We start from the raw sequence: 51,478 nt of genomic DNA on the forward strand, positions 1-51,478 counted from the left end.
CACACTCTCACCACCGCAGCCTGAACCTCAGGCCGCAGAAGCGAGGTGACCACGGGACCGGGTCAACTCCACGAGCACTTCAGCGGAGTGTCGGCCGTGGCCGTGCTCCCCGATGGCCGGGTGGTCACTGCCGGCACTGACAGACGGGTGCTTGTGTGGGATCCGGGCCGCTTGGCCGCCGCAGCACCGGTTCACCCTGGTGGGACAGCACACGCCGCGTGGGCGGTCGCCGTATTAGGCGATGGCCGATTAGTCACCGGCGAAGAAGATGGAGTGCTGCTGTGGGATTCGGCCCGGCCGGTCGCCGCGCCGATCAAGCTGGTGGAGCACTTGGCCCACGTGTCGGCGGTGGCCGTGCTCGCCGATGGCCGGGTGGTCACCGGTTGGGATGACGGGGAGGTACTGGCTTGCGATCCAGCCCGCCCTGGTTCACCGCCTATCCGGCTGGGTGATCATGTCAGCTGGGCCTCGTCCTGGAGCTCGCCCATGAGCCTGGCAATGGCGACCCTCGGGGACGGGCGGGTGCTCACCGGCGGAGGCAACAGGGCGCTGGTGTGGGATCCAAACCGCCCAGGCGCCGCGCCGATCGTGCTCGGTGAGGACGCGTCCGAGGGCTACGTCTACTCGGTGAATGCGGTGGGCGTATTCGCCGACGGACGGGTGGTCACCGGCGGGGACGACATGTTGGTGGTGTGGGATCCGGATCACCTGGATGTAGCGCCCATCGTGCTGGGCGCCAACGTTGGCTGGGTGCGCGCGGTGGCGGTACTTGCCGACGGGCGGGTTGTCACCGGCGGAGACGATGGGCGAGTGCTGGCGTGGGATCCAGCCCGCTCGGACGCCGCGCCCGTCCTGCTAGGCGAGCACAGCGGTGGCGTGTGGGCTGTGACGGTGCTCGCCGACGGGCGGGTGGTCACCAGCGGGGGCGACCGGATGGTGCGGGTATGGGACTCAATGGGGGAAACGCCGCTCGCTGAAATCGCATGCCACGCGTCCGCGGTTGCAGCGTCCGCATCAGCGGAGCGACGGGAGTCCCGGCTGGCCTTAGCGGAGGGGCGTGCAGGCTGGTCGTTGTGGTCGTTAGCCGATCGACGCGGCGGCACGACAGGTCGATAGGTGACCTGCCACGTCTCCGGGCTCCAAGCGAGGGAGTTCGTGCCACGTCGCCGTCGAGACGATTCGGGACACCGGGGGGACTTGGGCACCGTGAGGTGAGCCGTTCGCCAGCGTCGTCCCCGTGGGGGAGTGGCGTGGTGTGCGCGGTTTCGTGGACATGGCTGATGAAGTAGCGCGGGCCTCGGACAGAGAATGCGCACTTGATCTCCGGTCGGTGGAACACTCCGGCCTCGGCTCGGGGAGCGGGGGAGGTTGTGCGATGGCTGGTAGCGGGCGCGACGCGGAAGACGGCATCGGGCTGGCGGATGCGATCGCGATGCTGCGGGATGACCTGTTGCAGGCGCGGGCGGCGGGGGCGGGGGCGGAGATCCAGCTGCCGGTGCAGTCGATGACCGTGGAGCTGAAGGTCACCGCCACCCGCAAGGCCGACGGCACGGCCGGGTTCAAGGTGCCGATCATCAACGTGGAGCTGGGTGGGTCCGGCGGCTGGTAGCGGGAGAGCCTGCAGACGGTGACGGTGATATTCGGTGGGCCGGTGGACCGCCACGGCAATCCGGTGAAGGTCGCCGAGACCACCCACGAGATCAAGGACGTGCTAGCGACGGCGTCGAGTTCCCGTGACTGCATGCTCCAGGCTGTTGGAGTTGATGAGGTCCGCACGGGGTGACACCGCCGACCTGGACGCCGCCCGAGCCAGAGGTGGCGTGGCCTACGGGAGCTGCTCGGCGACCAGCTCAGCCAGCGCTTCCCGGGACAGTCCGGTCACCCGGCGATCGGCGACAGCGGCGGCACGGGTCGGTGACTCGACACACCACGACCCTGCCCCGCTCGTCACGAGCAAGCCGCCCCGCTAACCATGCGCGAGGTCAGTAGTGCTGACAGGTGGATCGTCAGCACCGTCTAACAAGTCCTCGACCACCACCCGGTGCTTGGAGGCGACAACGGGCTGTGGCGCGCCGACACGTCGAACGGGCCCTGCACGAAGTCCCCGTAATACTGCTGCGTCGTACAGCTGCGTCGCCGTCCGAGCCCGACCGGGGAGCGCCTCCTGCGGCAGCAGCCGCTCCTGGAGCGCCAGCGGATCGCCTTCCCAGTCGCCAGCCTTCAGGCGCTCGACCACCTGCCGGCTGAGCGTCCCGGGTCCAGCGGCCCGCGCCCGGTCTCCTGGGCACCCGCCCCGGCGGCTGTGCCGAGGCGACGCACGGCGGCTACCCCTAGAACGTGATTACCGCCACACTGATCGGGGTGGACCTGATCACCTCAAGCATCGCAGGCGCTATCGCTCAGGCCACCTTGTCCGCCGTGTCCGCACGGGGGAGGGCATCGCTGGGCGGGGAGTTCGAGCCCGAGATTCGGCAGATCTTGAACGGTGTCCAGCAGATGCGGAAGTGGCTGGGCGACGACCGGCGGGCGCTGCTGCTCGACGGGTTCGCCTACATCCTGCAAGACGATCTCGACGAGGCGAGGCGAAGCCTCACCCAGGCGAGGAACCGGGAACCGCGCAGCGCCGTAGTGCGCTACTGGCTGTCGCTCGTCCTGGCGGTGCAGGGTCGTGCCGGAGCCGAGGCCGAGATGCGGGAGGCGCTGACCCTCAACCCGTATCTCGCCGCCCCAACTACGGGGCGGGGAGCGGCTCGTCCCGGTCCGCCTGCGGGGCAACGGCCGATCTGGGGCCGACGCCTGGCCGGGCGCGATGCGGAGGTCACCTACGGATCGCTGGGCGGTTCTCCGCTGTTGAACCCGCAACTCTGGATCGCCGGACGGATTGCCAAGCCCGTCTCGAAGCGCCTGGAACGCTTTCTGTTCTCCCGGGCGCACATCTGGCGAGCAGCCTCCAGTTCGATCATGACGATCTCTCTCGGGACAGGCGATGCGCTCGTGGCCTGGGCAACGCAGTGGAATCCCGGCGCGGACAGTTACCAGCCCCAGATCGGGCTCCTGTCGATGTTCGACGCCGAATCCGGGGCCCTGCGCTGGCACCGGTGGTGGGCGGACAACGAGCGACCGCTGCTCGCAACCCCGCGAATGATCGCCCAACCCCTGAGGAGCGGCGAGTACGGGCTGTTCTCACCGGCGACCGGCGCGCCGCTGGAGACGCTGCCCGCATCCTATTTTGAAACCCTCATCGCCCCGCCGCACATCTGGGGAACCGACGGCTACGCCGCCGCACACGCGACCACCGCGCACATGGATCTCGCCTGGGACCCGCACGCCGGGGCCCCCTGGATCGGGCGGCCACCCCTACGCGAACCGCCCCGGTCTCCCTTCACCGAAACGCTGGTCGTGCAGCCGCCCACCGTGGCGTGGCCCGGGGTGCCGGAAGCCGCGCGCAGCAAGCGGTTCATCCTTGCCGCAGAGAACGACTATCAGCAAATCGGGCGGCGGCTCGGCGACCATATCCTGTGCCGCTCTCAGATTATGCTTTTCGACAGTGCCGCGGCACTAACCGGTCCCCTCTGACGGCTACAACATCAGGGGTTGTCGTGGTGCCAGCGTGGTGGCCACAGCGTGCCGTTCACGCCAGCAATATCAGCGAAAGGTTACGGGCAATATCAGCAGGTTACGGGGAGTCTCAGGCGTCTGAGCGCTGTGCTGCCTGCTCACCCACTGGCAGAACTATAGACCTGCAGCTCAGAGGCTGCATGCGCGCCCGGCAGGATTCGAACCTGCGGCCCTGTGCTTAGAAGCTGTCCGAGCCGAAACGCTGTGCTGACCTGCATGTTCGCAGATCGAGCGGGAGCGTAGGCGCCATAGTTATCTGGTCACTGCTTCGACCTTGACTCGATGTACCAGCGCTACCGGTCTGTACTTGCCGAACCCCACGAGTGCCACGCAACCTACTCCAGGCCTGTCAGCTAGCCCCGCCCCGGCAGATGGTCGGGGTCTCAACCCCCTGAGTCTCCGGACTCGCCGGGGCGGTTCAGTCCGCAACCTGCATCGCGGCAGTCGCAGGTGTGGATGTCACCACAGAACGTCGACCTGGTAGTGCGCCCATGCACCAAAGAAGGTCACATCGCTCGACGACGCGCCGAATGACACGCCAACAACCACGTCGATCCCGCGTCGTGGCAACCCCAGGCCAGGGGCAAATTGGCGGTCGAAGATAACCGGGGCACTCGCGCTGGGGCCGATGTTGAGGCCATCGTATGTCTGGATCTGCTTCTCGCCGTTCCAAACTTGGACACTGGTCACACGAGCAGTCTCCATCAACTCGAACCTCGCACCGAACTGCGTCAGTAACGGAGTGGAGTCTTCCGACTCGATTGATTCAAGGGCGGTCACCGGATTGTGGAAATAGACCGCTTGGCCCGCCTTGCCTCGATACGTCGTCCCCCATCCTCGCCGAAGACCTGTCAGGTCGGTATATGGGATCCCGCCAACATTGTCAAAAACGCCGGGGCCAGACCTTTCCGCCCAAGCCGACGTACCGTGCGAGCCAAATGCAAAGATATGTACCGCCATGGCTACTCTCTCCTTCTGTAATTCCCGTGTACGGCTGGCAGATGTGGAATGCGTCCGTCGCAAGCTCACTTGCGTTGATCTTCTCGGTGGCACCCGTCACGACACAGGCACGGTCCCGTCACCTATGTACGTCAGGAGCGAATAGCTCAGTTCGGCGGGCGCCACCGCCAGTGGCCACGGAAGAACCAGAACTGCTAGCTGGCAGTCTCTGGCGCCAGCGCAGCACCCGTCGTCCCCGTAGACCTCTTTGACGAGCCGTCCACGCGCCAAATGATCGGCGCGGTTTGTGTAGTGGATGGGGATCTCGCCCCAGCGAACGCCCTAGTTGCCGGTGCACTGATGAGACGAAATGTCGTCCGCAAGAGCCCCCAGATCGTCCTCGTTGATCCTCCCGCCTAAGATTTCCATACTCTGACCGCGGTAGTTTGAGAGGTCGTAGATTTCGTAGATGTAGCCACTCCGGTTCCAGACCGACTCGGCGTTGTTGTTCAACGACCTGGCGCTGTTGATGAATCGAATGCCGAAGAAACTAGGTACGTTCTCGCACGGCGCGAAGTCGTAGACGTCCCCACGGAAGTTGTCGCGGCTGAAGAGGCACAACTCCTCCTCTTCGCAGACGCCGTTTTTCGGGACGTAGGACAACATCTGGTCGTCTTGGAGGGTTCCTTGGAGCTCGTCCGCGGCGGGGGTGCCATTGATGACCGGCGCGTAAGCCACCTCGCTAAGGCCGAGCGACACGACCGCGACGAGCAGGCCGGTCAAAGCAGTTCGCTTGAACATATCGTTTCCTTAAGGATTGGTGATCCGTCGCGGGAGCTGCGGCGGTCGAGCTGTCATGGTTGTGGGCATCGCGTCACTCCTTGGTTCTCTTCGTGTATCTGGCGTCTCAAGGTTGGCGGTGCGGGCTTGAAGAGTGATGGATGGCCGCTGGAAGGGCTTGAAAGGACGCTTGAAGGCGGAGACCCTTAGCGGTGGCGCTACGTGGTCGGCTGCAGGCGCGCAGTTGCCGAGGGGTGGGTGACCGGAACGGCCCGGTCAGCTGTGCGGAGCGGAGGGATCCGGTATGGATCTTCGGATGCTCGGCCCGCTCGAGGTTCGGGGGACAGGCAGACCGCTTGTCCTGGGGGGTGTCCAGCAGCGCGGTGTGCTGGCCATGCTGGCGCTGCACCTCAACGAGGTGGTCTCCATCGACGTCCTGATCGACGGTCTGTGGGGGGACCGGGCGCCGGCGAGCGCGACCAACATCGTGCAGGGCTATGTCTCGCGGCTACGCAAGGCCCTGCAGGTGAAGAATCCGCCCGACGGGGCGGGTCCCGCGGTCTTGCTGCGGCGCGGACCCGGTTATCTGCTCGAGCTCGACCCCGAGCACGTCGATCTGTATCGCTTTCAGCGGCTGGTCCGTGAGGGAACCCAGGCGCTGCGCCTGGCACCGGCCCGGGCCGCGAGCACGCTACGCGAGGCGCTCGAGCTATGGCGGGGGCCGCCGCTGGCCGAGTTCGCCGAGCAGCCCTTCACGCAGACCGTGATTCCGCGCCTGGAGCAGCAGCGGCTTAGTGCCCTCGAGGCACGCCTAGAGGCGGATCTCGCACTCGGGCGACATACCCAGCTCATCGGCGAACTGGAGGCCCTCGTCGCCGAGCATCCCCTGCATGAGGGCCTGCACCGGCTGTTCATGCTCAGCCTGTACCGCTCGGGCCGGCAGGCCGAGGCGCTAGAGGTCTACCGGCGGGCCCGCGAGATCCTGTCGGAGGAGCTGGGCATCGACCCCGGTCGGGCGCTGCAGGCGCTCGAGGGCGCCATCCTCACCCACGACCCGTGCCTGGACTGGACCCCACCGGCCGAGCCCACCCTCCACGCGTCAGCCGACACGTGGGGCTCTCCCGCCGTCCCGCGGCCGCGGGTGTCGAACACGCCAGCCCGCAATCCCCACTTCACCGGTCGGGACGACATGCTGGCCGAGCTGCGGCGGCGGCTGCGCGCGGAGCAACCAACGCTGGTGGTGCAGGCGCTGTACGGGCTGGGCGGAGTGGGCAAGACCCAGCTGGCGCTCGAGTACGCCCATCGGTATGCCGCCGACTACGACCTGGTCTGGTGGATCGACGCCGAGCAGCCGGTGCTCATCCCCGACCAGCTCGCCCGGCTCGCCGCCCGGCTCGATCTGCCATCCGGGCACACGGTGGCCGACACCGTGGAGCGGCTGTTGGGTGAGCTGCGCGGCCGGCCCGGCTGGCTGCTGCTCTTCGACAACGCCGAGCGGCCGCAGGATATCGCCGACTATCGGCCCGGCGGGGCCGGGCACGTGTTGATCACCTCCCGCTTTCCCGGCTGGGGGGCACTGGGCGGGCGGTTGGAGGTCGACGTGCTGACCCGGCCGGAGACGGTGGCGCTGCTGCGGGCCCGGATTTCGACCCTGGACGAGCAGCTGGCCGATCAGCTCGCCGCCGAACTCGGCGACCTGCCGCTGGCCGCCGCGCAGGCCGCCGGCTACCTGGAGCAGACCGACCTGCCGGCGGCGGCCTATCTGCGCCGGTTCCGCGCCCACCGAGCGACCCTGCTGGCCCGCGGTGAGGTGGTCGGCTATGCCGGGCGGATCGACACCGCCTGGGCGCTGTCCCTAGACCGGCTCCGCAGCGAGGACCCGGCGGTGGTGCAGCTGCTGGAGCTGGCCGCCTTCCTCGCCCCCGAACCCATTCCGCTGTCTCTGTTCAACGGGCACGCCGACCTGCTCGACGAGCCGCTGCAAACCACGGCCGCCGACCCCGACGCCCTCGCCGACACCGTCGGCGCGCTGGTCGGCTACTCCCTGGCCCGCCGCCACCCCGACGGCTTCCAGGTCCACCGGCTGGTGCAGGCGGTGATCCGCTACCGGCTGCCGCCCGACCGGCAGCAGACCACCGCCGAGCGGGTGCTGGCGCTGCTGACCGCCGCATCCCCCCGGGACCCGGAGGATCCGATCAACCAGGCCGCCTACGCCGAGCTCACTCCGCACGTGCTGACCACCGCTCCGCTGGGTGACCACTCTCCCACCAGCCGGCAACTCGTCCTGGACACCTCGCGCTACCTGCAAGGCCTCGGAGACAGCCGCGCCACCCGATCCGTGGCCGAACCGCTGCTCGACCGCTGGCGGTCCATCCTCGGCCCCGACCATCCCGACACTCTGACCGCCGCGAGTGGTCTTACCCTCGCCCTGGTCCAGCTGGGTGAGGCGGAGCGGGCCCGCGCCCTGGGCGAGGACACCCTGCAGCGCAGCCGCCGGGTGCTGAGCCCCGACCATGCCAAAACACTGTGGACGGCGGCCACCCTGGGTGTCGCCCTGGTCCAGCTGGGCGAGGCACGGCCGGCCCGCGCCCTGGGCGAAGACACCCTGCAGCGCAGCCGCCGGGTACTCGGCCCCGACCACGCCACCACTCTGTTGGCGGCGACCGACCTCATCCACGCCTTGGTCCAACTGGGCGAGGCGCAACCGGCCCGCGCCTTGGGCGAAGACACCCTGCAGCGCAGCCGCCGTGTGCTGGGCCCGGACCACCCCACCACCCTGTCGGCGGCGGCCGCCCTCACCCACGCCCTAAACGAGCTGGGCGAGGCCGAGCCCGCCCGCGCCCTGGGCGAAGACACCCTGCGGCGCAGCCGCAAGGTGTTCCGCGAGGATCACCTGATCACCCTGTTAGCGGCGGCCGCCCTCACCCACGCCCTAAACGAGCTGGGCGAGGCCGAGCCCGCCCGCGCCCTGGGCGAGGACAGCCTGCAGCGCAGCCGCCGGCTGCTGGGCCCGGGCCACCCGATCACGAGGTACCTCACCCAGGCCGCCAACATCACCTAATGCGGACTGCGAGCAGCGGCCCCTTCATTGTGGATGACCACGCAATCACCCACTGCCAGCGCTGTGCTAAGAGCCGAAGCACACTGATCCGGGTATTTCTGCAGCTCAGAGTCCGCATGCGCGCCCGGCAGGACTCGAACCTGCGGCCAAGTGCTTAGAAGGCACCTGCTCTATCCGCTGAGCTACGGGCGCTCGGCACTGATCATCGCACCGGCTCCGCCGTGAGGAAGGTGAGCAGCTCTGAGGTCTGTGCTCGTTGACGGGCGGTCGGAGCCGGTCCAGGCTGCCCGGTGCGGCGGGGCGCGTCGGGAGGAGCCGGCCGTGACGGGAACCGGGACACCACCGGGCCCCTGGGCCGACGGACACCAGTACGAGCGCTACGTGGGCCGCTGGAGCCGCCTCGTGGCCCGCGCGTTCGTGGCTCGACTGGCCGTTCCTGCCCGGCGCCGCTTGCTCGACGTCGGGTGCGGCACCGGAGTGCTCACCGGCGAGGTGCTGGCCGTCGCCAACCCCGCCTCGGTGATCGGTGTCGATCCCGCGCCCGCCTTCCTCGCGCACGCCGCCGCGCGCCTGACCGACCCGCGCGTCCAATTCCGCGCCGGCGCGGCGCAGGCCCTGCCCGTCACCGAGGGGGCCGTCGATGCCGTTGTCTCCGGTCTGGTCCTCAACTTCGTCCCGGACGCGTCCGCGGCCCTGGCAGAGATGTGCCGGGTGGCGACGGCCGGGGCGACCGTGGCCCTGTACGTGTGGGACTACGCCGAGGGCATGGAGCTGATGCGCCGGTTCTGGGACGCGGCCGTCGAACTCGACCCGGGCGCCCGCGAGCTCGACGAGGGCGTGCGCTTCCCTCTCTGCCGGCCCGATCGGCTGCACGAGCTCCTCACCGCAGGGGGGCTCCACGACGTGGCCGTCGAGGCGATCGTCGTGCCCACGGTGTTCGCGGACTTCGACGACCTTTGGACGCCCTTCCTCGGGGGGACATGCCCGGCGCCGGGCTACGTCCTGGCCCTCGGCGATCAGGACCGGGAGGCGTTGCGCGAGGTGCTCCGCACCCGCCTCCCGGCCGCCGAGGACGGCAGCATCCACCTGACCGCGCGTGCCTGGACCGTGCGCGGACGCCGCTGAACCACGCAGGCGGGCAGCACACCGGCGTCGAACGGGCCGGTCGCCGTCCACAGTCGGGGGCGGTGTCCACAGAAGCGTCCATCGGGCACCGCGGGGGAGCGCCGGCCAGCACGGTGGTCACAGCCCGGCAGGCCGCCGCGGCACCCACCGCACCCGAGGAGCACCGTGTACGAGACCACCATCCACGTCGTCGGCAACGTCGTCGACGTCCCCCGCCGCAGCCGGACCAGCAACGGGACGGTCACCAACTTCCGCATGGCCTCCACCAGCCGTCGCTGGGACGAGGAGGTCAAGGGCTTCGTCGACGGTGCGACGCTCTGGATCGACGTCGCCTGCTGGGGCGAGCTCAGCGGCAACGTCTCCCGCAGCATCAGCAAGGGCGACCCGGTGCTCGTGGTCGGCAACCTGGCGACCGAGTCGTGGGACAGCGAGGCCGGCCGGCGCAGCGCCAACCGGATGAAGGCCATCGCCGTCGGGCTGAACCTGGCCCGCGGGTGGTCGGAGTTCAAGCGGCCGGCCCGCGCGGACCCGACCTCGGAGGTGCCCGCACCCCACGAGGCGGACGAGGACCCGTTCGCCGGACGGTCCACGGACTACATCGAGGGGGTCGAGACGTTGGACCCTTCGGACTCCGACGTCAGTGAGCCGGTACCGGCGCTGACGTGAGCCTCCCGAACTGGGAGGATCGGAGGTGAGACCGCAGGGGGCGGGGCCGGTGCGCACACGGCTGCGCCGGCCCGTCCCCGATCGCGACCCGACGGAAGGCTCGACACCCCAGTGGCCCAGTACATCTACTCGATGGTCCGTGCCCGCAAGGCGCACGGCGACAAGGTGATCCTCGACGACGTCACCCTGGCGTTCCTCCCGGGCGCCAAGATCGGCGTGGTCGGCCCGAACGGCGCCGGCAAGTCGACTGTCCTCAAGATCATGGCGGGCCTCGAGCACGCGTCCAACGGTGACACCACGCTCGCGCCGGGCGCCACGGTCGGCATCCTGCAGCAGGAGCCCCCGCTGAACGAGGAGCTCGACGTGCGCGGCAACGTCGAGGAGGCGGTGAAGGAGGTCCGCGACGCGCTGACCCGCTTCGAGCAGGTGAGCGCCGCCATGGGTGAGCCCGACGCCGACTTCGACACGCTGCTGGCCGAGCAGGGCGAGCTCATGGAGGTCATCGAGAACGCGGACGGCTGGGAGCTCGACAACCGCATCGAGCAGGCCATGGACGCGCTGCGCTGCCCGCCCGGCGACGCCGACGTCCGGGTGCTGTCCGGCGGTGAGCGCCGCCGCGTCGCACTGTGCAAGCTGCTGCTCGAGGCCCCGGACCTGCTGCTCCTCGACGAGCCGACCAACCACCTCGACGCCGAGAGCGTCGCGTGGCTGGAGGCCCACCTGGAGAAGTACGCCGGCACCGTCGTCGCGGTCACCCACGACCGGTACTTCCTGGACAACGTCGCCGAGTGGATCCTCGAGCTCGACCGCGGTCGGGCCTACCCCTACGAGGGCAACTACTCCACCTACCTGGAGACCAAGTCCACCCGCCTCAAGGTGGAAGGCGCCAAGGACGCCAAGCGCGCCAAGCGGCTGAGGGACGAGCTCGAGTGGGTCCGCTCCGGCGCCAAGGCCCGTCAGGCCAAGAGCAAGGCCCGCCTCGCGCGGTACGAGGAGATGGCAGCGGAGGCCGACAAGTTCCGCAAGCTCGACTTCGAGGAGATCCAGATCCCGCCGGGCCCGCGGCTGGGCAGCGTGGTGATCGAGATCCGCGACCTGACCAAGGGCTTCGGTGACCGCCTGCTCATCGACGACCTGTCCTTCACGCTGCCGCGCAACGGCATCGTCGGGGTCATCGGCCCGAACGGGGTCGGCAAGACCACGCTGTTCAAGATGCTGGTCGACGAGGACAAGCCCGACGACGGCGAGATCAAGGTCGGCGAGACCGTCAAGATCAGCTACGTCGAGCAGAGCCGTGCCGGGATCGACCCGAACAAGTCGCTGTGGGAGGTCGTCTCCGACGGGCTGGACCACATCAAGGTCGGCAACGTCGAGATGCCCTCACGCGCCTACGTGTCGGCATTCGGGTTCAAGGGCCCGGACCAGCAGAAGAAGGCCGGCGTGCTGTCCGGCGGCGAGCGCAACCGGCTGAACCTGGCGCTGACCCTCAAGCAGGGCGGCAACCTGCTGCTGCTCGACGAGCCCACCAACGACCTGGACACCGAGACGCTCACCAGCCTGGAGAGCGCGCTGCTGGAGTTCCCCGGCTGCGCTGTGGTGGTCAGCCACGACCGCTGGTTCCTCGACCGCGTGGCGACGCACATCCTCGCCTACGAGGGCGACTCCAAGTGGTTCTGGTTCGAGGGCAACTTCGAGGACTACGAGAAGAACAAGGTCGAGCGGCTCGGCCCCGAGGCGGCCCGCCCGCACCGGGCGACCTACCGCAAGCTGAGCCGCGACTGACGACGGGCCCCGCTGCTCCCCGCGCCTCGCAAGCTCGGCGCGGGCCCTGCAGCGGGGCCGCTCCAGCACGTCTCAGGGGGTGAACCGGACGACGAAGCGCCGCTGGGCGGGGGTCTCGACCGCTCGTCGCCGGTAGTGCTCGCGCACGAAGGCCACCGCCTCCTCGGGTGGGACGCCGTCGAGCACCGCGAGGCAGGCCAGCGCCGTCCCGGTGCGCCCCGTACCGCCTCCGCAGGCCAGCTCCACCCGCTCGCCGGCGGCCCGCTCCCACGCCTGGTGCAGTGCGTCGCGCAGCTCGGCCGGGTCGGCGGGCAGCCGGAAGTCCGGCCAGCGCACCCAGCGGCTCTCCCACGGCTGCGGCGCCGGCCGGCGGCCCAGCAGGTACACGCCCAGCTCCGGCACCGGCCCCCGAGGCAGCGGCTCCCGTAGCCCGCGGCCGCGCACCCGCCGTCCCGACGGCAGCGTGAGCGCGCCCGGTGACCTCGGGTCCCAGGCCTCGCCCATGCCCGCGAGGGTAGGGCCGCGTGCAGCAGGCGACCCGGCCGTAGGGCAGGGTGACGGCGTGAGGCACATCGTCGCCGTCCCGATGCGCTGGTCGGACATGGACGCCTACCAGCACATCAACAACGTCGCCTTCCTCGGCTACTTCGAGACGGCCCGCGTCGACCTGTTCTTCGACCACCCCACGCATGACGCGGCGACCGGCCTCCGCCGCGGCCTCGTCGTCGTCTCGCACGAGATCGCCTACAAGCGCTCGGTCGAGTACGACGCCGAGCCGTTGCAGGTGGAGATCTGGGTGTCCGACGTGCGGGCGGCGTCGTTCCGCTGCCACTACGAGCTGTTCGACCACGGCACGCTGGCCGTCACCGGCAGCACGAAGCTCGCGCCCGTCGACTTCGCGCGCAACCGCCCCCGCCGGCTCACCCCCGAGGAGCTGGACTTCCTCGCGAAGTACCACGAGGCCTGATCGGATCGTCTCCCGAGGGGCTCCGTCAGTCCCGGTCGGCAGCCCGGGGCGCCACCGGCCCGTGCAGCCGGACCCCCTCCGCACTCAGGCGCGCATCGTAGGCATCGGCCAGGTCGCGCAGCGCATGCGCGCAGTCGCCGATGTGCGCGGGGCCGTGCATGAGGCCGAGCGCGGCGGGCTGGAGGTCGCTCAGCGCCCGGATCGTCGGTCCGGTGGCCGGGGTCAAGCAGGTCGCGTGGAAGACGTCCTCGGCGTGCAGCGCCGGCCCGGTGATCTCCTGCTCGGTCAGCGCCGGGCCCTGCCCGATCGCGGTGAACAGGTCCCCGCACAGCAGTGTGCCGGTCGTCTCCTCGAACAGGAGCCCGGCGTCCCAACCGTGCGGCACGTGCGGGGTCTCGATCCGCCGCACTCGCCGATTGCCGAGGTCCAGCACCTCACCGTCCCGGAGCGGACGCGGGGGCCGGTCGGCCATGTCGGCCACGGACACCATGCACCCGAGCGCGCCGTGCGCCACCTGCGACTCCGGTGCCGCCGCCAGCCACGAGTTCATCGCGCCGCACTCGTCGGCCTCCACGTGACCGAAGGTGATCTAGCGGAGCCGCTCCACCGGCACCACCCGCGCGACGGCTGCCGACACCAGCGGGAACAGGGCGCGTGGCCCCGTGTGGAAGATCAGCGGTTCGTCAGCGTCGACGAGGAACTGGTTGAACACGATGTCCGCGTCGCTGACGTAGGTCGACAGGCGGTAGACGTCGGGGGCGATCTCCGTGACGGACGTGTCCACGGCGGGCTCCTCCATCGTGGGGACGGGATTCCCGTGGCCGCCGAGTCTCCTCCGCTGCTGGAACGCCGACAATGGCCCCGCTCAGTCCGGGAGCGCGACGATCCGCGGGACCGGCCGGTCGCGTCCGGTCGGCGCTCCCCGGCGGGCGGCCTCGGCGTCGTCCACCGGCCGGACGACGTCCCCTTCGGCGACCGTCCCCGCGGTGAACACCGCCGCGTTGATCCCGCCGCGGGGCGCGAGCGGCTTCACCAGCCGCATCCCGGTCAGCCTCTCCAGGTGCGCGCACGGCGGGCAGCGCTTGGTGCCGAACAGCAGCACGTCCCCGACCAGGAACCAGCTCCCCACCAGCGCGGGCAGGTCGATGCCGCGGGTGACCACGTTGCGGCGGGTCTGGCCGGGGGACAGCTCGACGCCGGCCAGCCGGGCCACCTCGGCCACGTCATCGGCGTCGATGAGCGTCACCTGCTTCTCCTGCGCCGGGTACTCCGCCCAGGTGCCACCACCCCGGGCGTAGCGGTCCCCGGCCAGGCCGGCCCCGGGCAGCGCCGTCACGGCGGGCCGCCGCACCATCGGCGCCGCGGCGGCCGGCGCGGTCCAGATCTCCAGCACGACCCCGGTCACCCGCGCATCCTCCCCGAGCGGGCCTCGTCGTCGTCGGCGCCCCGCGCGTCCAGCGCCTCGGCCGTGGTGTGCGCCAGCTGCAGCACCTGCACCAGCAGGGGCACCACGAGCGTGACGAGCGCGCGCACGCCGCGCACCGTCCCGCCGCGGGCCGCCTGGGCCTCCCGCACCCGGTCGGCCCGCTCGGCGACCAGGGGGATGAACCGCAGCGTCAGCGCGATCAGCAGCCCGATCCGGGCGGGTCGCACGCCCACCAGCCGCAGCGGCGCGCACAGCCGCTCCACGACCGCGACGAGCTCGCTGACCCGCGACGTCGCGGTGACCACCGCGGCGGCCAGCACCAGCGCCAGCAGCCGCAACGTCACCAGCGCCGCGCTGGCCACGCCGCCCACGATCGCGGTGACGACGGCCAGGGCGACCAGCCACACCCACACCGCCCGCACCTGCCGGGCCAGCAACGCCACCGGCAGGCGGGCCGCGACCACCCCGACCGCCAGGACGGCGGCGAGCGCACCGGCCGCCACCGGCACCGTGGGGACGGCGAACAGGAGGACGCTCAGCCCGGCGAGGGCCAGCAGCTTGAGTCCGGCGGGGGACCGGTGCACCGGGCTGGTGCCCCGCACGTAGAGCGCGAGCGCCGTCACCGGCCGGCCATCAGGGCCAGGTAGGCGGCCACCGCGGGTGCCGGGGCGTCGTCGGCGACCACCCGGCCGCAGTCGACGACGAGCACCCGGTCGAAGCCGTCGAGCAGGTCGAGCTGGTGGGTGACGACGACGACCTGCTGCTGGAGCTCGGCGACCACCTGCGCCACCCGGCGGGCGTTGACCAGGTCCAGCAGCGTCGTCGGCTCGTCGAACACGATCCGCGCCGGCCGCATCACCAACACCCCGGCGATGGCCAGCAGCTGCTTCTGCCCGCCGGAGAGCAGGTGCGCCGGGTGGTCGGCGTGCCCGGCGAGCCCGTAGCGCTCCAGCACGGCCGCGACGCGCTCGGCCCGCTCGGCCGGGGGCACCCCCTGGTTCTCCAGTCCATAGGCGACGTCCTCGGCGACCGTGGGGTGCACGATCTGCGCGTCGGGGTCCTGGAAGACGAACCCGACCCGGCGGCGGACCGCCCGCAGCTGGGTGGCGGTGTCCAGTCCGTCGACCAGCACCTGCCCGGCGCTGGGCTGCACCAGGCCGTTGAGCAGCCGGGCGAAGGTGCTCTTGCCCGATCCGTTCGCGCCGATGACCCCGATCCGGTGCTCGGTCAGCTGCAGGTCCAGGCCGGCCAGCACGGTCCGCTCGCCGTAGCTGTGCCCGACGCCGCGCAGCTCGATGCCGCGTGCCGGGTCCGCGGCCGGCTCCGCCCGCGGACCGGGCCGGCGGCGTCTCACGGGGTCGCGGCCGCCCCGCGGGGCCGCTCGATGACCGGGTAGGCGCGACGCACCTGGACGGCGATCAGCGACGCGACCGCGACCTTGACCGCGTCACCGGGCAGGAAGCTCAGCGAGCCGGTCAGCGACTGCCCCAGGGTGACCTCGTCGGCGTACACGGCGACGAAGGGGATGCCCACGGCGTAGATGACCAGCACCCCGCCGACCACGTTGGCCAGCGCGGCCCACGCGAGGTTGAACCGCCGCCAGGCCAGCTCGGTCACCAGGCCGACGACGAAGGCGCCCAGCGGCCAGGCGTACAGGTAGCCGGCCGTGGGGCCGACGAAGACGCCGAGCCCACCCCGGCCGCCGGGCAGCAGCGGCAGTCCGATCGCGACCAGCAGCAGGAACAGCAGCAGCGCGAGAAATCCGCGCTTGGCGCCGAGCACCGAGCCGGCCAGCATCACCCCGAGGGTCTGCGCGGTGATCGGCACCGGGCCGACGTTGATCGCGGGCACCAGCCCGAGCACCGCCGTCAGCGCGGCGAAGATGGCGATGTAGGCGAGGTCACGGGTCTTCACGACGTCTCCTCCACGGGCCACGGGCCGGTGCCCGCCCGTTCTCGGCGGAAGGTACCGGAGGCCGGCGGACCACCTCCCGCTCTGGTCCCCGAGACCGCTTGCGGTGGGTGTCTGCCCGCTCACCACGAGGAACGTCCGTCGGTTTGCCTGGCCTACCCGGGACGTGTTGTCTGGGGTTCCTGAGCCCCTCGGCGAAGGCGGAATTGACGGCATGGCAACCGGGTGGTGGGCGTCGCTGTGGTCGCGAGGGCGCCCACAGCCGCAGGACTCCTCCCCGGAGCCCTCGCGGGAGCCGGACCGGGTGCCCGACGACGGCTCCCGGCCGGCGCAGCAGCCCACGCCCGACCCGCCACCCGCTGGGGGCCAGGCGGCTCCGGACCCTCCGGCAGGTGCGACGCACGCCAGCGTGGCCCTGCCGGAGCAACGGAGTCCCGTGTCCGCCCGGACTTCCGGTCCGACGCGGCCGGCGGGGTCACACCCCCACCCGGTGCGCAGCACCCCGCTGCGTTCCCCACCGAGAACGACAGGAGCCCCCACCGTGGCACAGCTCGACAACGTCATCGCCGACCTGCTCGCGATCGAGGGCGCCACCGGCGCCGCGATCGTGGACGTCGACAGCGGGATGGCCCTGGCAGTCGGCGGCACCCCCGGCTTCGACCTCAACGTCGCGGCGGCCGGCAACTCCAACGTGGTCCGCGCCAAGCTGCGCACGATCTCGGACCTGGAGCTCAAGGACGAGATCGAGGACATCCTGATCACGCTGCAGGGCCAGTACCACCTGATCAACGTGCTCCGCGGCCAGGGCAACGCCGGCCTGTTCATCTACCTGGTGCTCAACCGCGTCACGGCGAACCTGGCGCTGGCCCGGCACAAGCTCCGGGCGGTCGCCGGCAACGTGAGCGTCTGAGAGCGGACGCCGCCGCCCCACCACTCGCAAGCTCGCGCCGGCCCCTGCAGCGGGGCCGGCGCAGTGCTGACGCCCTCCCCGAACGGGGTCGGGTAGGGCGTCGGCACGGGGCCTCAGGCGGCGGTGGCCTCGACGATGCGGTCCCGGACGGCGTCCAGGCCCAACTCGGCGGTGTCGATCCAGCGCGTCACGCGGCCGTCGGACACGATCCCGACGCGGTCGCAGCACTCGGCCAGCTCGTCGGGGTCCACCGACACGACGACCACGGCCTTGCCGAGCGCGGTCGCGTCGTCGAGCAACTGGCGCACCTGCTGGCGGGCACGGACGTCCAGGCCCCGGGTGGGCTCGTGCAGGACGACGACGTCACGCGCCGCGTTCGCCATCCACCGGGCCAGCGCGAGCTTGTGCTGGTCGCCGCCGGACAGCGCGCCGACGGCGGTGCGGATGCTCAGCGTCTTCACGTCCATCCGGTGGACGGTGCGGATGACGCCGCGCAGGGTGTCGATCTCCTTGCGCAGGTCGGTGAGCGCGCCCCACCGTTCCTGGGTGAGCGTCCGGGCGATCGTCTCGCCCGGGTCGACCCCGTAGGCGTCCTCGTCGGGGCGGTAGGCAGGCAGTCGCAGCGCGTCGTCGTCGGGCCGCGCGGCCAGCAACCGGGGCTTGCCGTGCAGCAGCACCTCGTCGGTGACCGAGGGCAGCTCCCCGGACAGGGCGGCGGCGATCTCGGTCAACCCGGAGGAGCGGTGCCCGGTCAGCCCGACGACCTCGCCCCGGTGCACCAGCAGGTCCACGCCCTGCACCGCGCCGGGCACCCGCAGGTTCCGGACCAGCAGCGCGACCTCGTCGGAGGGCGCCGGTCGGGGCGCGGGCGGTGCGGCGGCGGCGTCGTCGGCGGCGCGAGCGGGCGGCGGGACCGGCGCCATCCGCGGCGCGGGCAGCGGCACCGGCCCGCCCACGGTCTCCGCGGCCAGCCGGACGGGGTCCAGGGCGCCGGCCAGGCTGTCCAGGGCGATCCGGCCCTCGCGCAGCACGAGCACCCGGTCGACCACCTCGAGCATCTCCGGCAGCCGGTGGCTGATGTAGAGCACGCCGCGCCCCTGGCGGCTGAGCCGGCCGGCGACGGCGTGCAGGCCGTTGACCTCCCCGGGCAGCAGCGCCGCCGACACCTCGTCGAGCACCACCAGGTCGGTGTCCTCGGCGAGCATGCGCGCGATCTCCACCAGCCCGTGCACGAAGTGCGGCAGCTCGCCGACCCTGGTGTCCGGGTCCAGGTCGAGACCGACCTCGGTGAGCAGGACCTGCGCCTGCTCCCGCAGCTCCGCCTGGGGCCGCCCGGCCTGCGGCGTCCCCCGGAAGACGGCCTGCGCGACGGTGAGCTCCGGGTCGATCCGCACCAGCTGCTCGATCCCACCGACGCCGAGGTGCCGGGCGTCCGCCGCCGACAGCGGCGCGTACGGGTGGTCCTTCAGCGTCATGGTCCCGGCGTCGGCCGCGGTGATGCCGGCGAGGATGTCGCCCATCGTCGACTTGCCGGCCCCGTTGGTGCCGACCAGCCCGACGATCTCTCCCGCCGCGATGCTGAAGGAGACGTCCCGCAGGACGCGACGGGCGCCGAAGGACTTCTTCAGGCCGTCGACCTGCAGCACCGTCATGGGCGCGCGAGCCTCCCCGAAGAAGGTCCCCGACACCGGTCGGCGGACGACGATCCCAGCGTCCGCACGACGCTGTGTCACCGGCCCGATGCTACCCGCAGTCCGGGAACGCGCCTCCCGGGTCGGCGAGTCGGGGCGGGGCGCGCGGGGAGCTGGGTCAGACAGGGGACAGGTCCCCGCCGGCGGCCTCGGGCCAGCGGTTCTGCATGCTGCGGGCGGCCATCTCCAGGTAGCCCCACAGCGTGGCGTCCTGCTCGGGGGTCAGCTCCAGCGAGTCGACGGCCTCGCGCATGTGCCGCAGCCAGGCGTCGCGGGCCGCCTCGTCGACCGCGAAGGGCGCGTGCCGCATCCGCAGCCGCGGGTGCCCGCGGTTCTCCGAGTACGTCCGCGGGCCGCCCCAGTACTGCTCGAGGAACAGCCGCAGCCGGGCCTCGGCGCCCTCCCAGTCGTCGGCCGGGTACATCGGCCGCAGGACCGGGTCCTCCCGCACGCCTGCGTAGAAGCGCGCGACGAGCGCCCGGAAGGTGGGCGCGCCGCCGATCTCGGCGTAGAAGGTGCTCGCCGAGGGCAGCGACCGGCTCGTCTCGCTCATGTCCCCGATCGTCCCTCAGCGCGGGCCTCGGCGGCCACGTGTCCCGGGTCTCCCTGCGGGCCCGGCTGCCGGCCGGCCGGCCGGGTGCGGTTCAGGGCCAGCAGCGGGCCGACGACGGCGACCAGCCCGAGCGCCCCGCAGAGCGCGACCACGGTGCTGGGCAGCAGCCGCTCCGCGCCGAGGCCGGCCAGGATCGCGCCGAGCCCCTGCACCCCGGACAGGCCCGCGACCGCCACCCCGAACGCGCGCCCCCGGTAGGCCGACGGCACGACCTGGACGAAGGCCACGTTGAGCGGGATGGAGCAGGCGCTGCCGACCCCGCCGAGGAAGAGCAGGCCCAGGACGACGACGAAGGCGGCGGTACCGGTGCCCAGCACCAGCGGCGTCAGTCCCGCCAGCAGCACCGCGCCGACGGACAGCACGACCAGGGGCGGGAGCAGCCGCTCGCGCAGACCGGGCGGGCAGAACCGGCCCACCAGGATCCCGCCCACGGTGGCGCCGGCCGGGTTGGCGGCCAGCAGGAGCCCGGTGGCGCCGATCCCGTCCAGCAGCTGGACGCCCAGCGGAGCGGCGATCCCCTCCGGCGCGCTGCTGAAGAGGGCGGCCACCCACAGCACTCCCACGATCGCCCGCAGGCGGGGCGCACCGGCGACGAAGCGCAGGCCGGCCGCGGTGTCCCGCCACAGCGACCGGCTCTCCCCGCCGGTCAGCGCCGGAGCCGGACGCCGCTGCAGCCGGGCGGCCAGCCAGGCGGCGGAGACGGCGAACGTGGCGGCGTCGATCACCAGGGCCGCCGACGGCGACAGCGCGACCAGGAGCGTGCCGCCCAGCAGGTAGCCGAGCAGCTGCGCGATCTGCTGGGTGACGCCGGTGACCGACGTGGCCACCGCGTAGCGGTCGCCCTCGAGCACGTCGGCCATCAGCGCCGACCGCGCGGCCTCGAACGGTGGCGCGCACATCGACACGATCAGCAGCAGAACGAGCAGCACGCCCAGCGGGACGCCGGGCAGCGCCATGACCGCCACCAGGACGGCGCGCACCACGTCGCTGGCGATGAGCACCCGGTGGCGCGGCAGCCGGTCGGCCAGCGCGGCCAGCACCGGCCCGGCGACCAGCCAGGGGAGGTAGCTGATCGCGAAGGTGACCGCCGACAGCAGCGCCGAGTCGGTGCGCTGGTAGACGAGGATCGTGAGCGCGACCCGGGCGAGCTCGTCGCCGATCGTGGACAGCAGGTAGGAGCCGAACAGCGGCCGGAACTCGCCGACGGCGAAGACCTCGCGGAACGTGGCCGGGCGGCCGGCCACGGCGCGGCTCAGGGGGCCCCCGCGCCGGTGCGGCGCCCGAGCGGGCCGGCGGTGTCCCGGACGAGGACGGCGACGTGCCCGACGGCCGCGGGGACGACCGGTGCGCTGTCCATGGCGCGGGAGTCTCCCAGGTTTTCCGTGACTGGTCGATCACTCCACGCGTTGGTCTGCACACGAAGGGGCATTTCCGCGTCGCCGCGCACCTGCCGGTCAGCCCCTCGGCGGCACCAGGCCGGTGTGCGCCGCGAGGAAGGCCAGCTGGTCCGCGGCCAGCCCGACGGTCCGGCTGACCGCCCGCGCGCCGTGGCCGACCGCCACCTCGCGGCGGAGCACGATCGGCGCCTCCGCCGTCGTCGCGTGCTGCAGCGCCGCGGCGAGCTTGCGGGCGTGCAGCGGGTCCACCCGGGTGTCGGACTCGAAGGTGGTGAAGAGGACGGCGGGGTACGCGGTGCCCTCGACCACCCGGTGGTACGGCGAGTACCCGAGCAGCCAGCGCAGCTGCTCCGGGTCGGCGGCGGTGCCGTACTCGTCGTTCCACGTGCGGCCCAGGCCGAACAGCTCGTACCGGACCATGTCCAGCAGCGGCGCGCTGCAGACGACCGCGGCGACCAGGTCCGGGCGCTGGGTGGCCAGCGCGCCGACCAGCAGGCCGCCGTTCGAGCCGCCCATCACCGCCAGCTGCGCCGGCGTCGTCCAGCCGGTGGCGATCAGGTGCTCGGCCGCGGCGGCGAAGTCGTCGAACACGTTCTGCTTGCGCTCCCGCATCCCGGCGCGGTGCCACTCCTCGCCGTGCTCGGAGCCGCCGCGCAGGTTCGCCACGACCCACACGCCGCCGGCCGCCACCCAGGCCAGCGCCTGGGCCGAGTAGGCCGGGGTGAGGGCGACGTTGAACCCGCCGTAGCCGTAGAGCACGGTCGGGCGCGGGGTGTCGGGGGTCCCGGCCGAGGACAGCACGAACAGGTGGACCGGCGTCCCGTCGGGGGACGTCGCGTGCGTCTCGACCACCTGCACGGGCGGCACCTCCCCGGCCACCGGGGCCTGCTCGTAGGAGGTGAGCGCCGCCGGGTCGGCCGCGTCCCACCGCAGCACCGAGGGCGGCGTCGCGTAGTCGGTGAACCCGACCCAGGCCGCCGTGCCGCCCTCCGGCGGTGCGCTGACCGCGGACACGCTGCCGGGGCGCAGCGCGGTCACCTCGGCCTGCCGGCCACCTCCGTCCCCCGCCCACAGCGAGAGCCGGTCCGTCGCGTCCACGGCGTGCACGGCGAGCACGCCGAGGCCGCCGTCCGGGCCGTCGACCAGCGCGACGTCGGACAGCACGCCGTCGGGCTGCTCCGGCACGACGTCCCGCCAGGCCGCCGGCGCCCACGTCGCCGGGTCGGCCGGGTCGGCGACCGCCAGCCGCCCGCGGGGCGCGTCCCGGTCGGTGTGCAGCCACAGCCGCCCGTCCCGGGGCACCCAGGCCGTCAGCTGGGCGTCGACGCCGACCTGCAGCTCGCGGAGGACGCCGTCCCCGGCCAGGTCGGCCAGCCACACGTCGTCGCGCGGCGCGGTGCCCACGGACGCCGAGACCACCAGCCAGCGGCCGTCGGCGCTGGTGCGCGCGCCGAAGTAGGTGGCCGGGTCCCCCCCCTCGCCGTGCACCAGCACGTCGGTGTCCGGATCGGAGCCGATCCGGTGCCGCCACACGCGGCGGTGGAACTGCTCCTCGCCGGCCGGCACGAGCTCGGGCGCCAGCCGCCGGACGTAGCACAGCTCCTCGCCGCCGGGCAGCCAGGCGACGGGGGAGTAGCGGCACCGGTCGATCGGCCCCTCCAGCACCTCGCCGGTGGCGACGTCCAGCACGTACAGCTGCGACTCCTCGTCCCCGCCGACCGAGACCTGGTAGGCGAGCCGGTCCCCCTCCCACGACGGCGACCACGCGTCGAGGGTGGTGGTGCCGGCCGGGTCCAGCGCGGTCGGGTCGACCAGCACCCGGACGGTGCCGTCCGGCTCGGTCACCCGCAGGACGGCGTGCTCCTGCCCGGGGTCGCGGCGGGTGGAGAACGCCCGGCCGGCGCGCCAGACCGGGACGCCGACCGCGCCCGACTGGACCAGCTGCTCCAGTCGCGCGGCGAAGGCGGGGCGCCCGGGCAGCGTGGCGAGCAGCCCGGCGGCCAGCTCGTCCTGGGCGGCGGCCCAGGCCTGGGTCCGCGGGTCGCCGGCGTCCTCCAGCCAGCGGTACGGGTCGGCGACCCGCTGACCGGACAGCTGCTCGACGAGGTCCAGACGGGGGGCGTCGGGGTAGCGCACGGGCCGACCGTAGCCCGGCCCCGCGGCCCGCTCCTCCCCGTCATCTGCGATACCACACCAGGACGGTGCAGGATGATGGGGCCCGGGGGACGTCGAAGCCGTCGGCGTCCCGGGGCGCTCGGAGGTGTCCCGTGTCGATCACCGCCCTCGGGTCCCCGTCCGTGTCCGGCCGTCCGGGCACGCACGCCGACCCGTCCTCCGGTCCGTGCGCGCCTGCCCCGGCGCCGGTGACCACCGCCGCCACCCTGCTCCTGAACGCCACCTACGAGCCGTTGTGCGTGGTCTCCAGCCGCCGCGCGATCGTGCTCGTGCTGGGCGCGAAGGCCGAGGCGGTCGACGTCACCGAGGACCTCGTCCACGCCGAGCGGCTGGCCCTGGCCGTGCCGGTCGTGGTCCGCCTGACCCGCTACGTCCGGGTGCCCTACCCGGTGCAGGTGCCGCTGTCCCGCCGCGCGGTCTTCACCCGCGACGGGCAGACCTGCGTCTACTGCGGGGCCTCGGCCACCAGCATCGACCACGTCGTGCCGCGCAGCCGGGGCGGCACCCACAGCTGGGACAACGTGGTGGCCGCCTGCCGCCGGTGCAACCACCAGAAGGCGGACCGGTCCCTGGCCGAGATGGGGTGGTCGCTGCCGCACCCTCCACGAGCGCCCAGCGGCGCCGCGTGGCGGCTGCTGGGCCACCGGACCGTCGACCCCCGCTGGCGCGAGTGGCTGGGCGTCCCCGACTCCGTGAGCGCCTGAGCGCAGCATGAGCTCAGCCGCGACCGCCCGCCGCCTGTGGGCGCTGGGCGAGCCCTTCCACGCGCTGACCTACTTCGCCGCCGAGGCCCGCGAGGCCTTCGCCACGGCGGGGCTGCCCGGCTTCTGGTCCGGCTACTTCGCCGGCCGGGCCGCGCCGCTCGGCCCGGCCGGCACCGAGATCGTGACGGCGACGTTCGCCTCGTTCGCACCGGCGTTCGTGTCGCGGCGCGTGCCGGGGGTGTGGACGGCGGTGACACCGGCCGGCGCCCTGACCGCCCGGCTCGCCGGGGTGGACGCCGCGGTGCAGCGGGTGCTGCCGGGGTGGGCGGACTCCACCGGTGCCCGCGAGGCGGCGGCCCTGGCCAGACGGGCGGCCGAGGCCGTCGACGTCCTCGGACGACCGTTGGCCGCCGCGAACACCGCGGTCGGCTGGCCCGACGAGCCGCACCTGGTGCTCTGGCAGGCGCTGACCACGCTGCGCGAGCACCGTGGCGACGGGCACCTCGCCGCGCTCCTGCAGCGGGAGCTGCTGGGGCTGCCGGCGCTGGTGCTCGCCGCCGCGGCCGGCACGACCACTGCCGAGTGGCTGCAGCGGGCGCGGGGCTGGACGGCGGAGGACTGGGCCGCGGCCGCGGAGGCGCTCGCCGGGCGCGGGCTGCTCGCCGACGGGGAGCTGACCGCGGAGGCGCTGGCCGTCCGGGCCGCCGTGGAGGCCGACACCGACCGGCTCGCGCTGCGGCCCTGGCAGGCCCTCGGGGACGCCGGCTGCGACCGGCTGGCCGAGCTGCTGGTGCCCGTGCGCCGAGCGGTGGTGGCCGCGGGCGACTGGCCGGCCGGCAATCCGATCGGCGTCCCCGACCCCGGCTGAAGGCCCTCCGGCGGGGGTCCGCCAGGGGGCCCTTCCCGGGGTACGAGGGTCCTTCGTCAGGTGACCCGGCTGCGCTCGGTCGGATAGTCCTTCCAGGCGCCGTCCTCGAGGAGCGTGCGCAGCCGGTCCATGGCGTCCCACACGTCGACGAACCGGGTGTAGAGCGGCGCGGGTCCCAGGCGCAGCCGGTCGGGGGTGCGGAAGTCCGGCACCACGCCGCGGTCCACGAGCGCACGGGTGAGCTGCCAGGCCCCCGGATGGGCCAGGCTCACGTGTGATCCGCGGCGGCCGGCGTCCCGCGGGCTCGCGACCGTGACGCCGTGCCCGGCCAGCCAGGTGTCGGCCAGGCCGACGATGAGGTCGGTCAGCCGCCGGCCCTTCTGCGCCAGCCGTTCGACCCCGGCCTCCGCGGTGAGCCGCACACCGACCTCCACCGCCGCCATGCCGATCACCGGGGGCGTGCCGACCGCGAACCGGTCCACCCCCTCGGCCGGGTCGTAGACCGCACCCATCGCGAACTGGTCGCTCTGCCCGAACCAGCCCCAGATCGGCTGCCGCAGTTGCGGCTGCAGCTCCCGGCGCACGTAGAGGAACGCCGGCGCCCCGGGCCCGCCGTTGAGGTACTTGTACGTGCAGCCGACGGCGAGGTCGGCCCCGGCCGCGGTGAGGTCGGCGGGGACGGCGCCGGCACCGTGGCTGAGGTCCCAGACCACCAGGGCGCCGGCGTCGCGGGCCAGCCGGGTGACCGCCGCGATGTCGACGAGCGCGCCGGAGCGGTAGGCCACCTGGGAGAGGACGACGACGGCGACCCGCTCGTCCAGCGCCCCGGCCAGCACGCCCAGGTCCAGCCCGGCGTCGATGTGCGCCGCCACCTCGCGGACCGTCATCCCGCGGGCGGCGGCGGCCCCGGCGGTGACGTACCGGTCGGTGGGGAAGTCGTCGGCGCAGCACACCAGGACGTCGCGTCCCGGCCGGGCGTCCGCGGCCGCGACCACCAGCTTGTAGAGGTCCACGGAGGTGCTGTCGCTGACCAGCACCTCGCCGGGCCGGGCCCCGAGGACGCCGTCGGCCAGCAGGTCGCCGATCCGGCGGGACTGCTCCACCCAGGTGTCCCAGGAGCCGACGAGCCCCCGGCCCCACTCCTGCTCGACCACCCGGGCGACCGCGGCGGGGGTGTCCACCGGGAGCCGGCCGAGGGAGTTCCCGTCCAGGTAGAGCAGCCGGTCGGGGCGGTCGTCGTCGGCACCGGTGAAACGGGCGCGGTAGCCGGCCAGCGGATCGGCGTCGTCGGCGGCCGCAGCCGCGTCTCGGGTGAGGTCCACACCGCGATCCTGCCGGGGCGGCGCTAGCGTCCGGCGGGTGACCTCTCGTCCCGGCACGCAACTGCACGACCTCACCGCCCTGGAGCAGGCGGCCGCCGTCCGGGCGCGGGAGGTCAGCCCCACGGAACTCGTCGAGCACTCCCTGGCCCGGATCGAGGCGCGGGACGCCGAGCTGGGCGCGTTCCTCACGGTCACCCCCGAGCGGGCACGGGCCGCCGCGGCGGCGGCCGACCGGGCGGTCCTGGCCGGCGGTGAGCTGCCCGCCCTGTTCGGCGTCCCGACGGCGATCAAGGACCTGAACAACACCGCCGGCGTGCGCACCACCTTCGGGTCCGCCGTCCTCGCGCAGTTCGTGCCGCAGGTGGACGACGTCGTCGTCACCAAGCTGGCGGCGGCCGGGACGATCAGCGTGGGCAAGACGAACACCCCCGAGTTCGGCTTCCCCTGCTACACCGACAACGACCTCGTCGGACCCGCCCGCTGCCCGTGGGACCCCTCGCTGCTGGCCGGTGGCTCCAGCGGCGGAGCTGCGGTGGCCGTCGCGGCCGGGCTGGTGCCGTTCGCCCAGGGCTCGGACGGCGGCGGCTCGATCCGGATCCCGGCCGGCATCAACGGCCTGTTCGGCATCAAGACCAGCCGCGGGCGGATCAGCAACGGCCCGCTGGGCAGCGAGGTCACCGGCCTCGGCGTCCAGGGGCCACTGGCGCGGACGGTCCGGGACGCCGCCGCGATGCTGGATGCGATGGCCGGACCGGTGCCCGGCGATCCGTACTGGGCGCCGCCGCCCCCGGCGGGGGAGACCTTCCTCGGGTACGCCGACCGGCTGCCCGGGCGGCTGCGGATCGGCCGGTACCTGGAGTCGGGCATGCCCGGCGTGGAGCTCGACCCGGAGGTGCGCGCGGCGTTCGAGGACGCCTCCGCGTTGCTGGTCGACCTCGGGCACGAGGTGGAGGACCTGCCGACGCCGCCGCTCACCGAGGGGGTGTTCCCGGCCTTCGAGACGGCGTGGGCGCTGTCGACGACCACGCTGCCGATCGCCGCGGACCAGGTGCCCCGGTTGCGGCCGCTCACCCGGTTCCTGCGCGACCGCGGCCTGGCGCTGCGTGCGAAGGACGCGATGGAGGCGATGTTCACCCTGCGCGTCTTCGCCCGCCGGTTCATCCAGGCCACCAGCCGCTACGACGTGCTGCTCGCCCCCCTCTGCACGCTGCTGCCCCGCCCGGTGGGCTGGTTCAGCGCGGACGGCGCCGAGGACTTCGAGCAGCAGAAGCGCTATGCGGCGTTCCCCGCTGTCTACAACGTCACCGGGCAGCCGGCGGTCAGCGTCCCGCTGTGGTGGACGGCGTCCGGGCTGCCGATCGGCACCATGCTGGTGGGCCGCCCGGCGGACGAGGCCACCCTGATCTCGCTGTCCGGGCAACTGGAGGAGGCGCGGCCCTGGGCGGACCGGCACCCGGCGCTGTGGTGATCCCGGCTGCCCGGGCCGCTGGTCGCCGGTCCCGGTAGATTCCCGGCATGCCCTGGTACGAGACCGTGCTCATCTACGGCGTCATCCCGCTGGCGGTCTTCCTGCTGCTCGCCGTGGCCACGCTGCTGCCCGGCCGCGGGAAGGACAAGACCCGGTACCGCCCCGGGCAGCCCTGGGAGCACGAGACGGTCTGGTACGAGCCGCACTCCGGCGTCCCGGGCGTTCCCGGTGGCCACGGGGACGACCACGGCGGCTCCCACGCCCCCGGCCTGGGGGCCACCGCGGCGGCCCTGACGATCGGTGAGCACCCGCACGAGACCGATGCGCACCGGCGCACCGCGGCCGGCGGCGCCCGCGGCACCTGGTGAGCCCCGTGTCCGTTCCCGCCGCACCGACCCGTCCGACGCCGACCGGAGGCACCCGCTGATGACCCAGCAGCTCGAGCACGGGCCCAGCGCCACCAAGGACACCCGGAACACGGCGGTGACCGAGCCGGGGTCCGGTCCGTTCAGCTACCGCGACCTCGCCCGGATCGACGAGGCGCTCACCCTGTCGTCGAAGGAGACCGGGCTCCGCTTCACGCTGTACGTCGGTGACCTGGGCCGGGACACCCGCGCCTTCGCCGAGGAACTGCACTCGCGGTCCGGCGGCGACCCGTCGAACACCGTGTTGGTGGCCCTGTCGCCGGGGCAGCGGGTGCTGGAGATCGTCACCGGGACGGCGGCGGCCCGCCGGCTGCCCGACCGCGCCTGCGCGCTCGCCGTGCTGACCATGACCGGCCGGCTCGGCGCGGGCGACCTCACCGGCGCCATCGTCAACGGCCTGCGCCAGCTCTCGGACTCCGCCGGCCACCCCTCGCGCCGCCGCGCCCACTGAACTGCTCACTCGGCGACGGGCCGCGCTCAGGCGCCGGCGGCGTCCCGCTTGCGGGCCCACAGCGCGCGGGCCACGCCGTCCCGGCCCTCGGCGACCAGCCGGCGCAGCGGCGCGGGGGCGTCCCCCTCGCCGGCCAGCCAGGCGTCGGCCGCCTGGAGCGTCTCCTGCTCGATGACCTTCGGGAACAGGTACTCGACGGTGTTCTTGGCGACCTCGCCGGGACGGCGCTCCCAGATGCCCCGGATCCCGGCGAAGTACCGCGGCACGTAGGGGGCGGTGACCTCCTGCTGGGCGGGGTGCCAGAACCCGGCAACCATCGCCTCGTGCACCGCGTTCGGGATCGACTCGTCGGTGAACGCCCGCTCCCAGGTCTCCGCCTTCGACTCCGCGGTGGGGCGCAGTGCCCGCGCGGTGGCCGCCCGGCGGGCTCCGGTCGCGGTGGCGTCCCGCTCGGCCTCGGCGTCGATCTCCGCGTCGCCGGCCGCACCGATCGCGACCAGCCCGTGCAGGAAGGACCAGCGGGCGTCGGCGTCGACGGCCAGCCCCTCCACGACCATCGAGCCGTCGAGCAGCCCCCGCAGCGCGGCCACGTGCTCGCCGTTGCGGGCCGCCGCGGCCAGCGTGCGCGACCACTGCAGCTGCGTGTCGCTGCCCGGCTCCGCGGCGCGCAGCGCGGCCAGCGCCTTGTCGGCCAGCATCGACCAGCCGGTCGGCGCCCAGGCCGGCTCGGCGTAGGAGGACAGCGCGGTCTGCACCCGGGCCAGCAGTGACTGGACGACGCTGATCTCGGTCTCCGCGTCCACCCCGGCGAGCACCAGCTGCACCCAGTCCCGGGCGCGCGCCTCGCCGTCGCGGGTCATGTCCCAGGCGGCCGACCAGCACAGCGCCCGCGGCAGCGAGTCGGTCATCGTGCCGATGTCGCTGCCCAGCGTGGCCAGAGACCGGTCGTCGAGCCGGAGCTTGGCGTAGGTCAGGTCGTCGTCGTTGACCAGCACCAGGTCGGCGGCCGGGTGCCCGACCAGCTCGGCGACCTCCGTGCGGGCGCCGTCGACGTCCAGCTCCACCCGGTGGGTGCGGCTGAGCCCGTCCGGCCCGGAGCTGTACAGGCCCACCGCGAGGCGGTGCCGGCGCAGCACCGGGTGGGCGGCCACGGCGCTCTGCTCGATGGCGAAGGAGAGGTAGCGGCCGGCGTCGTCCAGCTCGTACACCGGGCGCAGCGTGTTGACCTGGCTGGTCTGCAGCCACTGCTCTGCCCACGCCGAGAGGTCCCGGCCGGTCGCCTCCGACAGCGGGCCGAGCAGGTCGGCGAGCGTGGTGTTGCCGTACTCGTGCTTGCGGAAGTACCGCTGCACGCCGGCCAGGAACTCGTCGCGGCCCACGTAGGCGACCAGCTGCTTGAGCACCGAGGCGCCCTTGGCGTAGGTGATGCCGTCGAAGTTCACCTCGACCGCGGCCACGTCGACCATGTCCGCGGCGATCGGGTGGGTGGTGGGCAGCTGGTCCTGCGCGTACGCCCAGGCCTTCTCCGTGTTGGCGAACGTCGTCCAGGCCGTCCGGAACTCGGTGGCCTCGGCCTGGCAGAGGGTGGAGATGTAGGTGGCGAACGACTCGTTCAGCCACAGGTCGTCCCACCAGCGCATGGTCACCAGGTCGCCGAACCACATGTGGGCCAGCTCGTGGAGGATCGTCTCGGCCCGCCGCTCGTACCGCGCCCGGCTGGTCTTGGACCGGAAGACGTAGTCCTCCAGGAACGTCACCGCGCCGGCGTTCTCCATCGCCCCGGCGTTGAACTCCGGGACGAACAGCTGGTCGTACTTGTCGAACGGGTACGGGTAGTCGAAGACCCGGTGGTAGAAGTCGAACCCGGCCTTGGTGACGGCGAAGATCGCCGCCGGGTCGAGGTGCTGGGCCAGCGAGGCGCGGCAGTAGATGCCCAGCGGGATGCCGTCGTGCAGGTCGGTGACCCGGGCGTACGGGCCGGCGACGAGGGCGACCAGGTAGGTGGAGATCCGCTTGGTCGGGGTGAAGTGCACCAGCTGGGAGCCGGCCTCGCCGGCCTCGATCGTGCGGTCCCCGGTGTTGCTGACCACCTGCCAGTCGAACGGCGCGGTGACGTGCACCGTGAACGTCGCCTTGAGGTCCGGCTGGTCGAAGCAGGTGAACATCCGCTTCGCCTCGGCCGGCTCGAAGTGCGTGTAGAGGTAGACCTGCCCGTCCTCCGGGTCGACGAAGCGGTGCAGGCCCTCCCCGGTGCGGGAGTAGCGGCAGTCGGCGTCGACGACGAGCTCGTTGCTGGCGGCGAGGCCGGTCAGCGGCAGACCGCCGTCCTCGGTGTAGCTGTTCACGTCGAGCTCGACGCCGTTGAGCGTGGCGGAGTGGACGCGCTCGGCGACGAGGTCGACGAAGGTGCCGGCCCCGGGGGTCCGGGCGTCGAACCGGACCGTGGTGACCGAGCGGAAGGTCTCCTCGCCGGGATGGCCGTGGCCGTCGGTCACGTCGAGGGAGAGGTCGTAGCTGTGGACGGCCAGCAGCGCGGCACGGGCCGCGGCGTCGTCACGAGTCAGGTTGGGAACTGCCACGCCGGGCAGCTTCCCATGCGGGTTCAAGGGACTACGCCCGGTGTGCCTTCGGGAACAGTGGGGAATGAGTGAGGCGGAACGCAACTTGTTCCCCCTGAGTGCCGACCACGGCGCACCGAGATCACCGAGGAGCCCGTTCATGACCGAGGCAGTGCAGAGCGCGCCCGTGAAGGCCCGCGTGGACTTCTGGTTCGACCCGCTGTGCCCGTGGGCCTGGCTGACCAGCCGCTGGGTCCTCGAGGCGGCGAAGGTGCGCGACATCGACCTGCACTGGCACGTCATGTCGCTGGCGGTGCTCAACCGCGGGCGTGACCTGCCCCAGGAGTACCAGGAGATGATGGCCAAGGCCATCGGCCCGGTCCGGGTGGCCGTCGCCGCGGCGCAGGAGTTCGGCGACCGCGTGCTCGGTGACCTCTACACCGCGATGGGCACGCTGCGGCACCACGAGGGGCTGGACATCGAGGACGTCATCGTCCCCGCCCTCGAGCGCGTGGGCCTGCCGGTCCGCCTCGCCGACGCCGCCGGTTCCACCGACTTCGACGACGCCCTGGAGGACAGCCACTCCGCGGGCATGGACCCGGTCGGCCAGGACGTCGGGACGCCGGTCATGCACATCGACGGCGTGGCGTTCTTCGGCCCGGTGATCAGCAGGGTCCCCACCGGCGAGGACGCCGGGCGGGCCTTCGACGGCGCCGTGCTGCTGGCCAACCTGCCGGACTTCTGGGAGCTCAAGCGCACCCGCACCGCCGGCCCGGACATGTCCTCGGTGCCGGCGGACACCCTGGAGCTCACCAACCCCCGCTGAGGAAGGACCCCCGTCCTCCTCATCCCTCGCAAGCTCGGGACGAGCCTCTGGACGGGGGCCGTTCCAGACCCCCCACCAACGGGGTGCGGCATCCTGTCGCGGTGCCGCACCCCGTCCGTCAGCGGATCTTCATCACCGGCGCCAGCGCCGGCCTCGGCCGTGGCATGGCCCGCGAGTTCGCGGCACGCGGTCGCGACCTCGCGCTGGTCGCGCGGCGGCTGGACCGCCTGGAGGAGTTGCGCGCCGAGCTGGTCGGGCGGCACCCCGGCATCCGCGTGGTCGTCGGGCAGCTGGACGTCGACGACCCCGGCGCCGTCGCCACCGTCGTCCCCGCGCTCGCCGCGGAGCTCGGCGGCGTCGACCGGTTCATCGCCAACGCCGGGCTCGGCAAGGGCACGCCGGTCGGCAGCGGCGATCCCGGGCCGAACCGGCAGGTGCTGGTCACCAACGTGCTCGGCACCCACGCCTGCTGCGAGGCCGCCGTCGCGCTGTTCCGCGCCCAGGACGCGGGTCACCTGGTGGTCGTCTCCTCGGTCGCCGGGGTGCGCGGCATGGGCGGCACCCGCACCGCCTACGCCACCTCCAAGGCCGCTGACGCCGTCCTCGCGGAGGGCATCCGGGCCGACCTGCTGAGCGACCGGCGCACCCGCGGCATCCGGGTGACCACCGTGCACCCGGGGTTCATCGCGACCGACATCAACGTCGGCCGCCGCGGCCCGTTCACCGTCGACCTGCAGACCGGCGTCACCGCGCTGACCGCGGCGATCGAGCGCGAGCCGGTGCGCGCCTACGTGCCGGAGTGGCCGTGGCGCCCGGTCGCCGCGCTGCTGCGCGTGCTGCCGCTCCCGCTGGTCCGCCGGCTGGCATAGGTCCCAGGGCGACGGACCTCAGTCGTCGCGCCGGACACCCCGATCGGGTGCGCTCATGTCCCCCGTCCCGGGCGTGCCGTCGGCGAGCCCGTAGCGCAGGTACACGGTGCCCTTCGGGCTGGCCACGGGCGGTTCGAGGAGCGTGACGTTCGTGGGCACCGCACCACCGTCGAACACCTTCTTCCCGACGCCGAGCACGATCGGGTGCACCCACAGGTCGAGACGGTCGAAGAGCTTCTCGCGCAGGAGGGTCTGCACCAGGTCCAGGCTCCCGACGACCTTCACGTGCTCGTGCCGGTCCCGGATGTCGCGCACCGCACCGGCCAGATCCGGGCCGAGCTGCGTGGACCCGGCCCACGAGAGGTCGGGCCGGCCGCGGGAGGCCACGTACTTCGGGACGCTGTTGAAGAGCGTGGCGATGTCGTCGTCCTCGCCGCCCTCCTGGTGCGGCCAGTAGGCGGCGAAGATGTCGTAGGTCCGGCGGCCGAGCAGGAGGGCGTCCGTCCCCTCGTACGCGGCCCCGATCTGCGCCCCGGCGACGTCGTCCAGCAGGGGCGCCTGCCAGCCGCCGAACGGGAACCCCTCCGGGTCCTCCTCGGGGCCGCCGGGCGCCTGCCCGACGAGGTCGAGGGTCGCGAACAGCTCGATGTGGATGAGGCCCATGCCCTGCTCCCGATAATCTGGGTGTCTCCGTCAGGAGAGAGACCGGTGGGCGCCGCCGAACTCAGCGCTGCGACGGCAGCCGGGCCCGGGCGGTGGCCCGGGTGACCTCGTCGAAGACCGGCGGCGACCCCGGTTCGGTGAGCCAGCGGGCCAGGCCGGCGAGCTCGTCCCGCTGGGACGCCACGTAGTCGGCGTCGACGACGGCGCCGTGCCCGGGCACCACCGGCCCCCGCACGTGCGCCAGCAGGGCGGTCAGCGTGCCGGCCCACTCCAGCGGGAAGGCGTCGTCCATGGCCGGCGGTGCGCCCTCCTCGACCAGGTCCCCGGCGAACAGCACGTCGTCGACGGCGACCACCAGGTCACCGGCGGTGTGCCCCCGGCCGAGGTGGCGCAGGGTCACCGCCCGTCCGCCGACGTCGAGGACGGCGACGTCGTCCACCAGCTGGTCGGGCAGGTCGATCGGCGCAGTCGCGACCAGCTCCGCCGCCGGGTCGCCGTCCGCCAGCAGGCTCGCGACGACGGCGGCGCGCTGCATCTCGCCGGTGGCCGCCAGCTCGTCCGCGCAGGCGCGCGAGCCCCAGATGGGGGCCGGCCGGAAGCTCGCGTTGCCGAAGCAGTGGTCGTGGTGGGCGTGGGTGTTGACGACGGTCCACGGGTGCGGGGTCACCGAGCGAACCGCCTCGGCCAGCGCCCGCCCCTCGCCGAGGTGCGACCGGGTGTCGACGACGAGGCAGGCGCCGTCCCCGACGACCAGGCCGCAGTTGAGGTCCAGCGCCGCGTGCCGCCGGACGAAGACGCCGTCCCCCACCTCCCGCCAGCCGGCGGCCTGGGCGCCGTTCACCAGCAGATCCGCATCGGCCGGCCCAGGCGGTCGGTGGACCCGTTCCCGAGGCACTCCGCCCGCCCCTCGGCGAGCCGCTGCGCGGACCACGCGGCGGCGCACGCGTCCAGCGCGTCGGCGGCCGGCACCCGCTCCGGTGCGTCGGCCAGCGCGTCCAGGACGTCCATCACCGGCTCCAGGGCGCGTACCCGCTGGGCCAGGCCCCGGGCCGTCGCCTTCGGGGCGGCCACCCGCGGGTCGAGCGCGCGGAAGGCGAGCTCCGGGTGCACCTCGACGACGCGGTCGTCCGGCGGGACGCCCAGGGCGGCGTCCAGCGAGCGGACCGCCGGCACGAGGTTCCAGGCCTGCACCGACAGCGCCCTGCCCGAGGCGGTGCGGGCGACCTCGCAGGCCTCGGCGTAGCTGCCGGCGCTCAGCACCGGGCGCACCGGCGCGGGGAAGACCGAGCTGCCGGCCCGGGCGAGCCGGCGGCGGGCGAGCACGTCGCACTCCCGGGCGCCGTCGTCCGACAACCCGATCGGCATGTCGATCGAGACCACCTCCACGTCGGGCTCGGCGAGCACCGCGGTCGCGTCCGGCAGGACGAGCAGCGTGACGCGGCGGCCGTCCAGCCGGGCGCCGACCCACGCGCCCCGCCACCCGTCCACCCCGAGCACCGCCACGAGGGCAGCCTGCCAGGCGGCCTGCGAGGATCGGGGCATGCGCGTCTTCCTCGGGACCGACCACGCCGGCCTGGAACTCAAGTCCCATCTCCTCCAGGTGCTCGCCGACGAGGGCTTCGAGCCGGTGGACTGCGGCGCCTACGAGTACGACGCCGAGGACGACTACCCGCCGTTCTGCTTCTCGGTGGGGGAGCGCGTCGTCACCGAGCCCGGCTCGCTGGGTGTGGTGATCGGCGGCTCGGGCAACGGTGAGCAGATCGCGGCCAACAAGGTGCCCGGGATCCGCGCGGCGCTGGTGTGGAACGAGTCCACCGCGAAGCTGGCCCGCCAGCACAACGACGCGAACGTCGTCTCGGTGGGCGGCCGGCAGCACTCCGTCGAGGAGGCCACCGAGCTGGTGCTGACCTTCCTCCGGGAGCCGTTCAGCGGCGAGGAGCGGCACGCGCGGCGGATCGCGCTGATGGCCGACTACGAGCGGGACCGGCACCGCCCCGCCGGGGGCCTGCCGACCCGCACGCCGTGACCGTCGGCGGCGCCGAGGTCCGCGCCGCGGTGCGGGCCGCCTCCGGTGTGCTGGCCCGCGAGCCGGACGGGACGACACCGGTGCCGGCGGCGGGCACCGACGCCGCCTGGGTGGCCGCGCACGTCACCTCGTGCCTGACCTGGTACGCGCAGGACCTGGTCGCCGGGCCGGTCGAGACGTCGGGATTCGAGCTGTCCCGCCGCCCGGGTGCGGACTGGGGCGAGCTGCGCCGCCAGCTCGCGGCCGCCGCCGAGGTGCTGGCCCGGGTGGTCGACGGGTCTGGTCCGGCCGACCGGGGCGTGCACGAGTGGGGCCTGGCCGACGCGTCCGGGTTCGCGGCGATGGGCTGCGCGGAGCTGCTGCTGCACGCCTCCGACGTGGCCGACGCGCTGGGGCTGGCCGGGTGGACGCCGCCGTCCGCCGTCACCGGGCCCACGCTCGCTCGGCTGTTCCCGTGGGCGCCGGCCGACGCCGACCCGTGGGCCGCGCTGCGCTGGGCGACCGGCCGCGGCGACCTGCCCGGCCGGGAGCGGGTCACCTCCTGGCGCTGGCACTGCGCCCCGCTCGACGAGTGGGACGGCCGCCCACCCGCGTGAGCTTCAGAACTCATCCGGGCACCACGGGGTCACCGGCCAGCGGAACCCCGTGGAGGCCTGGACGACAGCACCCGGGCTGACCTCGGTGACCCGCCCGGCCGCCTGCAGCGTGGCCAGCGAGACCCCACCCAGGAAGGCGGCACTGAGCGCCTCGACGTCGAGGACCAGGTCGGGGTCGCGGTCCGTGCGGTCGCAGAACGCCCCCGCCGGGTGGCCCCACAGGTGCCAGCGCCCGTCGTTCCAGTCACAGAACCGATCGCGCACCTCCAGCACGAGGTCCAGCGGGGCCGGGTAGCGGCGCGCGGACAGCGCGGCCCCCACGTCCACCAGCCGCACCCACAGCGCGTCGACCGGCCGGGCGTGCCAGGCGCGCGGGTCGGCCAGCAGGTGCCGCAGCGGGTCGTCGGCCGAGGCCATCGGCGCCTGCACCGTGCGCACCAGGTCGTGGGCGAGCAGGAACCGCCACAGCGCGGCATTGGCGGCCGGCGTCGTGGACCGGACCTCCCCGACGGTCAGCGTGCCGGTCGGCTCAGCGGTCTCCGACCACGAGGCCTTGAGCCGGTAGGTCGCGTAGCCGGTGACCGTGCCGTCGGCCTCGGTGTGCAGGACGTGCTGGCGGGCGGTGCCGCCGCCGCGCTGCTCGGGGTCGTCGCGGAGCACCCGGTCCCACCAGCGCTCGTCCCGGGCGAGGTTGCCGGGCACCCAGCGGCGCACCTGCTCGTACAGCGCGACGGCGCCCGGCCGGAACTCCGCGACCTCGACCAGCCGCACGCTGCCGGTGCCGCAGTCGACGTCCGGGCGCAGCCGCAGCCGGTCCGTGGCGCCGGTCCAGCTGCCGCGCCAGGACGCGGGTGCGTAGCCGAACCGGCCGTAGATGGACGACTCGGCCGCCCACAGCGCGGCGACCGGCTCCCGGCCCGCGGCGCGGATCTCCTCCAGCTGCCGGCGCATCATCGCGGTCAGCACGCCGCGGCGCCGGTGGGTGGGGGACACCGTGACCCAGGTGATGCCTGCGGTCGGCACCACGGCCCCGGGCACCGCCATCTCCAGGCTGTAGATCCCCGCGGTCGCCGCGACCCGGTCCCCGTCGAACAGCCCCAGCGACCGGTCGAGCTCCGCGATCGACGACGGCTCGTCGGCGATCGGCGCAGGCACCTCCTGGCCGAAGGTGGTGCTCATCGCCCGGATGAACCGCGGCCACTCGTCGGCGGTGATCGGGCGCAGCTGGTGCTCGAGGTCGGACACGGGGGATGTCTACCGGGTGGGACCGACGGTCCGCCATCGAGTTGCGATCATGACGGGATGACCACGCGCAGCTGGGCGGAGATGCTCACCGCCATCGAGGAGCGGCTGGTCGCCGGCACCGGCGACGGCGTCGCGACCTGGTCGGCCCGGGTGCGGGAGACCGGCCTGGACGCCGAACCGGAGGTGCGCGCCTGGCTCGCCGAGCGGGGCATCACCGGCTACGGGCAGATGCTGCTGGTCATGGAGCGCTTCGGCTACCCGGACTTCCTCACCGCCACCGCGGACGAGCTGGTCGACGGGCAGTACGCCGACCGGCCGCAGCTGCGCCCGGTCTACGAGGCGGTGGCGGCGGCCGCGCTGGCCCTGCCGGACGTGCACCTGCAGGCGCGCAAGGGCTACGTCTCGCTGGTGGGCCCGCGGCGCACCTTCGCCGTCCTGCAGGCCTCGACCCGCACCCGGCTCGACCTGGGGCTGCGGCTGCCCGGCCGGGAGCCGGGTGGCCGGCTGCTGGCCGCCCGCAGCATCGGCAACGGGGACTGCTCCGTGCGGGTGCCGCTGACCACGCTGGACGACGTCGACGACGAGGTGGTCGACCTGCTCGCCGAGGCGCTGGCGGCCAACCGCTGACGGTCCCGACCCCCCGCGGTTCCCCGGTTCGACCGAGAGGAGCGACGGTGCGCAGTCAGCTGCCGACGCTCGTGCTCTGAGTGCGGTGCGCACTCAGAGCACGAGCGTGCCGGAACACGTCACGGTCAGGCCACCGGCGTGGTGGCGGGATGGTCCATCAGCGGCCGGCGGTCACCCCGTCGGCCTCCAGGTCCAGGTCCCCGCAGGTCACCGACCCGGCCATCTGCTGCCGCACCTCGTCGCCGGCCGGTGCCGCGAAGGCCGCGCCGAGGTGGGCGACAGCGCCGTCCAGCTCGACGACCGTCTGCTGGACCACCGGCTCGCTGGTCGCGTCGGTGGACGGCTGGAGCAGCAGGCCCAGCAGGTCGCGGGTGCCGTCGTCGTCGGCGTCCTCGCACGCCACGCCGGTGCCGGTCCCGGCGAGCCCCAGGTCGAAGGCGAACGGTCGGCCCCGGTCGTCGCGCACCGGCGTGATGGCGCAGTCGGCGACGGTGTAGAGCAGCACCTGCCGGCCGTCGCTCGCCAGCGCGACCACCTCGCCGTCCCCGGTGACGTCGGCGAACAGCACCGACCGCTCCACCGGGCTCGCCGAGCTGATCAACGCGCCGGCCGTGGCCCCGGAGGCGGTGGTCACCCCGAAGGGGACGCCGCCGTCGCCGGTCGACCCGCGGGCGTTCCAGGCGGTGTCCGGCGCGCCGTCCCCGTCGACGTCCACGGTCGGTGCTGTGGAGGCGTCGGCGGGAGCTGTGTCGTCGGTCGCCGGGCAGCCGCCGGACGGGGAGACAGACGGGGACGTGGTCGAGGACGGGGCGGACGACGAGGTCCCGGGAACTGCGTCGTCCTCCTGGCCGTTCCCCGCGCAGCCGGTGAGCAGCAGCGGGACGAGCAGCCAGGGGATGACCGTCGGTCGGCGCATGGCCCCACCGTCGTCCGGCCGGTTGCCGACGGCAACCGCGCCCCGTTCAGCCGCGCAGGTACGCCAGCGTCGCCAGCACCGCCACGCGGGTCGAACGGACGCCACCCGATAGGGTCGCCCGGGTCCGTCGTGGGCCGGTGTCCGGCCTGCCGACCGCCCACCGGAGGGGAGGGGCGCCGATGCGTCCCATCGCTGTGCTGGCCACCCTGGTGCTGCTCGCCGGGTGCACGTCCGATCCGGACGCCGCGGCCCAGGAGGCCACGGCCGGGGACGTCGACGCCGTGGTGGCGGTGACCGCCGCGCCCGCCTCGCCCCGCACGGTGATCGCTGACGTCGACCCCGTCGCCGCGTCCGTCTCGGCCAGCCGCGCCCTGTTCGCCCGGTCGCCGGTGGTCGTGCTGGCCGACGCCGCCGACCCGGCGGCCGGGCTGCTGGGTGCCTCGGCAGCCGTCGGTCTCGGTGTTCCGCTGTTGTTGGGCGGGGAGGCCGCGGGCGGGGTGCTCGCGCCCGAGCTGGACCGGCTCGGCGTCACCACGGTGCTCGCGGTGGGGGACGCGCCCGGTGCGGGGGAGGGCGGGTGGGAGGTCCGGGCGGTGCCCGCCGAGCCGGGCGCGGTCGCCGCCGTCACCGGGCTGGACCTGGCCACGGCCGACCCGGTGGCGGAGGACGCCCGGGTCGCTGCCGTCGCGGCGCTGGACCCCGCGGCGCCCACCGCCCTGCGGCCGGTCGGCGCCGACGGCACCGCGGGCCCGGCGTCGAGCAGTTCCGGGGACGGCGCCGCGCTGCCGGAAGTGCAGCGGGGGGAACCGCTGGCCGGCACGCTGGTGGTGACGAGCGGCAGCCCGGAGACGCTGGCCGGGGTGGCGTCCGCGCGGGCGGCGGGCGCCGAGGTCCGAGTCACCGGTGGGGTCACCGACCCCCGGGCATCGGCCGAGCTGGTGCAGCGGCTGGGCGGCGTCCCGTCGGTCGTCGTCCTGGGCGCCGACCTCGCCGCGGAGCCGGGGCTGGACTGGAAACTGGACACCGCGGCCACCGGGACCCAGTTGCCGGGTGGGGGGCAGGTCCTGTTCCCCGGCCGGATGATGGTCGCCCTCTATGGCGTCCCCGGCAGCGGAGCGCTCGGCCTGCTCGGCGAGCAGGACCTGCCGGCCGCGATCCGCCGGGCGCAGGACATGGCCGGCCGGTACGAGCCGCTGGTCGACACCACGGTCGTCCCGGCCTTCGAGATCATCGCCACGGTGGCCTCGGCGAGCGCCGGGCCCGACGGCAACTACTCGACCGAGAGCGACGTGGAGGCGCTGCGGCCCTGGGTGGAGGCGGCCGGCCAGGCAGGCTTGTACGTCGTCCTCGACCTGCAGCCGGGGCGGACCGACTTCCTCACCCAGGCCCAGCTCTACCGGCCGCTGCTCGAGTTGCCGCACGTCGGCCTGGCGCTGGACCCCGAGTGGCGGCTGCGCCCGGGCGAGGTGCACCTGACCCAGATCGGCCAGGTCGCCGTCGACGAGGTGAACGCCGTGGCCGGCTGGCTGGCGGACCTGACCCGCGAGCGCCGGCTGCCGCAGAAGCTGTTGGTGCTGCACCAGTTCCAGGTCCGCATGGTCCCCGACCGGGACCGGCTGGACCTGTCGCGCGACGAGCTCGCGGTGATGGTGCACGCCGACGGGCAAGGCGGGCAGGCCGCCAAGCAGGACACCTGGCGGGTGCTGCACCAGCAGGCCGACCAGCCGGAGTTGGCCTGGGGCTGGAAGAACTTCACCGACGAGGACGTCCCGATGCTCACGCCGGAGGAGACCATGGCGCAGGTCCAGCCCACCCCGCAGCTGATCACCTACCAATAGTGCGGGCCCTTGGTTCTGTCGGAGGCCTCCGGCAGGATCGCCCGGGTCGGAGGGCAGTCGGAGGGAGTCGCGCGATGACCGGTGTGATCGTCGAGAGGCCGGAGGCCGGCGTCCCCGGGCCGGGTCAGGCCGCCGAGCTCGAGCCCCGGCTGGCCGAGCACCGCCGGGAGCTCACGGGCTACTGCTACCGGATGCTCGGGTCGTCCTTCGACGCCGAGGACGCCGTGCAGGACACGATGGTGCGTGCCTGGCGGTCCCTGGACCGGCTGGAGGGGGCCGGGGCGCTGCGCTCGTGGTTGTACCGGATCGCCACCAACGTCTGCCTCGACCAGCTCGACGGGCGCAAGCGCCGCGCGCTGCCCGTCGACCTCTCTGCCGAGCCGTACGCCCCCGTCGAGTCCTCGCTGGACGGCGTCCTGCCCGACGGCGCGTGGGTGGAGCCGGCGCTGGACCGCCAGCTGATGCCGGTCGGCGGCGACCCGGCGGAGCTGGCGGTGCAGAAGGAGTCGGTGCGCCTGGCGTTCGTCGCCGCCCTGCAGCACCTGCCCCCGCGGCAACGTGCGGTGCTCATCCTGCGCGACGTCCTGCGCTGGAAGGCCGACGAGGTGGCCACGCTGCTGGAGACGTCGGTGGCGGCCGTGAACAGCGCGCTGCAGCGGGCGCGCGCCACCCTGGCCACCCGCCACGGCGAGGACGCGCCGGCCCCGCAGGTCGCCGACGAGCACGCCGAGCTGCTCGAGCGCTACCTCGACGCCTTCGCCCGCTACGACATCGACGAGCTGGTGCAGCTGCTGCACGAGGACGCGGTGATGGACATGCCGCCGTACGCGATGTGGCTGCGCAGCGCGGCCGACATCGGGGCCTGGATGCTCGGCCCGGGGCACGGGTGCCGGGGCTCGCACGTGGTGCCGCTGTCGCTCAACGGCAACCCCGGCTTCGCGCAGTGGCGGCCGAGCGGGCCGGGCGGCTCCTTCGAGCCGTGGGCCATCCACGCGCTGGAGGTCGTCGACGGCAAGGTCGTCCGGCAGACCGCGTTCCTCGACACCCGGCTCTTCGAGCTCTTCGGGCTTCCGCGGCACCCGACTCCGGAGCGCTGAACCCACCGCGGGGACGGGCCTGGACGGGCGTGGGCGAGGGGGCCACTGTGGTGCCGGGTCCACGGCCCACCGGCCGGGGGGTCGGGCCCTCGCGAGAGGAGGACGGCTGTGGCCAGGAAGACGATGGACTGTCGGTCGCTGCCGAGCGAGCGCAACTGCACCGTGGTCATCTCCGGCGAGGAGGACGAGGTCCTCGAACTGGCCGCCGCGCACGCCGTGGCGGCGCACGGGCACACCGACGGCCCGGAGCTGCGCGACGGCCTGCGGGGCGCGCTGCGCGATCAGCAGGAGCTGGACGCGGAGGAGGGCGCGTTCGTGCAGCTGATCGAGTTCCACGCCCGGGACCTCGGCGGCTTCCAGGCGCTGACCGAGCAGTGGCGCGAGCGCATCGGGCGGGAGGGCACCGCCCGGTGGGCCCTGCTGACCGCGGACCGGGACCGGCCGGACACCTTCGTCCAGCTGGTCGCGTTCCCCGACTTCGCGGCCGCGATGCGCAACTCCGAGCACCCGGTCACCGCCGAGTTCGCCAAGCGGATGCAGGAGGTCACCGAGGGGGAGGCGGGGTTCCGCAACCTCGACGTCCGGCAGGTCATGCGGATCTGAGCGCTCCTGCGGGGTGCCGGACCACGGCACCCCGCACATCCAGGACCGATGAGTCCGGCGGGCGCGGCGGGTCTGCACCATATGACTGAGACCAGGACGTCACCTCTGACCGACAGCCACGCCTTCAGCGGCTTCTCCGTCGACGACCTCGACCGCGCCCGCACCTTCTACGAGGAGGTGCTCGGGCTGCGCACATTCGCAGAGCCCGGCGGGATGCCGGGGATCCTGCGGTTGCAGCTGGCCGGGGGCAACGACGTCCTCGTGTACGCGAAGGGTGAGGGGCACACCGCGGCGACGTACACGGTGCTCAACTTCCCGGTGCCCGACGTCGACACCGCGGTCGACGAGTTGGTCGCCCGAGGGGTGGAGTTCCTGCACTACGACGACCCGCCCACCGACGAGAAGGGCGTGATGCGCGAGGGCGGACCGCTGATCGCCTGGTTCGCCGATCCGGCCGGCAACGTCTTCTCGGTGATCGCTCAGGACTGAGCGGCCTCCGGACCGGCGGACGCCCTGGTCAGTGGGACGAGTGGTCGCAGGTGCGGCGCAACCGGGAGGCTCAGGCGGCCATCGCGTGATGGTGGCAGCGCCCGCCATTGGTGCGGGCGCCGCATGGGGCGCCCGCCTTCGTTCGGCCGCCGCTGTCCCCGCACCGAGCCGGCGACTCCAGTGGCTGGAGTGCGGGTCCGGCGACGACCGGGCGGGCGAAGCGCAGGACGACGGCGTCGTGGTCCATGGCCGGGGGGAGGGCAGCGGTCGTGACGGGCGCGGTCACAGGCAGGCGGGCGCCGACGAGGCGGCGCAGCGTGGCCGCAGTGGTCAGGCCGACGGTGAACGCAGCGAGCGCGGTGGCGGCGTGGCTGGTGCGCATGCCTGTCGTATCGGCAGTGGGGGAGTCCGCCGGAACCCCCTGAACGGCCGACTGCGGGACATCTACGAGAAGCGTCGTCCTGCGGGTCGGAACGCGACAGGTGGCTGCGGTCGGCGGCCGCCGGTGTCACCATGTGCACCGCGCCGGCGCGCTAACGGGCCGGACTGCGGCCTGAATGCTGCTCGGCTCGGCTCGGCTGCCGGGCGCTGCCTGCGCCCGAGGGGCTGCAGCTCCCCGCCGGGCGGCGGCTGACCACATCCGACGACGGGAGAAGTCGATGCGGGAGCGGCAGGGCATCGGCGACACCCCGCGGGATCAGGATGACAAGGCAGGCCTGTACCCGCGCCGCGAGCTCGGCTGGTCCCGGCGAGGGCAGGTCTTCACCAATCCGGTCACCGGCGAGCGGGCTGTGCTGCTCACCGATCCGGAGACCCATCCGGACCGGACACTCGTCGCGCACCTGTTCGTGAGTCCGGGCGGCCGGGTCGCGGCCCCGCACGTGCACCCGGGGGCCACCGAACGCTTTCACGTGCTGGCGGGTCGGGTCGGCTTCCAGGTGGGTGGGCGGCACAGCGAGCTGGCAGCCGGTCAGTCCTGCGAGGTTCCTCCGGGGACCTCGCACGACTGGTGGCAGGTCGGCACGGAGGAGGCGCAGGTGCTCGTCGAGGTGACTCCCGGTGAGCGCTTCGTCCGCATCATCGCCACCAGCTTCGGCCTGGCCCGGGACGGCCACGTCGATGCGCGGGGCCTGCCGCACCTGCTCCAGGCCGCGGTGTCCCTGACCGCCTACCGCGACACCGTTGTCTTCGCTTCTCCGCCTCCGCTGGTGCAGCGCTTCCTGTTCGGTGGTCTCGCACCGCTCGGTCGGCTCCTCGGCAAGCAGCCGGTCTATCCCGAGTACCTGTTCAGCAGGAACCTGGACGAGCCCCAGCCGGAGGCTCTCGCGCTGCTCGACCAGCAGGGCCGACTGCGGCCCGGTGCCGCCATGGACGGCACCACGTGACGAAGCCCTGACGGGGTCGCTGACCGCTCGCTGGTTCCGCAGAGCGCCGGGCGGAGCCGAGGGGTTGCCCGCGGGCCGAGGTCTCGGCGACCATCGCGGAGACCTCGTCCCCAGGGAGTTCTGATGGCCCCGCCGCACCGTCCCCCCAGCGACACGGTGCAGGTGCCGGGTGCGGAGACCTCGGTCACCGCGTGCCTGCCGGACCTCACGACCACCGGACTGCTGCAGGCACCCGCAGGGGAGTTCACCGACCGGACGGACTGGATCACGCTGCACGCGCCGGGCACGAGCAATCCTTGCGGGGTGCCAGGGCTTCAGGTCGACGGCTACTTCCCGGACACCTCGACCTTCAACACCACGCACGGCTGGGACCACGACAGCCAGTTCGTGCTGCGCATCCCGGACGACTGGAACGGGAGCCTGGTGGTGACCGGCGCGCCGGGCGTCCGCAAGCAGTACGCCTGCGACTTCCTCATCTCCGACTTCGTCCTGGCGCGAGGCTTCGCCTACGCCTGCACGGACAAGGGCAACAACGGCCCGGACTTCTACCGGGACGGCGACCGGCCCGGCGACGCGGTGGCCGAGTGGCACGAGCGGATGACCCAGCTGACGGTCGCCGCCCAGGGCGCGCTGCGCGAGCGCTTCGACGACCCGCCGCAGCACACCTACCTGGCCGGTATCAGCAACGGCGGCTACCTGGTGCGCTGGCAGCTGGAGAACCACCCGGAACTCTACGACGGTGGCGTCGACTGGGAGGGGAACCTGTTCACACCCGACGGGCCCAACCTGTTCACCTACCTGCCGACGGCGGTGCGCTACACCCTGGGCCTGGCCACCGCCGCGGACATGTACGCCGCCGGCTTCGCGCGCGGCTCGGAACCGCTGTGGCCGTACCACCAGAGCTTCTACTGGGGGGTGACGCAGAAGACCTACCGGGCCGAGTTCGACCCGGCGTTCGACCCGGCCTGCCCGGGGGCGTCGGCGGGCGCGAGCCTGCCCGAGATCTTCGCGCCTTGTCCGAGTGACGCGGGCTACGACGCCTGGTTCGCCGACCCGCGCTCGCAGCCGGTGCACGAGGCGCTGGCCCGCATCAGCCTGACCGGCGCGATCGGCAAGCCGCTGCTCACCCTGCACGGCACGCTGGACAGCCTGCTCCCGATCGGCCTCCACAGCGACGTCTACGCACGGATGATCAGCGACGCGCAGCGCGCCCGGCTGCACCGCTACTACCGCATCGAGGGCGGCAACCACGTCGACAGCCTGATGCACCTGGACCCGGCACACCTGCGCCCGATGCTGCCCTGCTTCCGGGCCGCCTTCGACGCCCTGACCGCGTGGGTGGAGGACGGCCAGGAGCCGCCGCCGAGTGGGACCGTCCCGCGCCCGGCCGGCAACGGCGCCACCGACCCGGCGCTGCTCGACACCTGCTCCCTGCGCTCCGCGAGTTGAACTCGGGCCTGCCCGTCGGGCCGGAGAGCTGACCGGCGGGCAGATCTGCCGGTGGGACGGCGAGGCTCCTGGGGCGGCCACGCCGCTGCGCCGCAAGGTGCTTGCCCGATGAGTAAGCTGCTCTACTCCGGCGCTGGCGCCGCCGCGGTCCGGTGGCCGAGGGCCATGTGCGCTGTCCTGCCACGTTCCCGGGTGAGTTCCTCCACCGGCACAGCGTCAGTCCGCGCAGTCGACCGCGACGGAGAGGGCTGCGCAGATCTGCCGCATGCGGGTGTCGGCCAACCGTCCGAGCCGCTCCACGAGGACTGCGACGGAGACGCTCTCGACCGAGTCCATGTTGACCACGCAGCGGCGGGGTACCGGGTCCTCGCCGGGCTCGAGGCCGACTTCGCTGACGAGGCCGCGGATCGTGGTGGTGCACGGTGCGACGAGTGTCCGCCGGTGTCGAGGGATCACTGCGTCGCGGGAGAGGACGACGACGGGGCGGCGCCCGATCTCGGCCAGCTCGCACCACCAGACCTCACCGCGCACGGGGAGCGTGGTCACGACCGTCCGGCGGCTTCGCGAAACGACGCCAAGTCACCCCACTCGTCCGGTTCGTCGAGCGGGTGTTCGTCGTAGGCGGTGTAGCTCGCCTCGACTTCGGCTGAACGGTGGCGCGCCACCAGCGCGCGCAGCGCCTCGTCGATCATGGCGGCGTCGGTGTCACCGGATCGCACACGTCGAGCGGCCTGCAGGAGATCTTCGTCGACGGTCGTGCTGAGCCGTGTTCTGGGCATGCCACAATCGTGCCACAATTGTGCCACAAGACGTCCACCCTACCGCCGCTGGCGGCGAGGACATCGGAGCTGTTGGCGCTGGACCTGGCGCTGGCCCCCGCGCGACCACACGCCATGGGCTTTCCGCGACAAGTTCTCCCTCATCGAGAAGCTTGCTCAGCAAAGCCTCTAGTGGTGGTCGCGATGGACTACGACTCCGGGCGGCGGCGCCGATCTCCTTTCCGCCGACCTCGATCGCTGGGCGGCGCCACATCGACGGGGGAGCGGTCTCGGTCACCGACGCCGACGTCCTGGTGCGCGAGCACCTGGATGAGCCCGATCGTCCTGGCCCCACTGGTGACCTACGAGGAGGACCGTCCACGGAGCGCGGGGGAGCGGCTGGAACGACTTCTGCGGCAGCACCGCACCCGTCGCCTGGACGCGGAGGTCCGCCGGCCGGCCGCCACGGGCACGACGGTCAGGGTGATCGCGCCAACCGCGGAAGACCTCGCCGTCATCGGCTCGAACCTCATGAGTGCGCGACACCACCCCGTCGCTCGCACAACTGCGACCTCGGCGGGTCACCTCACGCTGCGATCATCAGGACCGGCACGGAGCTGGTTGAGGTGGAAGCCCGGGACGACGGGGACACCGTCCGGGAGACCCTCCAACCGGGCGCCGTCCTGGTCCACGGTCAAGGTGACCCTGCGGCCGGCCAGGGGCACGTCGTTGATGCGGATCGGCCCGTAGCGGTCGGGCCACGCGGGTTCGAACCACACCTCGCCGACCCGGGGCTCCAGTCGCAGCAGCAGCCGCACCGCCTGGATCGGCGTGGCCGCCGCCCAGGCCTGTGGTGAGCACGACGTCGGGTAGGGGACCGGGGTCGGGAACTCCGACCGGTCGAACCCGCAGAAGAGCTCGGGCAGTCGCCCGCCGAACGCGACGGCGGCGTCCAAGAGTCCGGTGGCGATTCGCTGCGCCTCCGCTACGAAGCCGTAGCGCATCAGACCGGTGGCCACCAGCACGCTGTCGTGCGGCCACACCGACCCGTTGTGATAGCTCATGGGGTTGTACGCACCCATGGACGACGCGAGGGTCCGCACTCCCCAGCCGGTGAACATCTCCGGCGACAGCAGGTGCGCGGCGACGTGCTCGGCCTTGTCCTCCGCCACGATCCCTGTCCACAGGCAGTGGCCGATGTTGGACGTCAGCGCGTCGATCGGACGCTTGTCGCCGTCCAGGCCCACGGCGAACCAGCCGCGATCGGCCAGCCAGAACTGCTCGTTGAACGCGCGCTTGAGCTCCTCGGCCCTGTCGGACCAATGCCTTGCGCCGGCCTCGTCCCCGGCGGCGGCGGCCAGGTCGGATCGGGCGGAGTACGCGGCGTACACGTAGCCCTGCACCTCGCACAGTGCGATCGGGGTGGGCGGGATCGCGCCGTCGGCGGTGTTGATGCCGTCCCAGGAGTCCTTCCAGCCCTGGTTGACCAACCCCGCCGAGGTGCTTCGCTGATATTCCACGAAGCCGTCGCCGTCGCGGTCGCCGTACTCGTCGATCCAGGTCAGCGCCCGGTCGACGGCGGGCAGGAGCGCGTCCAGCTGTTCGGAGGCGATGCTCCACCGGCGGAGCTCGCCGGCAAGGGCGGCGAAGAGCGGGGTGGCGTCGACCGTGCCGTAGTAGACGTTCCCGCCCCCGTGTGCCAGGGGGAATTCGGCGCCCAGCCGCGTCTCGTGCAGGATCCTCCCGGGTTGCTCCTCGGTGCGCGGATCCACGCTCGTCCCCTGGAGGCGAGCCAGCATCTGCAATGTGCCGAGGGCAAGGCCCGAGTCCACGGGCAGGGTCATGTACGAGGTGAGGAGGGAGTCCCGACCGAACAGCGCCATGAACCACGGCGCCCCGGCGGCCACCGCCGCCTCGCCGGGATGAGTCGGATCGTGCAGCCGTAGGGCACCGAGATCTTCCAGGCTCTGGGCGAGGACCATGCGCAGCTGCGGATCCTCGGTCTGCACTCGTGGGCTGCCGGCCCGCCATCGGCGTAGGCGCTGCGCCGGGTGTGCCTCTTCGGGCGGTCGGCCGACCGGGAAGGCGGGGTGGACGTCCTCCCCGCCAACGATGGGGACGACGAGGAGGGTGGTCTCCCAGGTGCCGTGCGGCGGGACGCGGACATCGAAGGCCAGCTCGCCGTGGCCGGCGACCGCTCCCGCTGCCGTCACACGGCACCCCCGGGAGACCCCTTCCTCGTGCATCCCGAGGACGAGTGTGTCGCCATCGGTCCTCATCGACGGCTGCTCGTGCACCTCGACCCGGCCCTCCTTCACCGCGAACAGATCGGCGAAGTCGCTGGTGACGAGCAGGCGGAGGGTGGTGGCGAGCGGCTGGTTCCCGAGGTTGCGCAGCCGAAGGTCTTCACGCATGCCCTCGCCGACGTAACGGTGCCGCTCCAGGAGCACCTCGGTCCGGGATGTCCTGGGCAGGGCGCGCACGAGGAACGTTGCCCGGAACGGCTCTTGCCGGAGCACGGTGAGGGGCTGGAGAGGGGAGTCGTCGAGGCGCAGTCGCCAGTCCGACACGATGCGGGTGTCCCGGAAGAACAGGCCCTCGGGCCCGTCGCCCCGAAGGTCTCCGGAGGGCGGGCCGACGCAGAAGGTCGAGCCCTCGACCAGGGTGACCGCCTGGTTGGGGGCCGTGACCGGCTCGGTGTCGGCTTCGGTCACGTCGAGGCCCGCCGCGGACCGGTCCGCTGAGGTCATGGCCGAGCTCCTGTGGAACGAGGTACGCGGGCGTTGGCGGCTCCATTGTCCGCGCGGACGGCCAGGACCTCACGCTCGTGCCCGAGAAGTGGCACGAACGCGTCCGGTTCGTGGCGCGACGCCTTGGCGGATGCCCAAGTGACGCCTAACGTGCCGGGGAAGGCGGTCCGCGGGCGGCTGGAAGGCGGACATCCGACAGCGAGCGGGCGCTCCAAGCCTCCGGAGCAACTCCGCCAGAGGGAGCCCACCGTGCGGATCGGCGTCATCGCACCTCCCTGGTTGCCCGTGCCACCACCCGCCTACGGAGGCATAGAGGCGCAGGTCGACTACCTGGCGAGGGGCTTGGCCGACGCCGGGCATGAGGTCCTGCTGGCTGCGCGTGCCGGCAGCACCTGCTCTGTGGAGCTGGTCGCCGGCACGGTCCCGGCCGCGGGCGTGCCCATCGGGGACTGCGTCACCGAGCTCGCCCATGTGGTTCGCGCCTACGCAGCCTTCGTGGACGTGGACCTGGTGCACGACCACACGATCACCGGCCCCCTGTGCCGGCGACGCCGGGCCGGCCTGCCCGTGGTCAGCACCTGTCACGGCCCGGTCCACGGCGACCTCGACACGGTGTACCGCGCCATGGCGGCCGAAGTCGGCCTGGTCGCCATCTCCGCCGCCCAGGCCTCGGCCGCTCCCGACGTCCCGTTCGCCGCCGTCATCCACCACGGCCTCGACGTCAGCGCGGTGCCGGTCGGCGCCGGGAGCGGCGGGTATGTCTGCTTCCTGGGCCGGTTCAGCCCCGAGAAGGGCGTCCGGGAGGCGATCCTGATCGCTCGGGCGGCCGGGATACCGCTGCGGATCGGGGCCAAGATGCGGGAGGCCTCGGAACGGGACTACTTCGAGGGGTGTATTCGGCCGCTGCTCGGTCGGGATGCCGAGTACGTCGGGGAGCTGGATGCGGCCGCGAAGTACGAGCTGCTCGGCGGTGCCATGGCGCTGCTCAACCCCATCCGCTGGTCTGAGCCGTTCGGCCTGGTGATGATCGAGTCCCTGGCCGCGGGCACCCCCGTGGTCGTGACGCCGAACGGCTCGGCCCCGGAGATCATCGAGGACGGGGTGACCGGGTTCGTGCGTGACCTGCGGCTGCTCCCCGAGGTGCTTCCCCGCGCCACGGAGCTCGATCGCGCAACCTGCCGGGCTGCCGCGGAGACGCGGTTCAGCGCCGTGCGGATGGTGGCCGAACACCTCACCCTCTACCGCACCGTCGTGGCGGAGCAGGGCGCGTGTGGCAAGGGTCCCGGGCAACGTCCGACGGCAAGAGTGCCAGTGTCCGGCGTGCCTGGGTGACGATCGATCAAGACCTCAATCACCGGTAACGCCGGCGAGGCGCAGCGTTACGGTCACGCGCAGGAAGGCGGCGGGCCGGGGATCGCCGCCACGCAGGGTGTCCTGAGATCAGCTTGCTGAAGCCACTGGCCGCGCCTCGACGCGACCGGTCAGCGCGCAGTGGGACTCGCCTCGATGTCGGGCTGCCGCCCAAGCAGTGGCGTCCACCAAGGTGGTGTGCGACGGCCCGGTGACCAGCGGGCCGAGGACGTGAAGGCGGCCACCGCGTGATCTGCTGGATGACCTCTCACAGTCCTTCAGGAGTTCGACGCGATGACCGCGCCTTCCAGTATCGACCCTGCCCACTTCCTGCACGAGCAGCTGGCCCAGGCAAGCCCTGATCTGCTGCGTCAGATGCTCACGACCTTGATCAACACCCTCATGTCGGCCGAGGCCGGCGCGGTCTGCGGCGCCGGCTACGGCGAGCGCAGCGAGCAGCGGACCAACACCCGCAACGGCTACCGGAGCCGGGACTTCGACACCCGCGCCGGCACCCTGGACGTCGCGATCCCGAAGCTTCGGTCGGGCTCGTACTTCCCCGACTGGCTGCTGGAGCGCCGCCGCCGGGCGGAGCGGACGCTGACCACGGTGGTGGCGACCTGCTATCTGCTGGGTGTCTCGACCCGGCGGATGGAGCGCCTGGTCGAGTCCTTGGGCATCAGCCGGCTGTCGAAGTCGCAGGTGTCGGAGATGGCCTGGGAACTGGACGCGCAGGTCGCGGACTTCCGGCACCGGCCGCTGGACGCGGGACCGTACGCGTTCCTGGCCGCCGACGCCCTGGTGCTCAAGGTGCGCGAGGGCGGCCGGGTGGTGGGCGTGCACGCCCTGATGGCGACCGGGGTGAACGGCGACGGGCACCGGGAGATCCTCGGCCTGCAGGTCACCAGCGCCGAGGACGGCGCCGGCTGGCTGTCCTTCTTCCGCGACCTGACCGCCCGCGGCCCCACCGGGGTCCAGCTGGTGACCAGCGATGCCCACCGCGGCCTGGTGGAGGCGATCGGCGCCGCGGTGCCCGGTGCGGCCTGGCAGCGCTGCCGCACGCACTGGGCCTGTAAAGAATCAACTTGTCGGCGTGTTGTTGGCGGCGGCCTGGGGACCCGGCAGTGAGGCGAG

The 51,478-nt window shown here is 73.2% G+C and carries 50 protein-coding genes, 1 tRNA gene and 2 pseudogenes; 28 read left to right on the forward strand and 25 right to left on the reverse strand.

Going from position 1 to position 51,478, the window contains the following annotated elements; translation table 11 throughout:
* Window positions 1-45: 45 nt before the first annotated feature.
* The 4 genes and pseudogenes from HK417_RS27020 to HK417_RS20155 all read left to right on the forward strand — a co-directional run.
* A pseudogene (locus HK417_RS27020) lies at window positions 46-150 on the forward strand (hypothetical protein); the annotation flags it as partial.
* 123 nt (window positions 151-273) lie between these two features.
* Window positions 274-1,116 carry a WD40 repeat domain-containing protein gene (locus HK417_RS20145; RefSeq protein ID WP_308123723.1) on the forward strand — a complete coding sequence of 281 codons (843 nt, stop codon included), beginning with the start codon at window positions 274-276 and terminating at the stop codon, window positions 1,114-1,116.
* 259 nt (window positions 1,117-1,375) lie between these two features.
* Window positions 1,376-1,609, forward strand: coding sequence for a trypco2 family protein (locus tag HK417_RS20150; RefSeq protein WP_222270356.1), 234 nt, complete (start codon window positions 1,376-1,378; stop codon window positions 1,607-1,609).
* Window positions 1,610-2,361: 752 nt separating this feature from the next.
* Entirely contained in the window at window positions 2,362-3,576 is a 1,215-nt protein-coding gene (locus HK417_RS20155; protein ID WP_222270358.1) for a tetratricopeptide repeat protein, read from the forward strand.
* A gap of 501 nt (window positions 3,577-4,077) precedes the next feature.
* Here the strand turns inward: HK417_RS20155 and HK417_RS20160 are convergent.
* Entirely contained in the window at window positions 4,078-4,578 is a 501-nt protein-coding gene (locus tag HK417_RS20160) for a hypothetical protein (RefSeq protein ID WP_222270361.1), read from the reverse strand.
* Between the two features lie 321 nt (window positions 4,579-4,899).
* Entirely contained in the window at window positions 4,900-5,358 is a 459-nt protein-coding gene (locus HK417_RS20165; protein WP_222270363.1) for a peptidase inhibitor family I36 protein, read from the reverse strand.
* A gap of 364 nt (window positions 5,359-5,722) precedes the next feature.
* Between HK417_RS20165 and fxsT the strand changes: the two genes are divergently transcribed.
* Complete coding sequence (gene fxsT / locus HK417_RS20170) at window positions 5,723-8,398, forward strand: FxSxx-COOH system tetratricopeptide repeat protein (protein WP_308123724.1); 2,676 nt, start codon at window positions 5,723-5,725, stop codon at window positions 8,396-8,398.
* Between the two features lie 119 nt (window positions 8,399-8,517).
* Here fxsT and HK417_RS20175 read toward each other — a convergent pair.
* Window positions 8,518-8,590 (reverse strand) — tRNA-Arg (locus HK417_RS20175).
* 129 nt (window positions 8,591-8,719) lie between these two features.
* On the opposite strand from HK417_RS20175, the gene HK417_RS20180 reads away from it, so the two are divergent.
* The 3 genes from HK417_RS20180 (at window position 8,720) to ettA (ending at window position 11,971) form a co-directional block, all read left to right on the forward strand.
* Window positions 8,720-9,523 carry a class I SAM-dependent methyltransferase gene (locus HK417_RS20180; protein WP_222270367.1) on the forward strand — a complete coding sequence of 268 codons (804 nt, stop codon included), beginning with the start codon at window positions 8,720-8,722 and terminating at the stop codon, window positions 9,521-9,523.
* 165 nt (window positions 9,524-9,688) lie between these two features.
* The gene (locus HK417_RS20185) at window positions 9,689-10,189 is read left to right on the forward strand and encodes a single-stranded DNA-binding protein (RefSeq protein WP_222270386.1); all 501 of its coding nucleotides are present in this window, start codon (window positions 9,689-9,691) and stop codon (window positions 10,187-10,189) included.
* A gap of 111 nt (window positions 10,190-10,300) precedes the next feature.
* On the forward strand, window positions 10,301-11,971 hold the full coding sequence (gene ettA, locus HK417_RS20190; protein ID WP_222270388.1) for an energy-dependent translational throttle protein EttA: 1,671 nt from the start codon (window positions 10,301-10,303) through the stop codon (window positions 11,969-11,971).
* 72 nt (window positions 11,972-12,043) lie between these two features.
* Here the strand turns inward: ettA and HK417_RS20195 are convergent, their stop codons facing one another.
* Window positions 12,044-12,475, reverse strand: a complete 432-nt coding sequence (locus HK417_RS20195) for a protein-tyrosine phosphatase family protein (RefSeq protein WP_261327417.1) — start codon at window positions 12,473-12,475, stop codon at window positions 12,044-12,046.
* A gap of 58 nt (window positions 12,476-12,533) precedes the next feature.
* Here HK417_RS20195 and HK417_RS20200 point away from each other — a divergent pair, with 58 nt between their 5' ends.
* Window positions 12,534-12,938 (forward strand): acyl-CoA thioesterase, encoded by a 405-nt coding sequence (locus HK417_RS20200; RefSeq protein WP_222270390.1) that lies wholly within the window; start codon window positions 12,534-12,536, stop codon window positions 12,936-12,938.
* A gap of 25 nt (window positions 12,939-12,963) precedes the next feature.
* Here HK417_RS20200 and HK417_RS20205 read toward each other — a convergent pair whose 3' ends face one another.
* From HK417_RS20205 to HK417_RS20230, 6 genes are all read right to left on the reverse strand, one after another.
* Window positions 12,964-13,512, reverse strand: a complete 549-nt coding sequence (locus HK417_RS20205) for an MBL fold metallo-hydrolase (RefSeq protein ID WP_222270392.1) — start codon at window positions 13,510-13,512, stop codon at window positions 12,964-12,966.
* Between the two features lie 15 nt (window positions 13,513-13,527).
* Window positions 13,528-13,722 (reverse strand): hypothetical protein, encoded by a 195-nt coding sequence (locus HK417_RS20210; protein WP_222270394.1) that lies wholly within the window; start codon window positions 13,720-13,722, stop codon window positions 13,528-13,530.
* 81 nt (window positions 13,723-13,803) lie between these two features.
* A complete protein-coding gene (locus HK417_RS20215) occupies window positions 13,804-14,343 on the reverse strand; it encodes an MOSC domain-containing protein (RefSeq protein WP_222270396.1) in 540 nt (179 codons plus the stop codon).
* Entirely contained in the window at window positions 14,340-14,987 is a 648-nt protein-coding gene (locus HK417_RS20220) for a CbiQ family ECF transporter T component (RefSeq protein WP_222270406.1), read from the reverse strand. Before HK417_RS20220 ends, HK417_RS20215 begins: the two co-directional genes overlap by 4 nt.
* Window positions 14,984-15,718, reverse strand: a complete 735-nt coding sequence (locus HK417_RS20225; protein WP_222270407.1) for an energy-coupling factor ABC transporter ATP-binding protein — start codon at window positions 15,716-15,718, stop codon at window positions 14,984-14,986. Before HK417_RS20225 ends, HK417_RS20220 begins: the two co-directional genes overlap by 4 nt.
* Complete coding sequence (locus HK417_RS20230; protein WP_222270409.1) at window positions 15,715-16,278, reverse strand: biotin transporter BioY; 564 nt, start codon at window positions 16,276-16,278, stop codon at window positions 15,715-15,717. Before HK417_RS20230 ends, HK417_RS20225 begins: the two co-directional genes overlap by 4 nt.
* Before the next feature lie 538 nt (window positions 16,279-16,816).
* Between HK417_RS20230 and HK417_RS20235 the strand changes: the two genes are divergently transcribed.
* The gene (locus HK417_RS20235) at window positions 16,817-17,185 is read left to right on the forward strand and encodes a hypothetical protein (protein ID WP_222270411.1); all 369 of its coding nucleotides are present in this window, start codon (window positions 16,817-16,819) and stop codon (window positions 17,183-17,185) included.
* 113 nt (window positions 17,186-17,298) lie between these two features.
* Here the strand turns inward: HK417_RS20235 and HK417_RS20240 are convergent, their stop codons facing one another.
* From HK417_RS20240 to HK417_RS20255, 4 genes are all read right to left on the reverse strand, one after another.
* Window positions 17,299-18,918 carry an ATP-binding cassette domain-containing protein gene (locus tag HK417_RS20240; protein WP_308123725.1) on the reverse strand — a complete coding sequence of 540 codons (1,620 nt, stop codon included), beginning with the start codon at window positions 18,916-18,918 and terminating at the stop codon, window positions 17,299-17,301.
* 76 nt (window positions 18,919-18,994) lie between these two features.
* The gene (locus HK417_RS20245) at window positions 18,995-19,429 is read right to left on the reverse strand and encodes a globin (protein ID WP_222270413.1); all 435 of its coding nucleotides are present in this window, start codon (window positions 19,427-19,429) and stop codon (window positions 18,995-18,997) included.
* Window positions 19,426-20,733 (reverse strand): MFS transporter, encoded by a 1,308-nt coding sequence (locus HK417_RS20250; RefSeq protein WP_308123726.1) that lies wholly within the window; start codon window positions 20,731-20,733, stop codon window positions 19,426-19,428. The genes HK417_RS20245 and HK417_RS20250 overlap by 4 nt, the downstream gene beginning before the upstream one ends.
* A 210-nt stretch (window positions 20,734-20,943) precedes the next feature.
* A complete protein-coding gene (locus HK417_RS20255) occupies window positions 20,944-23,022 on the reverse strand; it encodes a prolyl oligopeptidase family serine peptidase (protein ID WP_222270415.1) in 2,079 nt (692 codons plus the stop codon).
* Window positions 23,023-23,153: 131 nt separating this feature from the next.
* Here HK417_RS20255 and HK417_RS20260 point away from each other — a divergent pair, with 131 nt between their 5' ends.
* Both HK417_RS20260 and HK417_RS20265 read left to right on the forward strand, forming a co-directional pair.
* Window positions 23,154-23,765, forward strand: coding sequence for an HNH endonuclease (locus HK417_RS20260; RefSeq protein WP_439957936.1), 612 nt, complete (start codon window positions 23,154-23,156; stop codon window positions 23,763-23,765).
* Between the two features lie 7 nt (window positions 23,766-23,772).
* Complete coding sequence (locus HK417_RS20265) at window positions 23,773-24,633, forward strand: SCO6745 family protein (protein ID WP_222270417.1); 861 nt, start codon at window positions 23,773-23,775, stop codon at window positions 24,631-24,633.
* 56 nt (window positions 24,634-24,689) lie between these two features.
* Here HK417_RS20265 and kynU read toward each other — a convergent pair whose 3' ends face one another.
* Window positions 24,690-25,955, reverse strand: a complete 1,266-nt coding sequence (kynU, locus tag HK417_RS20270) for a kynureninase (RefSeq protein ID WP_222270419.1) — start codon at window positions 25,953-25,955, stop codon at window positions 24,690-24,692.
* Window positions 25,956-25,992: 37 nt separating this feature from the next.
* Between kynU and HK417_RS20275 the strand changes: the two genes are divergently transcribed.
* The 3 genes from HK417_RS20275 to HK417_RS20285 are packed head-to-tail and all read left to right on the forward strand — an operon-like array spanning window position 25,993 to window position 28,299.
* Window positions 25,993-27,423: an amidase gene (locus HK417_RS20275; protein WP_222270422.1), complete on the forward strand. Its 1,431-nt coding sequence runs from the start codon at window positions 25,993-25,995 to the stop codon at window positions 27,421-27,423.
* Window positions 27,424-27,470: 47 nt separating this feature from the next.
* Window positions 27,471-27,791, forward strand: a complete 321-nt coding sequence (gene ctaJ, locus HK417_RS20280; protein WP_222270424.1) for an aa3-type cytochrome oxidase subunit CtaJ — start codon at window positions 27,471-27,473, stop codon at window positions 27,789-27,791.
* Window positions 27,792-27,849: 58 nt separating this feature from the next.
* Window positions 27,850-28,299, forward strand: coding sequence for a DUF5130 family protein (locus tag HK417_RS20285; protein ID WP_222270426.1), 450 nt, complete (start codon window positions 27,850-27,852; stop codon window positions 28,297-28,299).
* Window positions 28,300-28,325: 26 nt separating this feature from the next.
* Here HK417_RS20285 and pepN read toward each other — a convergent pair whose 3' ends face one another.
* Complete coding sequence (gene pepN, locus HK417_RS20290; protein ID WP_222270436.1) at window positions 28,326-30,878, reverse strand: aminopeptidase N; 2,553 nt, start codon at window positions 30,876-30,878, stop codon at window positions 28,326-28,328.
* 139 nt (window positions 30,879-31,017) lie between these two features.
* Between pepN and HK417_RS20295 the strand changes: the two genes are divergently transcribed.
* A complete protein-coding gene (locus HK417_RS20295) occupies window positions 31,018-31,683 on the forward strand; it encodes a mycothiol-dependent nitroreductase Rv2466c family protein (protein WP_222270438.1) in 666 nt (221 codons plus the stop codon).
* Window positions 31,684-31,784: 101 nt separating this feature from the next.
* Window positions 31,785-32,552 (forward strand): SDR family oxidoreductase, encoded by a 768-nt coding sequence (locus tag HK417_RS20300; protein ID WP_222270440.1) that lies wholly within the window; start codon window positions 31,785-31,787, stop codon window positions 32,550-32,552.
* Between the two features lie 18 nt (window positions 32,553-32,570).
* Here HK417_RS20300 and HK417_RS20305 read toward each other — a convergent pair whose 3' ends face one another.
* The 3 genes from HK417_RS20305 to HK417_RS20315 all read right to left on the reverse strand — a co-directional run bounded on the left by HK417_RS20305 (window position 32,571) and on the right by HK417_RS20315 (window position 34,757).
* A complete protein-coding gene (locus tag HK417_RS20305) occupies window positions 32,571-33,215 on the reverse strand; it encodes a dihydrofolate reductase family protein (RefSeq protein ID WP_222270449.1) in 645 nt (214 codons plus the stop codon).
* A 61-nt stretch (window positions 33,216-33,276) separates the two neighbouring features.
* Window positions 33,277-34,056 carry an MBL fold metallo-hydrolase gene (locus HK417_RS20310; protein ID WP_222270460.1) on the reverse strand — a complete coding sequence of 260 codons (780 nt, stop codon included), beginning with the start codon at window positions 34,054-34,056 and terminating at the stop codon, window positions 33,277-33,279.
* Window positions 34,053-34,757, reverse strand: a complete 705-nt coding sequence (locus HK417_RS20315; RefSeq protein ID WP_261327418.1) for a DUF429 domain-containing protein — start codon at window positions 34,755-34,757, stop codon at window positions 34,053-34,055. The genes HK417_RS20310 and HK417_RS20315 overlap by 4 nt, the downstream gene beginning before the upstream one ends.
* Here HK417_RS20315 and HK417_RS20320 point away from each other — a divergent pair.
* Both HK417_RS20320 and HK417_RS20325 read left to right on the forward strand, forming a co-directional pair.
* Complete coding sequence (locus tag HK417_RS20320; protein ID WP_222270462.1) at window positions 34,756-35,241, forward strand: ribose-5-phosphate isomerase; 486 nt, start codon at window positions 34,756-34,758, stop codon at window positions 35,239-35,241. The genes HK417_RS20315 and HK417_RS20320 overlap by 2 nt on opposite strands.
* Entirely contained in the window at window positions 35,238-35,837 is a 600-nt protein-coding gene (locus HK417_RS20325; RefSeq protein WP_222270465.1) for a hypothetical protein, read from the forward strand. Before HK417_RS20320 ends, HK417_RS20325 begins: the two co-directional genes overlap by 4 nt.
* A 3-nt stretch (window positions 35,838-35,840) precedes the next feature.
* Here HK417_RS20325 and HK417_RS20330 read toward each other — a convergent pair whose 3' ends face one another.
* Window positions 35,841-37,082: a GNAT family N-acetyltransferase gene (locus HK417_RS20330; protein ID WP_222270467.1), complete on the reverse strand. Its 1,242-nt coding sequence runs from the start codon at window positions 37,080-37,082 to the stop codon at window positions 35,841-35,843.
* Window positions 37,083-37,139: 57 nt separating this feature from the next.
* On the opposite strand from HK417_RS20330, the gene HK417_RS20335 reads away from it, so the two are divergent.
* Window positions 37,140-37,709, forward strand: coding sequence for a DUF5655 domain-containing protein (locus HK417_RS20335; protein ID WP_222270477.1), 570 nt, complete (start codon window positions 37,140-37,142; stop codon window positions 37,707-37,709).
* A gap of 157 nt (window positions 37,710-37,866) precedes the next feature.
* Here HK417_RS20335 and HK417_RS20340 read toward each other — a convergent pair whose 3' ends face one another.
* Complete coding sequence (locus HK417_RS20340; RefSeq protein ID WP_222270488.1) at window positions 37,867-38,625, reverse strand: hypothetical protein; 759 nt, start codon at window positions 38,623-38,625, stop codon at window positions 37,867-37,869.
* A gap of 179 nt (window positions 38,626-38,804) precedes the next feature.
* Between HK417_RS20340 and HK417_RS20345 the strand changes: the two genes are divergently transcribed.
* From HK417_RS20345 to HK417_RS20360, 4 genes are all read left to right on the forward strand, one after another.
* Complete coding sequence (locus tag HK417_RS20345; protein ID WP_222270498.1) at window positions 38,805-40,463, forward strand: hypothetical protein; 1,659 nt, start codon at window positions 38,805-38,807, stop codon at window positions 40,461-40,463.
* Window positions 40,464-40,537: 74 nt separating this feature from the next.
* A complete protein-coding gene (locus HK417_RS20350; protein WP_222270500.1) occupies window positions 40,538-41,560 on the forward strand; it encodes a sigma-70 family RNA polymerase sigma factor in 1,023 nt (340 codons plus the stop codon).
* Window positions 41,561-41,668: 108 nt separating this feature from the next.
* Window positions 41,669-42,163, forward strand: a complete 495-nt coding sequence (locus HK417_RS20355) for a DUF1059 domain-containing protein (RefSeq protein ID WP_222270505.1) — start codon at window positions 41,669-41,671, stop codon at window positions 42,161-42,163.
* Window positions 42,164-42,244: 81 nt separating this feature from the next.
* Entirely contained in the window at window positions 42,245-42,652 is a 408-nt protein-coding gene (locus HK417_RS20360) for a VOC family protein (RefSeq protein ID WP_222270515.1), read from the forward strand.
* Between the two features lie 70 nt (window positions 42,653-42,722).
* On the opposite strand, the gene HK417_RS20365 is transcribed toward HK417_RS20360, so the two are convergent.
* Entirely contained in the window at window positions 42,723-43,034 is a 312-nt protein-coding gene (locus HK417_RS20365) for a hypothetical protein (protein ID WP_222270517.1), read from the reverse strand.
* 277 nt (window positions 43,035-43,311) lie between these two features.
* Here HK417_RS20365 and HK417_RS20370 point away from each other — a divergent pair, with 277 nt between their 5' ends.
* A complete protein-coding gene (locus tag HK417_RS20370; protein ID WP_222270519.1) occupies window positions 43,312-44,037 on the forward strand; it encodes a cupin domain-containing protein in 726 nt (241 codons plus the stop codon).
* A gap of 123 nt (window positions 44,038-44,160) precedes the next feature.
* The gene (locus tag HK417_RS20375; protein ID WP_261327423.1) at window positions 44,161-45,486 is read left to right on the forward strand and encodes an alpha/beta hydrolase family protein; all 1,326 of its coding nucleotides are present in this window, start codon (window positions 44,161-44,163) and stop codon (window positions 45,484-45,486) included.
* 216 nt (window positions 45,487-45,702) lie between these two features.
* On the opposite strand, the gene HK417_RS20380 is transcribed toward HK417_RS20375, so the two are convergent.
* From HK417_RS20380 to HK417_RS20390, 3 genes are all read right to left on the reverse strand, one after another.
* Window positions 45,703-46,032 (reverse strand): type II toxin-antitoxin system PemK/MazF family toxin, encoded by a 330-nt coding sequence (locus HK417_RS20380; protein WP_222270521.1) that lies wholly within the window; start codon window positions 46,030-46,032, stop codon window positions 45,703-45,705.
* Window positions 46,029-46,265 (reverse strand): type II toxin-antitoxin system VapB family antitoxin, encoded by a 237-nt coding sequence (locus tag HK417_RS20385; protein WP_222270523.1) that lies wholly within the window; start codon window positions 46,263-46,265, stop codon window positions 46,029-46,031. Before HK417_RS20385 ends, HK417_RS20380 begins: the two co-directional genes overlap by 4 nt.
* A 560-nt stretch (window positions 46,266-46,825) precedes the next feature.
* The gene (locus tag HK417_RS20390; RefSeq protein ID WP_222270525.1) at window positions 46,826-48,994 is read right to left on the reverse strand and encodes an amylo-alpha-1,6-glucosidase; all 2,169 of its coding nucleotides are present in this window, start codon (window positions 48,992-48,994) and stop codon (window positions 46,826-46,828) included.
* A 249-nt stretch (window positions 48,995-49,243) separates the two neighbouring features.
* Here HK417_RS20390 and HK417_RS20395 point away from each other — a divergent pair, with 249 nt between their 5' ends.
* Both HK417_RS20395 and HK417_RS20400 read left to right on the forward strand, forming a co-directional pair.
* Window positions 49,244-50,326, forward strand: a complete 1,083-nt coding sequence (locus tag HK417_RS20395) for a glycosyltransferase (protein WP_222270534.1) — start codon at window positions 49,244-49,246, stop codon at window positions 50,324-50,326.
* Between the two features lie 312 nt (window positions 50,327-50,638).
* Window positions 50,639-51,415 (forward strand): annotated as a pseudogene (locus tag HK417_RS20400) (IS256 family transposase); the annotation flags it as partial.
* Between the last annotated feature and the right edge of the window lie 63 nt (window positions 51,416-51,478).

This window comes from Modestobacter marinus, from assembly GCF_019799945.1.
GTDB classification, from domain to species: domain Bacteria; phylum Actinomycetota; class Actinomycetes; order Mycobacteriales; family Geodermatophilaceae; genus Modestobacter; species Modestobacter marinus_B.

Bases quoted from the DNA above. Each gene is read 5' to 3' on its own strand.
- HK417_RS20150 (WP_222270356.1), top strand. From the start codon at position 1,376: ATGGCTGGTAGCGGGCGCGACGCGGAAGACGGCATCGGGCTGGCGGAT.
- HK417_RS20160 (WP_222270361.1), bottom strand. From the start codon at position 4,578: ATGGCGGTACATATCTTTGCATTTGGCTCGCACGGTACGTCGGCTTGG.
- HK417_RS20165 (WP_222270363.1), bottom strand. From the start codon at position 5,358: ATGTTCAAGCGAACTGCTTTGACCGGCCTGCTCGTCGCGGTCGTGTCG.
- HK417_RS20195 (WP_261327417.1), bottom strand. From the start codon at position 12,475: ATGGGCGAGGCCTGGGACCCGAGGTCACCGGGCGCGCTCACGCTGCCG.
- HK417_RS20245 (WP_222270413.1), bottom strand. From the start codon at position 19,429: ATGAGCGAGACGAGCCGGTCGCTGCCCTCGGCGAGCACCTTCTACGCC.
- HK417_RS20265 (WP_222270417.1), top strand. From the start codon at position 23,773: ATGAGCTCAGCCGCGACCGCCCGCCGCCTGTGGGCGCTGGGCGAGCCC.
- ctaJ (WP_222270424.1), top strand. From the start codon at position 27,471: ATGCCCTGGTACGAGACCGTGCTCATCTACGGCGTCATCCCGCTGGCG.
- HK417_RS20285 (WP_222270426.1), top strand. From the start codon at position 27,850: ATGACCCAGCAGCTCGAGCACGGGCCCAGCGCCACCAAGGACACCCGG.
- HK417_RS20295 (WP_222270438.1), top strand. From the start codon at position 31,018: ATGACCGAGGCAGTGCAGAGCGCGCCCGTGAAGGCCCGCGTGGACTTC.
- HK417_RS20305 (WP_222270449.1), bottom strand. From the start codon at position 33,215: ATGGGCCTCATCCACATCGAGCTGTTCGCGACCCTCGACCTCGTCGGG.
- HK417_RS20320 (WP_222270462.1), top strand. From the start codon at position 34,756: ATGCGCGTCTTCCTCGGGACCGACCACGCCGGCCTGGAACTCAAGTCC.
- HK417_RS20315 (WP_261327418.1), bottom strand. From the start codon at position 34,757: ATGCCCCGATCCTCGCAGGCCGCCTGGCAGGCTGCCCTCGTGGCGGTG.
- HK417_RS20335 (WP_222270477.1), top strand. From the start codon at position 37,140: ATGACCACGCGCAGCTGGGCGGAGATGCTCACCGCCATCGAGGAGCGG.
- HK417_RS20340 (WP_222270488.1), bottom strand. From the start codon at position 38,625: ATGCGCCGACCGACGGTCATCCCCTGGCTGCTCGTCCCGCTGCTGCTC.
- HK417_RS20345 (WP_222270498.1), top strand. From the start codon at position 38,805: ATGCGTCCCATCGCTGTGCTGGCCACCCTGGTGCTGCTCGCCGGGTGC.
- HK417_RS20350 (WP_222270500.1), top strand. From the start codon at position 40,538: ATGACCGGTGTGATCGTCGAGAGGCCGGAGGCCGGCGTCCCCGGGCCG.
- HK417_RS20360 (WP_222270515.1), top strand. From the start codon at position 42,245: ATGACTGAGACCAGGACGTCACCTCTGACCGACAGCCACGCCTTCAGC.
- HK417_RS20365 (WP_222270517.1), bottom strand. From the start codon at position 43,034: ATGCGCACCAGCCACGCCGCCACCGCGCTCGCTGCGTTCACCGTCGGC.
- HK417_RS20370 (WP_222270519.1), top strand. From the start codon at position 43,312: ATGCGGGAGCGGCAGGGCATCGGCGACACCCCGCGGGATCAGGATGAC.
- HK417_RS20375 (WP_261327423.1), top strand. From the start codon at position 44,161: ATGGCCCCGCCGCACCGTCCCCCCAGCGACACGGTGCAGGTGCCGGGT.
- HK417_RS20385 (WP_222270523.1), bottom strand. From the start codon at position 46,265: ATGCCCAGAACACGGCTCAGCACGACCGTCGACGAAGATCTCCTGCAG.
- HK417_RS20390 (WP_222270525.1), bottom strand. From the start codon at position 48,994: ATGACCTCAGCGGACCGGTCCGCGGCGGGCCTCGACGTGACCGAAGCC.